Here is a 57671-nt window from a genome sequence, read left to right as displayed (position 1 = left end):
TAGATTGTGAAAGGTCACTACATCATGACGATTAATATTACGAAAATGACCTGTCCCTGCTAGCTGCCCAACGATAGCGACATGCGGTTTGCTTGACTGCCAAATCAAGCTAGCAAATGACACCATAAGTCCAATCACGAGCCCTGTATTTAACCCAAATATCAATACGCCGACAAACGCGGCGATAAAACTTGCTGCATCTAAGCGGTCGCGGTGCCATGCCGACTTTAGCGTCGCTATGTCAATAAGACCTATGATAGCTGCCATGATGGTTGCGCCCAAAATTGCATAGGGCAGCGGGGCAAGCAGATACCCGAATGCTATCAAGGCAGCTATCATAACTAACACTGTGACCAAGCTCGCTAAAGGCGTTTTGGCACCTGAATCGACATTGATAGCCGTACGCGAAAATCCGCCAGCGATAGGAAAGCTTTGAAAAAAGCTACCGGCAACATTAGCCAGTCCAAGCCCTGTCAGCTCGCGATTGGCATCAAATAGCTCACCGCGCAAACGCGCATAAGTGCTAGCAACAGAGCTGCTCGATACAAACGCAATCAGCGCCATCAGTCCTGCAGTCGGTAATAAATTGAGCGCTTCATGAAAGTCTGGCAGATATGGCGCTGTAAAGCTTGGCAGTCCTTTCGGTACATTACCAATCGTTGCCACACCGCTTGTCGTCCAATGTAAAACGATACTGAGAGCGATTGCAGCGGTCAGCAGTATAAGAGGAAACAGGCGCTCTGCCCATTTCGCATAAGAGGCGGATAACCAAGACTGCCAAACCCATTTTTTACCATAGCGATTAAGAAGCATGAGTGCAAAGGCGCTGATACCAATTACTAGCGTCAACGGATGCAGCTGATTGGCATACATCTGCATGCTCGATAAATAACCGATTAAGCCATCGCCTGAAATGGGTATACCAGTTAGATATTTAAGCTGGCTTATAAAGATAAGCACAGCGGCACCACTGATAAATCCAGCAGAGACGCCGCGGCTGATAAACTGCATAATCCAGCCCAATTTCAGCTGTCCTGCCAGCCACAAAATCGCACCCATCATGAGTGCTAGTAGGGCTGCCATCAGTACATACTGCTCAGCGCCCTTATCCGCATAAGGATGCAGCGCGCTTGCAGTCATAATAGCGGTCACAGCAGCAGGTCCGACGGCTTGTACATTACTAGAGCCGAGCCACGCATATACCGCCACAGGCACGATAGCCGCGTATAAGCCATAGACCGGAGGCAAGCCTGCCAAGACCGCATAGCCCAAGCTTTGCGGAATAACGAGCACACCAACGACTATCCCTGCAATGATATCGGTTGGCAAGGCAGACAGCTGATATTGACGTAACCAAACAGGTATCAGTCGAGTGGCAATAGAGGGCATGGCAGTACGTCCTCACAATAAAAAATGTTCATGAACATCAGAATTTAATCAATGAGATTTAGCCAATCATCTATGCCTCAGCAGGGGCACAAAAACGCTGATACAACAGCTCTAGTATGGCTAATGCATCATCACTAGCGATACTATAGTAAATCTGCTTGCCTTCACGGCGTGTCGTCACTAGCTCATCTTTACGCAAAATACCAAGCTGCTGCGATAAGCTTGGCTGCCCAACACCGACTAAGCTTTCAAGCTCACTGACGCAGTACTCTCCTTGAGTTAGTTGACAGAGGAGGAGCAAGCGATCAGGATGCGAGAGTGACTTAAGCAGTTGGCTGGCTTGCATTGATGCTTGCTGCATTTTTTCAGCAAGGTCTTTTGGCGCAACGCCGTCATTGCTGTCACCATTGGTATCAAATGTGCTCAGTACTGAAGTAGAAGTGATCAGAGCGAGCTCCTTAGATAAGAGATAAGAGATAAAAATATAAATGAAAAAATTGTATATAACTGTATAGGGTCAATTATCAATCATATCGCCATTTATAGCAAGTTATCATTATTTACATTATATAAATTGATATATTATAAAATAATTGCTATATTGATGCTTATAGCCAATTGATAGACTTATTTTAAATACGATAGATATCGTCCTATTATACGTAACAATTCATCGAAAATTAAAACATTCATATAAAAATGGAGAGTAGTCATGCAAGTTCATTCATTCTTACATAGCGATACAGAAACCTATACCCATGTGCTCGCCGACATTGAGCAGCAAGTGTGTGCGATTATTGATCCCGTATTGGATTTTGATGCCAAGTCAGGACGTACGCGTACAACGAGCGTCGATGAAGTAGTTGAATTTGTCAAAGAGCATGGTTGGGAGCTGATCTATATTATCGAAACTCACGCCCATGCTGATCATGTATCGGCAGCTATTCACGTCAAAGAGATACTTGGCGGGCAGTTAGTGATCGGTCAGCACATTACTGAAGTACAAAAAATATTTAAGGAGATTTTTAACTTTGATAGTAGTTTTCGCACCGATGCCGGTCAGTTTGATGTTTTGACCGATGATGGCGACACTTTAGCGCTAGGCGGCATTACTATTACTGCTATGTATGTCCCCGGTCATACGCGTGCTGACATGGCTTATCTTGCCACTGACGACGAAAAAACCGTGGTGTTTGTCGGTGATACTTTATTTGCCCCTGATGTGGGTACGGCGCGCTGTGACTTCCCAGGTGGGGATGCGAGAACTCTATACCAGTCGATTACAAAATTGCTCGAATTGCCCGAAGATACGATGATGTATCTTTGCCATGACTATCCCAGTAAGGGTCGTAAACATTGTCCAACTACGACGGTCGCTGCGCAAAAATTAGGCAATATTCATGTAAAAGAGGGTATCAACGAAGCAGAGTTTGTAGAGATGCGTGAGCGCCGTGATGCCAATCTTGAGATGCCAAGGCTTATTATTCCAGCAGTACAAGTCAATATCGATGCTGGTCATTTTCCAAAACATGAGAATAATGGTACACGTTATCTAAAAGTACCTATCAATGTCCTTGGGGAATAAACACCGTGTTAGTACAGTGCTGTTTCATCCAACTCATCCATGTCTTTTTATGATAATTTCATATTTATGATAATTTAACGGAGTCTTATTATGAGTGAAAAAAATGCTCATGTAGTATGCCCACATTGCCAAGCAACGAATCGTGTACCAGATTCCAAACTCAGTGCTGCACCAAACTGCGGTAAATGTGCGAAGCCTTTACTGACTGCAACGCCGCATGAGTTAAATGCCCAAACGGTGAGTAAAGTCATTCAAAAAAATGAAGTGCTGACCATCGTAGACTTCTGGGCCAGTTGGTGTCAACCTTGTCTTATGATGGCACCGGAGTTCAAGATAGCTGCCAGCCAGTTGCCACAAATCGTGTTTGCTAAAATACAAACCGATAAATATGAGCAAGCAGCGGCGCCTTATAATATTCGCAGTTTACCAACGATGGTAGCATTTAAAAATGGTAAAGAGATAGCACGGCAGTCGGGAGCGTTACCAAGCCATCAAATCGTGCAATGGGTACAAAGCTTAAAGTAGTTGTTATTGCAATAAATGCTGTCTCATAAGTCTGACTTTATTGAATTCAACAAAAAGCCAATACGTGTATCGCGTATTGGCTTTTTTATTATGCTGGATGAATTAGAGCAGTTTTAGCCTACTCACCATAAATCTTAATGCCATTAGCAAAGCTACAACGCTGAATACGGGCAGATTGGATAATCGCATCACGTTCGCCGTATAGACGCGATAACTTGGCATCACGAGCTTTATTGTTGTTGCTTTGACCAACCCCAAAGCTGATATTAGGGGAGATGCCCCAGCGCCCTGCAGATATCCCAACACCCACACCTGTCGATGCTAAGGTTGATTGCTCGTTACGGGCAGCATTCACATAACTATTAACACGGATATATTCTTGATTTAATGCTTGGCAATCATAGCTCTGATAGGTGCTTGGCGGGATATATTGCGGCGTAATATTACCCGTAGAAGCACAGCCTGAGAGACCAAAAATGCCAGCGGTTGCTAGTAATGCTGTTACAGTAAGAGTTTTCATAGCGGCTCCAGTAAGCTAATATTGCGTTTTTATTTATTTAAGATAGCAAAAATAGTCTCATTAAGATATTGAAAATACATAGAATATTTCGTCATTTTCATTGCAGGAGTATTTGTGCTTATCTAAGTGCTTATCAGAATAAGTTACCCGGTTTAGTAAAGGCAAGTATCACAATACCCACATATGCCGCCCCAGCAATGAGAATACCGGTTTTTCTTTGGCTCGGTGTTGCAGTATTATTAAAGGCTTTTATACTGGCGCTGATAGCAGCCACAAGCAAGATGATTTTGGCAAATACCCATTGTACAGGTGCATTGGCGCTCATCAATTGCATCAGCATACCAACGCCCGAAAGAATCATAACAGCGTAGAGGATGTGCGACGATATCTTGACCACGCGTGGTGCTTGCTTATTTGCGCTTAATACCAGATAGCTTTGATATAAAAACAGCACAATCAACAGCACGGCCATGAGCATATGTAAATGTTTCATTAAATATGGTTCCCTTTAAAATTATATTTTTCATCGATAGCATGTGATTATTTATTGCAAAAAATAAATATCATTTAGCCTTTATTTTGTCCAGCACATAACGGGCTATCAGGGTTTTGACCTTGCCACTCTGTCGGTGTATAGGCATGAATCGCTAAGGCGTGGATTTGACCACCTTTTGAGGTTAATAATGCATCTGCCAAATGATAAACCATTTGGTGACGGGCAACCAAGCGCTTACCTGTAAACGCTTCGCTGACCATAATAAGTTTAAAATGACTTTCTTTACCGTCAAAATAACCGGCATGATTCATTGATTCGTTAACGAGTTGCATATGCAGCGGTTGTAATTCTTGCAACTGCTGACTAAGTGCGTCGGCAGTAGGGGTGCTACTGGTGGTAGAGGTAATGGTAGTCATAACAATCCTTTATTCTATTAAGCTTCATTGTCGTTAGACAATATATCGTCACCATTATAGCAGACGCCGATATCGAGTCTGCATGGTATTGATGGAATGCATTCTATGAGTAACAGGTATAAAAAAGCAGAGCGCCACATGATGATATGGGCTCTGCTTGTCATTATTTATGAGTGTCTACTTCAAAAATTCTGCTTAAAAAACACTATTAACGACGTGCTCTTTGATAGAGCGGCATTACTTTTGGCATCAGTGACTGCAACTCAGCGATACGATTGCTACTGGTTGGGTGAGTGCTTAAGAATTGTGGTGGCTCGCCTTGGCTGGCGCGCTGCATTTTTTGCCACAAGGTAATAGCGGCTTGTGGGTTGTAGCCTGCACGTGCCATTAGCTCAAGACCGATTTGATCCGCCTCAGCTTCTTGGGTGCGACTATGCGGACGGCTCAAACCTAGGTCACCGGCGACGTTTGCAAGCTGAGCTTGACCTTGTGATAGACCAAAAATACTGGCTGCGACACCGATACCGGTCTGAGTTGCATATTGACGCGATAGGCGCTCACGTGAATGCTCACGTAAGGCATGAGACATCTCATGACCCATAATAGCAGCGATTTCATCATCACTTAAGTTCAGACGATCGATAATGCCTGTGTAGAACATGATTTTACCACCCGGCAGCACAAAAGCATTCAAGTCATTAGATTTAATCGTATGCACTTCCCATGGCCATTTTGCCGCATCAGGGCGATAGACGCCAACTTGATTGACCAAACGGTTAGAGATATTCTTCAAGCGATTCAGCTGGGCAGTGTTGGTATCAAGCAAACGTTTCGATCGTGCTTCTTGTATCGTTTTATTATAACTCTGAGCGGATAGTTGCAATACTTGCTCACTTGATACGAGTAGCAACTGCTGACGATCAACGCCAACGGCACCCGTACTGGTCGTGCTAGTACAACCTGTTAATGCCAGTGCTGACAATGAAGCTGCCATAACTGTCGTGGTAAGTAGTTTTTTCATAGTAAATGTCCTCGCTATAAATAAGAAAATTAAAGTAAATAACAGCAGTGTTGATGCAGTAGAGGTAAGGGAAGCTTATTATTGACGTTCTACTACCTTCTCTCAATCTACTAAAACAGTAAAATTCTACCTGAACCGTCCTTGTGCATAAGTATAATTATGTTAACTGTTGAAAACCAATAGAGCAAAAGTAACAATACAAGGTAGGATTGTAAGTGGTATTCATGTATAACTTGCTGATAAATCTGCTCGAATAATTAGCAAATACGTTAAAGAGAACATTTAAGCAATTATTTATAAAAATAATTGGATATCGATGGTTAGAAAAATAAACCATAAAATCAATTGTATATGAGAATTATCGTCCTAATAAACACCTAAAAGTTGTGATATCTATAAGAAAGTTAAAAAAACCTGTTGACACGCTCAGAATATTTGCTAAAATAGCCAGCCTATCGAGACGTAGCTGTTAGCAATAACGCTATAGATTGATATTAAGCGGGAATAGCTCAGTGGTAGAGCATAACCTTGCCAAGGTTGGGGTCGAGAGTTCGAATCTCTTTTCCCGCTCCAAATATGGCTTGTAAAAGCACTAAAGCCTCACTTCTTATAAGAAGTGAGGCTTTTTTTATGTCTGAAATTTGAGTTAGCAATCAGTTAGCAGCATCCACAGCCAATGGCAATGCCTATAGTGGCATGATACTCAGTCAAATATAAATCAATACAAAAACTGCGTGAACTTAGCACATTAGAACAAGCTATCCCACGCATAATTATTTCTAGTCAGTGCTTCGATCACAATCGCGTTGAAATAGTCGTATTGGCAACTGCTTATTCTTAAGATTGATGCAGGTATTAGCCATACGCTTTCAATAGCTATGCATTTAATAGTGCTGTAAACGAGCTGAGTAAATCTATATTGAGGAATCATTATGCAAGAATTTCAACATAAAGCATTTAACGAATTATTCGATTTGTCAGGTAAAGTTGCCGTTGTGACGGGCGGTGCAAATGGTATTGGTAAAGCCACGGCGCTACGTTTGGCAGAAGCGGGTGCTAACATTGCGATTGCTGATTTAAAACTTGAAGATGCACAAGCAGCAGTAAAAGATATTGAGGCGCTTGGGGTAAAAGCACTTGCCGTACAATGTAATATTCTAAAAGACGATGATTTGGTCGCTATGGTCGATACAGTAGTCGCTGAGTTTGGGACTGTTAATGTCTTAATCAACAATGCGGGCGGCGGTGGTGGCGGTCGTGAAAACCCAGATACAGCATCGGTCGATGACATTCGCCGTGATTTTGAGTTAAACGTCTTTAGTGGCTGGCGCTTAAGTCAACTGTGCGCGCCGCATATGAAAAAATCAGGATATGGCTCGATTGTATTTACTACCTCGATGTCAAGTGTTAATAAAAGCCCGAATATGAGCGGCTATGCAGGCTCAAAAGCAGCTGTCAATCATATGGTAGCAAACTTGGCACATGATTTCGGTCCTGAAGTACGCGTCAATGCAGTAGGTCCAGGGGCTACGCGTACCGATGCTTTGAAGACGGTGCTAACGCCAGAGATTGAGAAGAAAATGCTAGCAAATACGCCTATTAAGCGTTTGGGTGAGGCTGATGATATCGCTGGTGCTATGTTATATTTTGCTGCGCCAATATCGACTTGGGTCAGTGGTCAAACCATATTTGTGAATGGTGGTGGTGTACAGACTTTGGATTAATAGACAGTAGTTTTTATGATATAGGTGATCCACTTTTAAAAGAGTACAGAACTACTGGGTTTAATTATTCGCAGCCTCTGTCTGCGTAGGCACAGCAAGCAAGAAAAATTAACCCCAGTAGTGCTTTATAAAATTTGTATTTCTTTTATTTAGGACTGACTATAGGAACGGCACTTAATAAGAGATTGGGTGCCGTTTCTTTATTGTATAGTCGTTTCCATTTAAAAATAATATCGACTCTCATTATCTGATTTAGCTATGATTCACTAGCTCGCTTACGTCCCATTAAGCTATTTGCAACCCATGCCGGACCAATCAACAAGAATTGTAAATCTTCAAAAAAAGAAGGTTTTTTACCTTCAAGCTTATGACCGATAAACTGCCCAATCCATGCCACCACAAAGACAGCCGCCCAAACTTTAAAACCCCAAGGGAATAGAGTCATTACTGAAAGACAAATAAGAATAAAAATACCCATTGCCATAAATAGTGGCGTTGATAAGCGCATATAAAATAACAATACCAAGGCACTCATTATTAAGGTAAACCAAACGGATAGCGACATCCCCATCCCAAGTAGACTGACAAAAATAGCCGGAACACAGAGCCAATGGATTTTTTTATTGATAAGATTTTGATGACTGACTGAATACTCACTGAGCCATTGCTCAAGCGTACGTTTGGACATTCGTTTTTTCTGAGTGACAGACATACCAACCTCCTTGTTAGTAAATGAATGATTAATAGATAAATAAAGTTACTTACGACTACCAGTTGTAGCACTAATCTGAGTAATTCGCCATTTTATCTGTTAGACCGTAGAGTCAAATACTCTAATCTAAGACCCTTTCATCTACTCAAGCTGAAGTGCCACATTAATTTTCATATAGAATCGGCCTATTGGTTTTTATTTTCTGATATGTGTTGGTGTCTCGACCGATTCTTGCTCGCTGCGGTACCATTCATAAAGCCCGACAAACGAGTTTACTTGATACACCATGGTCTGAATGGCAAAGATGTAATTGCCTGACATCAAGTTTACGGTCAACCAAACGAAGTTGGATAAAATCCATAACCACCAGTTAAACGAATAGCGCAGAATCATCGCTGCCTGAGCGGTAATAGACAGTACGAAGGCAATAACATTAATCCAAAAGAAAGAAATAAGGCCTAAAAATTTACTATTATCATCTTCAACGACCGCATAACCATAGCTTGCTAGTAAATTATTTACCGTTGGGAATAAGGCAAGTCCAATCACCATAAAGCTAATGGTCAGTAGCCAAATCCATTTGCTCGCCGATTTGGGCACCATATCACCATCGGCATCAGTATGCTTTGACCAATAAAAAATACCATAGACATGGGTAAAGAAATTGAACAAAGGCGCAAGCATCAGACCAACAGCGCCAGATGTCGCTTGTACGACCACTTCACCGGCTGTCGCACCCATACCAAAGCCATTACCTAAGACGTTTTTTCGAAAGGATAATGAAACCACGCATACCAGTCCGATAAAAGACACGCCTAAGTAAAACCAATCGAGCGTGGTGTGTTCGGTGGTCAGCCAAAACCCTGTAGATAAGGCAAGCACACCGCAAATGAACCAAATGACAATCCATTGTATGGCCCATTTCCCAGTGATATTGTCTAGTAGCTTAATACGCATGGCGTTATATTCCTAAAATAAATAATAGTGTCAGTGATGCTTTTTTAATTTGGGTTATCTTTTACGGCTTTTGACCATAAATATACTGGTCGATAAATAACAATGCTTGCTGATAGCGCGCCTCATAATCTGGTTGATCAATCATGTGCGGCTTAATATCATGACGGGCGAAAATATCCAATAGACGCGCCTCAAAACGACCACGTGCCTCAGGTGTACCCAAAGAGCGCATACCATCATCAATCCAAGGCACATTGTTATCGAGCATAATTGTATGGTCTAAGCGAAACTCATCGATACAAGCAGCCACAAAAGGATGGGTGCGGCCCTCGTACTCTTCACAAAACGCTTGGGTCGTGACAAAATCGGTATCAATTATCGTCACTGGCACCGTGGCTATACTTGTTGCATCACGAATCGCTTGCGCATGGTGCAAGGCAATCGGTCCATAATCGCTATATTGTAGTCCAATTTCGGTGCCGCCCAAATCTGTACCGACATAAACCCGTCCCATCTCAAGCGCAAAGCTAGCACCATAATAATTGGCCAGCTTATGCACCAAGGTCGTCTTACCTGAGCTTTCGCCGCCGACAATAGCAACCGTCTTAGTATAGTTACTGCGTGCTTGCGGATGTAGCGCTGACCAATATGCGACCGGATTTCGTGCAATGGCATAAGAGTCAAAGTCAGGCTGTAACGGTGTTGTGACCACCTGCATGATTAGCTGCTTACAAATATCAGACTGTGCTAAAGGGTGGTTCTCTGCGACAAATACTACGGTTTCAGCAGGCAAGTTTAACGCATCTATCAAATGTTGCAGCTTAGCGTTACTGGCAGTGATATCAATCGTCACATCTGCAAAGCTTTCATGTACTGGTAGCTCAATCTCATCAGTGGTATGAATATGAATAAAAGGTAAATCAGCACAAGCCATTTGTAACCAACGCGCTTTATCTTGCAACGTGATTTTAAAATCTGGATGCGGCGACGGGTGGGTCATAATGACAAGATGTAAGTTTTTTGCTTGTCCTGCTGCGTTCAATATACTGCGCATTTGCCCCAAATGTAGCGGCTCAAAATGTCCAATCATCAATCCTGACTCGTACATAGCTGTCCTTATTCAAACTTACTGAGTGCAATTTATTTTTAGTTGTCTAAAGTTTTTAGTATTTATAAGCATGGTATAAAGGTTCGTGAATACTTACCCGTAGATTATTGTAAATAGTCCCTATTTTATGATGTATTCATCAATAAAATAATGATTTATCTGCTTATTATGTTTTCGTTTTACTAGATTATGATTCTAATAAATAAGTGATTATTTTTAAGATAGAATAATAATGTCTAAGCATTTGGTTTCATTAAAGAATATAGCACATGTAACAAAAGGTGTAATATGCGAGAAACAAAGCCACCTCTGAAACAATTTGAAATAACTATTTAAAATCAGAGGTTTACGGGTTTTAATGAGAGGTTAGAGTAAGCTTAAGTAGCATAAATTCACAAAGCACGTCTACACAGCCAACAGATATAAGAGAAATAATTGCTATACTTATTCATAAGTTTAAAGACAAACGTAAAACGTCTTTAAAATAAAATCATAAAGCAGTTCATAAAAGTAATACTAAAATAAATAATAAAAAGAGGTATTTGATTTGGCTAAGCTAGCAAAATTACATCGTTCACAGAATAATCGCATGATAGCGGGCGTGATGGGTGGCATTGCAGAATATGTCGGTTGGTCACCAACTTGGGTGAGAGTACTGTTTTTTATTATCTCAACTTTGAGTGCTGCAGTACCTGGTATTTTGATTTATATCATATTATGGATCATTATGCCGAAGGCAAATGGTCAGTCTTATCAGTAAAGTATTGATTTATAAGAGCAGTGATAAAGTAAACTAGTTCAACAAGAAATTGCAATACCCCAAAAAACAAAAAGCCTGAACAATCAGGATGCCCAAGACATACCTTTCCTCCTGCCCAAATGCTCACGCATTTGGGTATTTTTTTATCCATACCATTGATTGCTTTTAAGATTACAATTCACTCATAAATCTACTTATTGATGATCCATACACTGAATATTTCGGCAAAGGGTGTAAATTTAGTTCAGGTAAATATAGATAAAATAGTCAATTTTTAGTAAGGTGAGCAGTCAAATAGACTCGTTGCTATATAGGCGATACGAGCGCTATCAATATTTTATTTCATAATACTAATTCCACAGTGGCTTTATTACGATGCCCCAAACTATGACAATCCAAACTATGACATCACAAGCGACAACCTCGATGACACAAGAAAAAGACTCTCAACCGATGACATTTCAAGATTTAATCATGACCTTGCAGAATTATTGGGCGGATAAGGGCTGCGTGATCTTACAGCCTTATGATATGGAAGTCGGCGCAGGTACATTTCATACCGCAACATTTTTGCGCTCATTAGGTCCTGAGCGCTGGAACGCGGCCTATGTGCAGCCATCACGTCGTCCAACCGATGGTCGCTACGGTGACAACCCAAATCGTTTACAACATTATTATCAGTTTCAAGTGGTGCTTAAGCCCAATCCGCTTAATATCCAAGAGCTGTATTTAGGCTCACTTGAGGCGATTGGTATTGATCCATTGGTGCATGATGTGCGTTTTGTGGAAGACAACTGGGAATCGCCAACGCTAGGTGCGTGGGGACTTGGTTGGGAGATTTGGCTCAATGGTATGGAAGTCACTCAGTTTACTTATTTCCAGCAAGTGGGCGGTATTGAATGTTTCCCTGTGACAGGTGAGATTACCTATGGTCTTGAGCGCTTGGCAATGTATGTGCAAGGCGTCGATAGCGTTTATGATTTGGTTTGGGCAGATGGCGAGTTTGGTCGCGTTACTTATGGTGATGTCTTTCATCAAAACGAAGTTGAGCAGTCTACCTATAACTTTGAACACGCCGATGTGCCAATGATGGGTCAGATGTTCGACTTTTATGAGCAGCAAGCGGATAAGCTTGTGGCTGAAGGTTTGCCACTACCAGCCTATGAGATGGTACTAAAAGCCTCACATGCTTTTAACTTGCTTGATGCGCGCGGTGCCATTTCAGTGACTGAGCGTCAGCGTTTTATCCTACGTGTGCGTACGCTTGCTCGTAAGGTTGCTATTGGTTATGTCGAAGCACGCGCTAAGCTGGGCTTTCCGTTGGCGGATGAGGCGCATCGTCAAGCGGCGCTCGATAAGTATTTGCCAAAAGAAGATGTGGCAACTGAAAACACAGATAACAACCAAACTACTAATAACAATAAATAGGAGCATCCCATGAGTACTATTCTATTTGAACTGGGGTGTGAAGAGCTGCCTCCAAAAAGTCTAAAACCTTTACGTGACGCATTACAAGAAAGTGTTACCGAGCAATTAGCAGACGCTAATATCAGCTTCGATAGTATCAAAGCCTTTGCGGCACCGCGTCGTTTAGCAATACAGATTCAAGGCATTAGCGATAAACAGCCGGATCGTACTGAGGAAAAACGTGGACCTGCGATTAAAGCTGCCTTTGATGCTGATGGTAATCCTACCCGTGCGGCGATGGGCTTTGCAAAAGGTTTGGGTATTGAAGCCAGCAAGTTGACCACTATTAATACCGATAAAGGTGATTACGTCGGTTATGTGCAAACGATTCAGGGTCAAGCAACCACTGAGCTGCTACCTGCTATTTTTCAAACTGCACTTGATAATTTGCCGATTGCTAAACGTATGCGTTCAGGCGCGAGCCGTAATGAGTTCGTGCGTCCCATACAGTGGGCAGTCTTGATGCAAAATGATGCTGTCGTTGATGCCACTATCCAAGGTCATCAGACAGGGACGCAAACTCGTGGTCATCGCTTCCATAGCCCTGATTACCATAACATTGCGCATGCCAATGATTATGAGCAACTGCTTGATGGTTTAAAAGTCGTAGCTGATTTTGATAAGCGTCAAATGCTGATTAAAAACCAAGTCAAGGCATTGGCAGATGAGGTTAGTTCTGACGCTATCGTGCCGCAGAGTTTATTAGATGAAGTCACCGCATTGGTTGATTTCCCTATTGCCCTGCGTGCAAGCTTTGAAGCGCGTTTTTTACAAGTGCCGCAAGAAGCGCTTATCTCTACCATGCAAGCGGATCAAAAGTATTTTTGCTTAACCGATAAAGCAGGCAAATTGCAGCCTTACTTTATTTTTATTACCAATATTGAGTCAAAAGATCCTAATCAAATTATTGAAGGTAATGAGAAAGTCGTGCGTCCACGCTTGGCTGATGCAGAGTTTTTCTTCTTACAAGATCAAAAGCAGCCATTATTTGCGCTGACAGAAAGCCTAAAAACTCGCGTCTTCCAAGACAAGCTGGGTACGATTTGGGAAAAATCTGAGCGCATTGCTAAGCTTGCCGCCTTTATTGCCGCCTTAATGCAACAGCAAGGTCAGCAAATTGATATCGATCAAACAGTGCGTGCAGGTATTTTGTCCAAAGCAGACTTGGCAAGTTCACTGGTCGGTGAATATCCTGAATTACAAGGTATCGCTGGTACTTACTATGCACGTTTGAATGATGAGCCAGAAGCCGTAGCAGCCAGTTTAGAAGAGCAGTATTTGCCCAAGTTCAGTGGTGATGTATTACCACAGACGCCAGTTGGTATTTGCTTAGCATTAGCAGATCGTTTGGACACGCTCGTCGGTATTTTTGCCATTGACCAAGCACCGACAGGTTCAAAAGATCCGTTCAGTTTACGTCGTTCAGCGATTGGTATCCTGCGTATTCTCATTGAAAAGCAGCTGCCAATTAATCTAGTGGCTCTCATTGAGCAAGCCATTAAGGGCTATAGTACCGCGGAAGGTAGCAAGATTGACAAGATGGGCGACACATTTACCCAAGTGATGGCATTTTTGAACTCGCGCTATCGGGCGATGTATACCGAGCAAGGCGTTAACGTCGATACCATCCAAGCAGTACAGGCGATTAACCCGCATATGCCGCTTGATTTTGATCAGCGTATTCGTGCCGTTCAAACGTTTAGCAACTTACCTCAAGCGTCGATGCTTGCTGATTCAAACAAACGTGTCGCCAATATTTTAGCCAAGTCAGAAGTGAGCGTTGCTGACACTGTTGATGAAGCTCTACTATCTGAACCTGCTGAGCAAAATTTATATGCGAGTGTGAAGCAAGCACAGACAGTGGTACAACCATTACTTGAGCAGGCTGACTATACGCAAGTATTGCAAACGCTTGCTAGCTTAGATGAGCCGTTGACGCAATTCTTTGATAATGTGATGGTCAACAGTGAAGATACGGCGCTTAAAGCCAACCGCTTAGCGTTGCTTAAGCAAGTACGCGCATTGTTTTTAACTGTAGCTGATATCAGTGAGCTACAGTTATAGTTTGGTCCCTGATAGCTTAGTCACTATAACGGCTAAATAATGTATTCTATAAAATAAAAACTGGCTCAATGTGGCCAGTTTTTTATATGATTATTCTGAAGCGTTGCGTTTATAATGTATTCAGCCATATTTGAAGGAGCGCTGCCGTGTTAGCTGTTATTATTATCATCATCATTATCTGGGTTTCGATGTGGGGATTTTATAAGTTCATGTACCCGCGTGCGCCCAAAAGCATGATGCCCAAAAAAGGCGATGTTATTACACCGCGTCAGTGTGACTTTTGTGGCAATAGCTTGGCTGAATATCGTGGCGTGCTTGAAAGCAATATTAACGCTAAAACGATTGATGTCAGCGCTGATGCTGGTGCCAACATGGGATCAGAGATTATGGATAAATCAGCATCTGGTGAGCTGTTCTTTTGCAATTATGAGCACCAAGCAGATTTTCATGCAGGTAAGGTTTATCAGCCATAAGTCTAAAAACAGCATTATCTAATGATCATAAAAAACGCTTAGTTTCATAAACTAAGCGTTTGATATATTTATAAGTATCAAGAACTGCATTGGCTTATAAAATAGAGTGGGCATCTTGGATGACTTTATTCAGTAGAGCTACAGATTGCTTGTCCTGTTGCCCGCGATCTTCTTCATTTCTTTCATGAGTTTGGATTTTCTCATATAAGTCTAAGCAGCATAGTACCAATAAGCTTTCTTGGCTAAGGCTTGGTGCATCTCTCTTTAAATTTAGCGCATAGTCATTGATATAAGAAACTGCTGAACGCAACTCTTCTTGTTCATGTACTGGGCAGTAGATAGGATAAGTAATGCCAGCAATCGCAATATCGACTTTCTTGATTTGCGGCTCAGGTGCGCTATTTACTTTAGCAGTGGGGCTGCTTTGCGTATCTGCATTAGTTGATACAGTTTTCTGTGCCTGACTATTTTTTACTTGGTTGGTTTCTACTTGAGCATTCTTTACTGGGCTGTTTTTCTGTTTTTCAATGATTTTGTTATGGTTGTCGGTCATGATAAATCCTACAATGTCTGGTCAATAAAGTGGAAGAGGGATGCTGTCATCGTGAGCGTTTGTGAGCTTCATTAACGAAAATAGTGCTAACTTTTGACTATAAGACACTACTGGCTTTCTGTTTGATCAATACGGGTTAAGCGTTGCAATACCACTTGTGTACGCTCCGCTGCCAATTCATTCTTCTTTTTTAAGTCACTGTTTTGCTGCTTGATATCGCTATACTGCTGCTTTAATTCATTATTATGCTGTTTTAGGTCATGGTTTTGTTGTGCTAGCAGCTCAATCTGCTTATGAAGTTTATCTTGCTCTTCACCGATCATATGGTGCGCTTCAGCCAAGCTTTGGTAGCGTTTATCAAGATCATTAAATTGTTTTTTGGCACCATCGCGTTCTGTATAGCTGCTATCTAACTTAGTTTTTAGGGCGCTCAGTTCTTTCGGGTCGGTTAATGGTTGTTGCTTGAGACTGCTAAGTTCAGCACTGACAAGCTGATACTGTTTTTTGATGTCGAGTATCATTTTTTCTAATATTCTAAGTTGGTCATACATAGTCAGTTTTTATCCTTAACAAATAAGCGTAAATGAATGTTGTTGTCTACGTTTAATAATGCCATAGGTGACCGCATAATATCTATACCAACAAAGTAATTACCAGCATTGGGCTTGATCTCTTTATTTTTTATGAATCACTGCCTCATCGATAACATTGTACTGATTTTATTTTATAAGCAATCATTAACCATCAATTATTAGGACATCTATTATGAATGACAATATCTCTGGCTGGAATACGTGGCTAAAGGCTTTTGACGACTGGACTGATGTGTCTATCAGTGAGGTACATGGTCTAATGACGGGGCTGATGACTGCTTGCGACGCGCCTGATGAACAGGTATGGGCCAAGGTATTTGAAGAATTGAGTTTTGCGCCATTACCTGACGAAGCGTTGACCTTGCTGACTGAAGAAGCCGAAGACACCGTATTTCAGCTAAAAGACAAGGATGATGCTTATTCCTATACGCCGCTTGTGCCAGATGATGAACATGACCTATACGAGCGCGTAATGGCATTGAAACAGTGGGCAAATGGTTTTATGACAGGTTTTGGTATCACTGATTGTCGTCTGAGCAGTGAAGAAAACGAGATGCTTACTGATTTGGCAAAAATTGGTGGCATTCGTTTAGAAGACGACGAAGATTTTGAAGGCGGCGAAGAGTCTTATTTGTACATTTATGAATTTGCCCGTATGGTACCAGTGAGCTTTGCCACTCGTCAGCGTAAGCCTGTGAAAGACATTGCGTTGATTGCGGGACTGGCTATCGATGCCAAAACCACTAAAGAGTTACAATCAGAAGGTAAGGTGTCAAAACCGATGCCACCTGTCATTGATGTGATGAATCAGAATCATCCATCGTAAGTCAGATCCGTCATAAAGGGTTTGGTAAGATATGGAGTAATATAAAGCCTAATAAAGGACTGTAATTTGCTATAAGGTAATAAAAGGGAGATTGAGATGATAACTGGGAATGATGATAAAGCCGATGATATGATCCATTTGCGCCGCTCTATTGAGCTTGCTACCGAAGCCTTAGAGGCAGGTGATGAGCCATTTGGGAGTGTGTTGGTCGCTGGTGATGGTCAAGTGTTGCACGAAGACCGTAATCGCGCCAATAGCGTCGATGCTACTTATCACCCTGAGATTGCTGTTGTCCAATGGGCAGCAAAGCATATGACGGCTGAAGCGCGTGCGCAAGCAGTGGTTTATACTTCCGGTGAGCATTGTGCTATGTGCTCCGCCGCTCATGCGTGGTCAGGGCTTGGTCGCATTGTTTATGTTAGCTCCTCAAAACAGTTGGATGAATGGATGCAGGAGATGGGTGTAAAATCTTCATCACCAATCAATTCATTAAGTATTCAAGAGGTAGCACCAAATGTGCCAGTTGAAGGTCCGATTGCTGGATTAGATGCAGAAGTAAAAATGCTGCAACAACGTGCATTTCAAAGACGCTAAGCTCTTTTTATCTTTATCGTATTAAGGATTTTTTATGACTGTATCAACTCGTACTGATGGCTTATCTCACGCTGTAATGGATACTGATTATCCATCGAATAGCATTGACTGGCTTACAAGGCTGATTGCTTTTGATACGGTCAGTCGCCATTCAAACTTGGCATTGATTGAAGACGTGCAACGCTATTGTGAGCAATTAGGCTTAAGCGTAGATTTGACCTTTAATGATGCCAAAAATAAAGCCAATTTATTTGTCACCGTAGCAGCAGGTGGTAATGCTAATAGCAGTGCTGATATCATCAATCATGGTTTGGTGCTATCAGGGCATACTGATGTCGTACCAGTTGATGGTCAAGCATGGACATCAGAGCCATTTACTGCGACGATTCGTGGTGACAAGCTATATGGACGCGGTGCTTGCGATATGAAAGGCTTTATTGCGTGTGCGCTAACTTTATTACCAAAAGCGGTGAAGTTATCGAGTAGTGGTCAGCTGAGTCGTCCTCTTCATTTGGCATTGTCATTTGATGAAGAGGTTGGCTGCTTGGGTGCGCCATTAATTTTGGCAGACTTAAAAGCTCGCGGTATTACGCCTGATTATTGTATCGTCGGTGAGCCCACCAATATGGCAATGGTCGTGGCGCATAAAGGTATTGCTGTTTATCGCTGCCGCGTCCACGGCAAATCTGCGCACTCATCATTAACAGCAACAGGTGTAAACGCCATCAGTTATGCCAGTCGTTTGATTGGCTATGTTGATACCTTGGCAGAAGAAATAAGCCATCGTGATGATAATGATGCACTGTTCGATGTCCCTTATTCGACATTGTCTGTGGGCACCATACAAGGTGGTACAGCGACCAATATTGTGCCCAATTTGTGTGAGTTCACCTTTGATTATCGCAACCTGCCACATATGACGCAGGACGACATTCTGCTACCGATTCAAGCAAAAGTTGCAGAATTAAGCGCACAAATGCAAGCGCGCGCTGCCGATACCGGCATTGAGCTGACACAAGAAGAAAGCGTACCGGCAATGACAGATAATGATAGTGCCGAGCTACAAGCATTGATAGCAGCACTGACAGGTGACACTCAACGCCATAAAGTTGCTTACGCTACTGAAGGCGGGCAGTTTACTAATAGCGGTATCCCAACGATTATCTGTGGTCCCGGCAGTATTGAGCAGGCGCATAAAGCCGATGAATATGTTAAGTTAAATGAGATTGAGCGCTGTGATAGCTTCTTACAGCGTCTATTAGAAAGTTGTACTATGGATAAATAAACCGCAAGGTTTAGGTCGTGGTTGGTATAATAAACACCGTCTTTATGGCGGTGTTTATTTTTTCGTTCAGTCAGTTTAAAATAAAAAAGTAAGGGTTGGTTGATGTCTTGGCATCTGTTTGCGGTATTTTTTGCAAGTACGTTTTTTATCTCAGCGACACCGGGCCCGAATATGCTACTGGCATTTCAATATGGGATTAATTACGGAGTCAAGCGGACATTATGGACGCTAGCAGGTCTCAGTCTTGGGCTCTTTATCCTGTTGCTCTCAACGCTACTAGGCTTGGATGTCATTAGCCGTCAGTCACCATGGTTATTGACGGTCATTAAAACAGTCGGTGCCCTTTACCTTGTTTATTTGGGTGTTGCATCGTGGCGTGATAGTGGCAGCAATAGTAGCTTAATGAATGACGCCAATGCTATGAGCGAAGAAATTAGCGCAGAGTTAACAACAAGCTCAAATCGCACTGATAGCATTCATAAATCTGAGACACTCAAGCCGCGCTCGCTCTCTAGTGCTGCGGTCAAGATGGCACCTAGTAATGCTATGCTATTTCGCACAGGGATGTGGGTATCACTTTCTAACCCAAAGGCGATTTTATTTTTTGCTGCCTTCTTTCCTAAGTTCATTAATTTTGGTGCGCCACTATGGCCGCAATATATTGTGCTTACCTTAGGACTGTTTCTCAGTGAGACGATTTGGCAGATAATATATACATTAGGCGGTAAAAAGCTGGCAGGGTGGTTAGATGTTGGTAAGCGTTTAGCTTGGCTTAATCGTGGTTGCGGCATTATATTTATATTAATTGCAGCCGCTTTATTAGCTGATGTGTTCAATAGTTTTATGATTTAAAAGTCGCTATTAGTTATTCATATAAAGGCTAATGTTTAGTCATAAAAAAGCCGTTTACTATTGAATAGTGAACGGCTTTTTTGGCTGTTTTATTTGCAACAATGATTAAGCTAAAACTGCTTCAATCTCGCCTTTTACCATGTGCGGACTCACAAAATCAGTAATACGTACACTCACAATTTTACCCAACATCTCATCCATTTTATCAACATCGTAAGGGAACATTACGGTACGGGTATTGTCTGCTGTACCAATTAAACAATCAGGATGACGATTGGCGACTTGCTCAACTAATACGCGAGTCGTGGTGCCGACCATCTCATGGGTTTTAGCAAGCGTTGAGTCGATAATAACTTTTTGGAATTCTGCCAAGCGCTCTTTCTTAGTTTTGAAGCTCACATCGTCCGGTAGTTCTGCTGCTGGCGTACCTGGACGCTTAGAATAGATAAAGCTATAAGAGTGATCAAAGTTTAACTCTTTTGCCAAGTTCAGCGTATCTTGGAAATCTTGATCTGTCTCACCTGGAAAGCCAATAATAAAGTCGCTTGATAAGTGAATATCAGGGCGTATGGCTTTGAGCTTATTAATTTGATTGATATAAACATCAATCGTATGATTGCGCTTCATTGCTGCCAATATCGCATTTGAGCCGCTTTGTACAGGCAGATGCAAGTGTGATACCAGCTCTGGCAGTTGCGCGTAAGCGTCAATGATATCATCAGTGAACTCTAGCGGATGGCTGGTTGTATAACGAATACGCTCAACACCATCGACGTGTGACACATAATGTAAGAGTTCTGCGAAACGGCAAATACTGCCATCGTCTTTTTCGCCGCGATAGCCATTAACGTTTTGACCGAGTAGATTGATTTCACGCACACCTTGTGCCGCTAAGCTGTCAATTTCAGCCAATACATCGTCCAGTGGACGTGACAATTCTTCACCACGTGTATAAGGCACGACGCAGAATGAGCAATACTTAGAGCAGCCTTCCATAATGGAAACAAAAGCTTTAAATCCTTCTACTCTTGGCTCTGGTAAAAAATCAAACTTTTCGATACTTGGGAAGGATACATCCACCGTACCAATACGGTTCTTAGGCGCAATCTCACGCTGTTGATGCGATTGGTCATACAGCTCTGGCAAACGGTGCAACGTTTGCGGACCGAATACCATATCGACATAAGGCGCGCGCTTTTGAATGTTATCGCCTTCTTGCGAAGCCACACAACCACCAACACCAATAACAAGATCAGGGCGTTTTTCTTTCAATTTGCGCCAGCGACCCAATTCTGAAAAGACTTTTTCTTGGGCTTTTTCGCGAATGGAGCAAGTATTCATCAGCAGTACATCGGCTTCGTCGATATTATGCGTCACTTCCATGCCATGTGAGTCACCAAGCACATCAAGCATTTTGCCCGAGTCATAGACATTCATCTGACAGCCTTGGGTGGTGACAAACACCTTTTTGGTAGCTGCTTTTTCGACAGGAGCTTGTGCTGAACTTAGTTCATTGAGTGCGGTGATCACAGGCGTGACAGCGGTAATGTCAGAGGCAGCAGCGTCATCGATGCGGGGATTGAATACAGTAACACTCATAAGGATAAGTCCATGATTGACCAAAAATATAGCGGGCTAGCCGATTAACAGGTGACATATTTTATCACAACCCCGCGCTAATGTGAAAAGTTAGCGTCTGCTCATTATTATAAGTAGATTGGGTTATTTATAATAGTATCAATTGCTTATCGATGATTATTTGGTTATAACTAAGATACATAATGATTGATGCCGATTTGTACGCAATACCACCTTCGTGTTACGCGGTGCTATCCAATTTATTAATGAAAAGTAAAGCTTATGGTTGAAAGTGCAACGAGTATAGTATGATGAATGTCATCCTATTAGCGTCATTGAATAAATCCTGATTTCTATCTGTCTAAAATATCAATTTAGGAATGTATTTTTTAAACCTATATTTTAGAATCATTTGATTAGAGTCACTTTTTTAAAAGCCTTTTTAAAATATTATTTAAGACCAATTATATAAGACCCACTATAAAAGAGAGTCAGTATGAAAAAGCCGCAGGTTGCTCCTGATATGATTGATAAAAACACCTATCAAAATGACACACATAAGAGTTCTAAAAAAATGACGCTTAAAAAAAGCGCGCTGAGCTTGGCAGCGGCTGTCGGTGCTTTGGGCTTTTCGCAAGTAGCCTGTGCAGAATTGACATGGGGTGAGAGCGGCAGTTCTGAGCAACAAGGCAAATATCAAGTAGAGCGCTATCAGCCTGATGGCTATCAACCAAACAGTCAACAAAACACTTCTCAACAAAGTACTTTTCAACAAAACAATGCTTATCAACCAGACAATGGGGTGGGTTCATTCACCGCAGCAGCCATTGCGGCAGAGCGCGGTGATGTCAATGCGCTTTATAATTATGAGCAAGCTATGAGCGGTGGCTTATTTGCCATGTATCCTACTTACTGGCGGATGAATGTAGATTTGAATTCGCAAAGCCCTGCGGCAGTGTCGCAGTTTGTGCGCCAATATCCAGATACGGTCATGGCAGAAAAACTGGCCGCTGATTTTGCTGAAACCAAAGCGGGTTCAAATGATTATGCTGCCGTGCGCCAAGTGGCAAATCTGATCACCAATGCCGATGACAGTGAGAAGTGCGCCGTTGCGCTTGGGTTTAATAATGGCGGCGATACCATGCGTGCTATGGCAGCGAAGTCTGATGTCTGGTTGACGACCAAAAAACAGCCAGCTCTATGTGATCAGCTAGCGCTTGAGATGAATAACAATGCCTTAATTAGCAATCCAGAGAGAGTCTCTCGCCTCAAACGTATGCTGCGTAAAGGCAAAACCGGTGATATCATGGCGTTATCTTCGCGCTTAGGTATGCCCATTCCTTATGCATCACTGAGTGACATCCAGCTTAATCCATCATCGTTCTTTAGCCGTTTCGCCCGCGAACCTGCCAGCCAAACCAATCAATATTTGTATCTTTATGCGATGGGACGTGTCGCCGAAAAGTCTTATCGTGAGGCGGCGTTGCAGTTAGAGTTTGATATAAAGCAAGACAATCAGCGTTCAGCCAAACTGTTAACCGATGATACTCGCCGCGCAGCTTATCGTACTCTTGGTGTACAGCGCATGAATCACAATACCGATGATGGCTTTAACGTTGAAGCCGTCGACTGGTTCCGTAACAGCTTAGACAGTGACTTTAGTTTTGAAGAAGCAGAATATTATGCCATGGCAGCGATTCGTTTTAGTCGCTGGGATGATGTGGTCGAAGCCATCTCAAGAATGGATGCCGAAACCCAAAAAGCCAATCAATGGCAGTATTGGTTGGCACGCGCTTATGAGCAGTCAAATGATGGCAACAAGCGCAATACTGCTAAGAAAATGTATCAAAATCTCGCTAAAAGTAACGAATATTATGGTTTGATGGCAAAGGAAAAAGTTGGTCAACGTTTTGATGCCAGCCGTTTGGGTGGTAGTAATTTACCTAATGTCAGTAGCGCTGATCGTGCGCGCGTCATGCAAAATCAACATTTTGCCCGTGCATTTGCGTTATATAACGCTGATGCCAGCCGAGCTTATGCCAATCGTGAGTGGAACTGGGCGGTCAAAAAAGCACGTGATAACCGTGATGAAAAATTAATCATTGCAGCAGCGCGTCAAGCCTATGATATGGGCTGGCTAGACCGTGCGATATATGCCATTGACAATACTGACAACGTCAATAGTCTTGCAATATCGCATCCGATGCCGCACCAAGATGCTGTAGTACGCTATAGCCAGTCGGCTGGTATCGATCCCGCTTGGGCATATGGCATCATGCGTCAAGAGAGCCGATTTGTAGCCTCTGCGCGCTCAAATGTCGGCGCAAGTGGACTTATGCAAGTCATGCCAGATACCGCAAAATATATTGCTCGCAATTTGGGCGAGACATATAGCGCAAGTCGTGCCAATAGCGGTGATACCAATATCCGTTATGGTACATGGTATATGGGTGATATCTTTGGGAAGCTAAACAGTCAGCCTGTATTGGCGACGGCGGGCTACAATGCTGGTCCAAACAATGCCAAGCGTTGGCAGCCAACCTATGGCTCATTGGCAGCGGATCAGTACGTTGAGTCTATTGCTTTTCCTGAAACACGGAATTATGTCAAACATGTGATGGAAAATGCCACCATCTATAGCAGCTTATTGGGTAATGGTCAGCCAATCACTCAGCGTATGGGTACCGTACCTGCCGCATTTTAATTTGAGTAATAGTAAAAAACCATTAACGATAAAAGGTTAATGGTTTTTTTACAGCTGCAATTTGTTAGCTTAGCAATCGTATTTTGACGACCAAATTTTTTTAATAATGACAATGGTCAACATAGATGATTCATCTATCATGCATGTTTACGTTTTTGCTATAGATTAACAGAGTTTTTTTGCTACCATTGCTGTCATTATGAGTGATTTTTTCACAAGGTGTTTTTGAGGTACTCAATCGATGCTTGGAGCTTAATTAGCCAATTTGAGTAATACTACTCGAATCTAGAAGCTATTTTGCAAAAGCTGATTTTTATAATTACTCAATACTTTACCTTCACATAATAAAAATACCTCAATCTGCCTATATCGTTGCACGCTAGGCATCGGTTAACTCTTTAAACCAAACTGGGCTTGATGCCAAAAAACAGTGATATCAGAGTACGTAAGTGACAATATGACAAGTAAACAGTATAACTATAGCGGTTGGACAGCTTTTAGTATCGCCACTTTGCTACTGTTGCAAGGGACAATGGCTATGTCTGCCCAAGCGGCTAACGCGAGTAAAAGTGGTCATCGCGTGCTGATGATTGAGATGACACCAGCATTATGTAACTTGCAACCAACGCGTTCACGTATGCGTCAGTGTCTCGAAGGCTATTCTTTGACTGTGTCAGGTTTAGACATGGGTTATGGGGAAAGCTGCGGACGTGGTAGTGAACCGCGTATCACACCGCTACAGCTAAAAGTCGTCAACCGTATTATGCCCGATACCACAGTGCGTACCCAAGCGTGGCAACGTTATGGCGCTTGTAGTCCATTAAGCTCCAGTAATTACTTCCGCCAAATCACTAACTATGCGGGCGCTCTCAAGCTGCCAAATGAGCTAAACACGGGCAATAGTTATACGGTATTAAAATCTCGTTTTATCGGTCAAATGACCAGCTTAAATAGTGGTATGACTCCTGCTAGTGTCGATCTGATTTGTCAGGCAGGTACGCAACGTCAAATGATATTGACGGATGTACATGTCTGTTATGAAGGCAGTGAATTTGGCAACTGTCATAATGTCGTGGACAATTGTGGCAGTAAATTCGTTATTTCAGGCGGTAAATAATCCGTCTTTGTCTGGTTTGATTATCTCTCCTTTTACATCGCATACCCTACGTTTAACCTATTTCTATCCTGCTATATAAATTGCAAATATATCATCGTATAAAATGTAACAATATAGTTAGGGATAGGTTTCTTGCTTTATCTAGACGCTTAATAGACTGAAGTGCTACACTAGCTCTCGGTTTATGACTACTATAGTAATCTAGTAAGCATTCAGCGAGTAAGTCGCTATCTAAATCGATAATCACCAATTAGAATCGTGAATATCTAATCAATAATTAGGGAGTATTCAATGTCAATGAAACAGCCTGTACGCGTTGCCGTGACTGGTGCCGCTGGTAATATCAGCTATGCTATGTTATTTCGTATTGCTTCTGGCGAGATGCTAGGCAAAGATCAGCCAGTGATTCTGCAATTACTTGAAATCGCTCCAGCACTCGACGCCCTAAAGGGTGTGGTCATGGAATTAGAAGACTGTGCATTCCCATTATTGGCTGGTGTCGTCCAAACCGATGATGCGACCGTGGCTTTTAAAGATGTCGATTATGCGTTACTCGTAGGCTCACGCCCTCGTGGTCCTGGTATGGAACGTAAGGATTTGCTAGAAGCCAATGCTGCGATTTTCTCAGCGCAAGGTAAAGCATTGAATGATGTTGCAAGCCGTGATGTTAAAGTATTAGTAGTAGGTAATCCTGCTAACACCAACGCTGTTATCGCTCAGCGTAACGCACCGGATTTAGATCCACGTAACTTCACTGCCATGACTCGCCTAGATCATAACCGTGCAATGGCACAGTTAGCTGGCAAGACTGACAGCACGGTTAATGACGTGAAGAAAATGATCATCTGGGGCAACCATTCATCAACTCAGTATCCTGATTTGACGGCGAGCACTGTAAATGGCAAACCAGCGTTAGACTTGGTTGATCGCGCATGGTATGAAGGTACTTATATCCCAGAAGTACAACAACGTGGCGCTGCAATCATCAAAGCACGCGGTGCATCATCTGCTGCTTCTGCTGCCAACGCGGCTATCGCACATGTACGCACGTGGGTAATGGGTACTGATGAGAATGATTGGGTATCTATGGGTGTCTATTCAAACGGCGAGTACGGTATTGCTAAAGGTTTGATTTACTCATTCCCAGTAACTTGTGCTAACGGCGATTGGTCTATCGTAGATGGTGTTGATGTGTCATCAGATTTCTCAAAAGAGAAAATGGCAGCCACTGAGCAAGAGCTGAGCGAAGAGCGTGATGCAGTGGCACACTTATTACCGTAAGCTTTTAGGCTATTGTCATATTAGGGCTGTTTATATTTAGCACTAAGTAAAAAGCCCTCATTTATCATGAGGGCTTTTTTTGTTTGAATTTTAGCGTGCTGTCAGCATTATTTATGTTTTATCAATAAATAGCCTACTTGTGATGCCTATTTCCGCATAATGCTTAAAGGTTAATACAATTGATAACGTTAGACAAACGTTGATTAACAGCTATTACTATAAAGCTTGCTACAATAATCAGGTTAATTTAAATAATAAGCATAAGTAAATTTTGCCATTTAAGGAGAAAATGTATGTTAGGCGAACCTGAATATAATATGAATGAGCTGTTTGCTCAGTTGGGTCTTGAGAGCTCAGACGAAGCGATTGATCATTTTATTGAAAACAATCAATTAGCAAAAGAAGAAAAATTGATAGAAGCCAGTATCTGGAATGACAATCAACGTATGTTCCTACAAGAAGAATGGGAAAAAGATGCAGCGTGGGTAGAAGTGATTGATGAGTTGAATGTACGTTTGCACCCACAGGCGTAAGTTATCAGTTAGGCAATAAAAAATATCCTGATAATAAACCAGCCATTAAAAAGCCCACAACTTTAAAGGTTGTGGGTTTTTATTTATCAATGATTTGCTTAAAAGGGTCACTACTTAACCGTCCGTTTGCTTGTCTCGCCATTCAATCAATTCTTGTACATCATGATGAATACCTTCTTTTAGCGCATCCAAACTTTCGTAATGGCGTTCTCCATGCAAATAATGCAAAAAACGCACCTGCAAGGTTAAACCATATAAGTCGGCTTGCAGTTGTGGAAAGTGTACTTCCAAACGCCAATCATGGGTTTTGTCGACGGAAGGTCTAGTGCCGATATTAGCAGTACCAAACAAACTGTGTGCCTGCAAACCTGCTATACCTTTATGACCATCATCTGCACGTCTGACTAAATCGCTTGGTATAACATTGCCATCATTATCTAGGCTAACCACATCGACCGCAAAAATACCATGTAAGGCAGGCTTAATACGTTTTAGGTCAATATTAGCAGTCGGGAAGTCCATGGTGCGACCAATTTTATCACCGCCAACGACCGTGCCAGTAATAGCGTAATCTCGACCAAGTAATGCATTAGCCGCATTGATATCACCTGCCAATAAGAGATCCCGAATACGAGTGGAGCTGATGCGTGCTGCTTTATGATTATCGTCAGTAATCGTATCTAGATTGGTCACATGCAAACCATAATCGCGTAAAAACTGACTGTCACCAGTACGATCATGCCCAAATTTAAAATCATCACCCAATACCAAGGCTTGTACATTTAAACGCTGTGCTAAAATATCTGCAAATGCCTGCGCTGATAATGAGCGAAATTCGTTGTCGAAGCCTGCCACAATCAAGGTTTCAACGCCATATTCTGCTAGCAACGCTTGCTTTTCAGCAAGATTGGTTAAACGGGCTGGGGCAGCAGCAGGAGCAAAGAACTCTCTTGGCTGTGGCTCAAATATCATCACGGCAGAGCCAAGATTACGCGTCTTTGCAAGTTCGCGCACTTGAGTAAGCATCGCTTGATGTCCCAAATGCACGCCATCAAAATTGCCAATAGTGAGCACACAGGGCGCTAAAGCTACTGGGTTGGTATTGGTAGGCGAAGCGTCTGAAGACGCCAGCAGTTGCTCAAGAAAATAGGTATTCATAAATGTTCAGCTATGATAGATGAAACCAGATAAAAAATGAAAAACACATTTGGATATAAAATCGATGTGTTTAAAATCAGCCATTATAAAGTAAAATAGCCAGACTAACATCCTATAGTCTGCTGATAATGGCAGAACGGTATTGTCCGTTTTATATCACAGTTATTTTACTGACTGAAGCTTGTTTGACTACCTAGATATCGCTTTATAGGGTGATCAAACTATTAACGATGAATAACCCATTACGGAGGTGCTATGTCTGCAATAACAGCTAACCCACATTCTAAACCTATTTTTGATCGGGCTAATTTGCCTATATTGACGAATAAGTTTGGCGATACATTTATGGTGCAGTATGCGACTGCAAATGATTTATCTGAAGTTTTAGCCATTTATAATCAAAGTATTGCTGGTAAGCAGGCAACAGCCAATCTAGAACCAGTGACTTATGAAGAGCGGGCAGCTTGGTTTGTAGAACATATCGAGAGTGCAACACGACCTATCTATGTCGTTAGAATGATAGATATAGCTGTGGAAGACGATATGCATAAAAAACACCCGTCAATTGTCGCATGGGGCAGCTTTAGTGATTTGTATGCGCGTCCGGCTTATCATATTAGTAGCGAGATCAGCATTTATATTCATAATAACTATCATAGTCGAGGTCTAGGTAGTTTATTGCTTCGCTGGATGTTGCAGCAAGCGCCAAGCCTCGGTATTCGTAATGTTGCAGCGCTTATTTTTGCCCATAACCAGCCAAGCTTGGGGTTATTTCGTAAGCTTGGCTTTGAGCAATGGGGGTTGATGCCACAAGTCTGTGATATGGATGGATTTATCGCTGATGTGGTGATGCTGGGTAAACGGGTGCTAGATAATGACAATAATATCTAAGATAGCTATGGTGACATTCCTGCTTTAAACAAGCATTTTTTACCCCAAAATTTTCCATTCACCATTGATTTTTTGCAGCTCATAAGCCAAAGGCGCAGGCTCACTTTGACCTTTTAATCTTAGCTCACCTGTGACCGTGGCTTTTGTTTTATCGCTATTGTACTTGGTATCAATAATAGTGACCGCTTCAACCGTCTGCTTAAAGGCAAACTGGGTATTTTTTAACTCTTCAGCGAAATTCTCCATATCGACTTTATAGTATGACGCCGCTTTTTTAACGTCGCCATAATATAATGTATCCAGTGCTAGTTTTACGGTATTTTCTGGCGTACCTGCTTCGGTTCGATTGGTTAATATACTTGGCTCTTTCACTGCGGCTGCGATAGGGCTGATATCTTGACTGACGATGTCGTTATCTGTCTTAGCCGTATCACTGTTAGCTATGCTATCAGTCTTATTAACATCAGGTGTACTATCAACATCATCCGTGCTATTAACAGTATTTATGGCAGATGAGCCGTCTGTTGTCTCGTCTGCTGGCTGGGTCTCTACCTTGTTATTATCGCTACAACCGCTTATTAATAGTCCAGCACTGAGTAGACCGGTCGCAAAAATCATAGGTAAGCGTTGAGCTGCAAGCTGCTGAGTAGTCATATAAAACCTTAATATTGAGTAATTTAACAATAAGCCATTATGGCAACTATCAGCAGTATGCACTGTCAATTCTCATATTGAGCTTGTTTTGGTTTGGTAAACCAATAATTTATCACACCCTTTTAACCATGTTTGAGTTGGCGAGGACGGAAGCCTGTTGCTAATAATACTCCGCCGTAAACCAGCGCACCGACCACACACATAATCAGCAGCGCAACCAAACGTTGCCACTGTGCCTTATCGGTTGGAAAGTACGGTAGCATGACATAAAGCACGGCGATCATGGCACTGGTAGAGATTGCAAACTGCGCAAACAGTTTTTTCCAGTGACTACCAAAACGGAAAATATCACGCTTATGCAAGAAGTAATACAGTAAGCCTGCATTCACAAATGATGCGCCAGTCGTCGCAAGTGCCAGACCGCCATGCAATGGAATCTCAAGGAAGTAAAATATCCCAATGAAGATAACACTAAAGATCATATTAGCAAAAACGGAAATAATACCGATTCTGACGGGCGTACGGATATCTTGACGAGCAAAAAACGCAGGGGCAAAGACTTTAATCAACATAAAGCCTAAGATGCCACCCGCCATGCTTTTTAGCGCAAGCGAACTCATTTGCGCATCACGTAACGTAAATTCGCCACGTAAAAATAGCGCTTGCATGAGCACGTCAGACAGAATAAACAGTGCTGCCGATGCAGGTACACCGACTAAGATAATTAAGCGAGCTGCCCAATCGATGGTCTTTTTAAAACTGACATCGTCTTTTTGGGCTTCACTTTTTGATAGGCTTGGTAAAATGACTGTACCAATTGCCACACCAATTAAACCAAGGGGTAACTCGCTCATACGCTCAGCGGCATATAGCCACGAGACTGAGCCGCCAATCATCAAAGAGGCAAAGATAGTATTTAATAGCAGATTAATTTGAGTAACCGATACCCCAAAGATAGCAGGTAGCATCAGCTTTAATATGCGTCTGACGCCTTCATGCTGGAAGTCGATTTTGGGCATCACCAGTAGTTTTTGCTGGGATAACTGCGGCAATTGCAGTAGGAGCTGTAATAAACCGGCGATAGCGACCGCATAACCGAGCGCCATAATGGGCGTCTCAAACATAGGTGCAAAAACCAGCGCGCCACCAATCATACACAGATTGAGTAATACAGGTGCAAAGGCTGGTGCCGCAAAACGTCCGTAACTTTGTAAAATGCCACTGGCAAAAGCGGTCATGGAGATAAATAATAAGTAAGGGAAGGTTAGGCGCAACAGCTCAGCGGTAATCGCAAACTTATCAGGTTGATCAGCAAAACCGGGCGCAAATAAAGTCACGACCCACGGTGCCATTAAAATAACCACTACGGTCAGCATCGATAAAATTAACATCAGCGCGCCTGACGTGCGACTGACTAATATCTGTACTTCTCGTAGACTATATTTTTCTTTATATTCAGATAAAACAGGTACAAAGGCCTGACTAAATGCGCCTTCAGCAAACAGGCGTCGCAGAAAGTTCGGTATCTTAAAGGCGACCAAGAAAGCGTCCATCAGACCGCCAGCGCCAAAGACACCTAGTAATACGATATCGCGTACCAGACCTAAAATACGAGATAGCATGGTCATACTGCTGACTACCATGGTTGAACGAAATAACCGACTTTTTGCCATGAGAACCTATTATGCCAATTTGTTTAGTGATGGTTGCTTGCTGATTTACGAGAGTCAAAAAAACTGTCAGATTATAGCACTTTCATAACCTAGGTAAATGCATTGAATATGGAATATGTATTCTTCTATTTCTTGAGACTTTATCCTCATTGAAATAAGGTTTAGCCCTCAAGAAGGCGGGCTACCATTTCACGCAATTTCGTCCATTCAAAACAATCACCGGGGTCAGTCTTGCGCCCGGGTGCAATGTCACTATGACCAGTCAGATGCCGACGGGTTTTGGGATACGCGTCATAGATTGCGACGATTGCTTTTGCCAATGATTCATACTGCGCCGCGCTAAAGGGCACAAAATCTGACCCTTCAAGCTCAATGCCAATGCTATAATCATTACATTCGGCTCGACCAAGATAGCTCGACCTGCCGGCATGCCATGCACGCTCGTTAAAATTCACAAACTGGGTGATAGTACCGTCACGCTCGATAAATAAATGTGCGGAAACTTCAGCGCCTTTTATTGTCTGAAAATAAGGATGGGCGTCCCAGTCTAATTGATTGGTGAACAAGGCTTTGACGTAGTGGTTGGCATCAGAACCGCACGCGCCAAACTCGTTAGGCGGTAGGCTAATATTGTGAATAACAATTGTATCAATGCTGGTATGTTCAGGTCTTTTATTAGTGTTTGGCGATGCAAGCCACGTGGCGGCAGATAATTGACCCTCGTTGATAGTCATTGATGATGCTATAGACATAATGCTCTCTTTTATCGTGGTTATTAATCAGCAGAAGAATGCGTTTTATCGTAAATTTGGTATAAATAAATAGCAAATATATCGTCATTTCAGTATAAACAAGAGAGATGTCAATAATATTTTGCTAAAAGTCTATTGTTACTCATAAATGTTCAAATTTTTAATGAACGTCCATCACGTGATAAGCGTATCACCTTTACAGTGCGAGATTTTACTTATGTCCATACACTCAGTTTCAAATCGTATTGCGATAGATGGTACGCCAATACAGCTTAGCTGCCGTGCACGTTTGCCACTGGCGATAGCTGGACTGCTGCTAACTGTGCAAGCCCAGGCATTTTTACCAACGCCTGCATCACTGGTTACGACTGGTGAGCTTGCACTTAATACCGATACCAATACTAATACTAACAAGGCTAAAGCCGAAACAGATGCAAATCAGCTGCTAAATCTATGGCGTGAGCAGTCAACGACAAAAAATCTTGCCCAAGATACGACGTGGCGCCGCTTATTATATTTCTCTGATGAGAAAAAAGGCTTGTTTGGCAAAAATAAAAATATCAGTGCGGTCGATGATGCTCGCTTCTTTTTGAGCTCAAATGGGCGTGAGGATTCAGGTGCTGAGCTTGATGCCATGCTTGTTGCCTTTGCTGATGAGATGGCTAATAAAACCAATAATTCTGAAACTAATAATACTGCCCAAGCTAGTAATAGCAACTCTGCGCTATGCCGTTTCCCAGCAAGAGCAAAATGGCTAAGTGATACCTTGGCTATTGATAAGTCAGCGATGCAGGTAACTTGTCCAGAGCTGACAGCTTGGATGCAAAAGCTTGCCCCTGAGCAGCTGTCTATTATGTTTGCCCAAGAGTACTTAGACAATCCTCTGTCTGCTTTTGCGCATACCTTGTTGCGTATCGATTCAAAAGCAAGTGTGGCTGATCTAAGCCAAATTCATCATGCTTATGCGCTAAATGATACGGTCGATGGCGATACCAAAGATAACTTTGTATTGTATGCCATCAAATCTATGACGGGCGGCTATAACAATCTGATCGAGATTGACCCTTATCCAGAAAAGCTTGCTAAATATCTGCAAGACGATGAGCGTGATGCGTGGACATATCAATTGGATTTGACCCCAGAGGAAGTACAGCAAATCATATTGCACGTTTGGGAAACCAAAGAGTTAAAATTGCCCTATTACTTTACCTCTGACAATTGCGCCTCTGAGATTTTGCGCCTGATAGATGTGGTACGTCCAGAGCAGCATTTATTAAGTCAGCTGCCTTATGCCGTTATTCCATCAGATGTGGTACAGCTGCTGAACAAAGAAGGTTTTCTTGCTAGCACCAATTATACGCCGGCTGATAGTACTTTACGCCAAGCACAATTGAACAAAGTCAAACAGGAGAGTAAGCAGCTCGGCTACCATAACAACCCCAAACAGATGCTTAATGAGATTAAGTCGGCCCAGCTCAATAAAGTTTCGAGCATGTCAGCTGATGGTCAGACGTTACTCCCTCACCAGATTGCGGTCTCAGATACCAATCCTCTCAATCGACATTCGCTGCAAATGGGCAGTATTGGTATCGGTCAGCGCGGCGATAATAATTACATCGATCTTGGCGCGCGCGCAGGCTATCACGATACCCTTGATCATCCTTCTGGTTTTCCGCAGTTCTTTGATTTAGAAGGTGCTTCTGCGACTGTGCGTTTGTATGACACAGATATTGATAAAGCCAATCAGCCAAAAAGTGTGGTGTTACAGAATTTGACTTTGATTAAAGGGCGTTCTTTTAACCCTGTCAATTCGGCTAAGAAGGGCAAAACCTGGGGCGCGAGTATAGAGGCCACGCGTGTAAACGATGGCTCGCAGCAAGACGGTACCGATCATTTAGTTGGAAGCTTGGGCTATGAGTCTGGTTGGTCATGGGCGTTTGGAACGCCTAGTGCAGGGACGGGCGAGATGCCGCCACAGCTTTGTTATACCTTTTTGGCAGGTACCGCGCAAACGGGGCGTGGTATTAATAAAGGCTTTCGTGTCGGCGCAGGCGTAAACGCTGGCTGTCGTTATCAGATTAACAATCAGTTACGTGCGCAGGCTGAATTGCAATTGCCATATTGGTATCATGGCAGCAGCGACGACTCTAATGTGCGCGGTCATTATTGGCAGCCGATATCAAGCTTAGGGCTGCAATACGATATCGATAAAAAACAAGCATTACGTATCAATGCCAATTATGAATGGCAAGATCGCATTGATGCCAATGACGATGTACAGCTGTCATATCGACGTTATTTTTAGCAGCCACCAGTATTTTTAGCAGCATCTTCAAAGGCAGGCAGGAATTATGATGAATACGCATAATATATTAATTATCGGTCAAGGTGACATTGGATTACCAGTGACCAATAAGCTTGCGCAAGATGGCTTAATAGTCACTGGGCTGGCACGTCGTGAACGTCAAAATTATGCATTGAGCGATAATGCCAAATTTATGCAAGCAGATGCGTTGACGCTTAGCGCTGAGCAACTGCAAGACTTTACTCATATTGCTATCATCGTCACCCCTGATGAGTACTCAACCAATGGTTATCACAGTAGCTACTTGGCGATTAACCAGCATTTAGCGTTGCTTGCGGATAAACTATCCAATCTTCAGCGCATTGTTTTTATTTCTTCAACTGGCATCTATGGGCAAGATAACGGTGAATGGATCGATAAAGATACCGTGCCGATGCTGCCTAAACGCGAAGCATCACAGGTGATATTGCAAGCAGAGCAAATGCTGAAACAAGGTTTTGATAATAAAACAATTATCATCCGCCCAAGTGGTATTTATGGGCGCGAGCGCTTAATGCGTGTGCGAAAAGCTCAAGAGTCAGAGAAAAAGCCGATAGCAGCTGGCGTGTGGACCAATCGCATTATGGACTCTGATTTGGTCAATATTATCGCCAAGGTACTGACGATAGAGGTACCAAAGCCTGTTTATATTGCAACCGATTATTTGCCAGTGACGTCCTTTACGCTGACCACTTGGCTATGTGAGCAACTGGGTGAAGCGCTGCCAGTACTTGATGATAAGAATAGCGCCATGACCGGAAAGCGCCTACATAGCAATATTCCGTTAGCGTGGCTGACGTATCCTGATTGGCAAATGGGATATGAAGATATTTTGCGTCATCAGAATTAATAAATTAGCTATAGTGCTTAAATACGTTTTCAAATATATTGTTCATGAGTGCTGTTTTATAATAGCACTCACTTAGGGAGATTTCATGACCCAGCCTTTTACTTCTGATGAAGGTTTATTCAGTGTTGATCTTGTGGCAGAGGGTCAGTTTGCAAATAATAATGCGGTGCAATCAGCCGTTTTATTCAGTAGTGACCAGCCTGCGATTGTCCATCCTAATTTTGATCCGACGCAAGTGCCATTAGATCCTGCAAGACCGCTGACAGATATTCCAGAACCAGCGCGACGCTTAAATGGGCAATTACGCCGATTATATGGCAATGCTGCCCGTTTTTATCAGCCTGATAAGGACAGCTTGTCAAAATGGTCGCTTATTGCGTCAGAGGCATTAGCAGAACATTTATCATTACTAAACGCTGCTAAATTGATAGCGCTGCCTGATAGTTTTTATCACAATCAGAGCGAGCAGCCATTAATGTCGTCGTTAAATGAGATGGTTTTACTAGATATGTCAGATATTCAACAAGCAATTCGGGCGTATCCAAGATTGAATCGTTATGGATTTTCAGAGACAGAGAGCAAAGAGAGTGATAAAGATATTAATGCTAAAACCAAAGTATCTGCTGCACTATCTCTGCGCACCCTGACCAAACGCTATAACCCTGATGAGCTTTTAAATAGTATGTATGCTGATGACTGGCACGTAATACTGCAGCCGCAGCAGTTCGAGTTAGGTGAGGGCAGCTTAGCGACTGATATTATGGCGTGTAGCGTTGCTGTTCATGCTTTAAAGCAGTGCAGCCGCCGCAAAAGTATCAACCATAGTTATAGTGCCGCGCAAATTTGCCAGCATATACGCAGCTACTTACTCAGTCAGAGTATCTGTGAGCCTGCTCAGCGGCATGCCTATCGCCAAATTCGAATTTTTGCAGGGCATGTGATCATAGCCGCTCATCATTTGGGCTGGAACATTCAAGTGAGTCGTGATGGTCACTGTTATTTTGATCTCTCTTCACGTTGCGGTCTTCTGACCCGATATCCCAATATGCAAGATTATGATATCAATGGTTGGTCAAGTTAAGCGCCAACGCCTATAATGCGCGTCATGATAATCATTTTTAAACCTTTCTTTTTGTTCATAGGAATTCTCTAATGCCCCATGCCCAATACGCTAACAATGCCCCATTTTCATCTCATGCCTTTATTCAACTGGCGTTAGACAACCAAGTCTTAAAGTTTGGCGAGTTTGTCTTAAAGTCTGGTCGCATTAGTCCGTATTTTTTTAATGCAGGTCTGCTTGCATCAGGTGAGATGTTGTCGCTATTAGCACGTGGTTATGCAGATGCCTTAGCTGAACAGATGGCTGCTACAAATGAGGGTAAAGGCGCACAAGAATTGGTTATCTTTGGTGCCGCTTATAAGGGTATTCCCTTTGTGGCAGCAACTGCACAGGCTTTATGGTTACATCATGGTATCAATGCCAACTGGGGTTACAACCGTAAAGAAGCCAAAACACACGGTGAAGGTGGTAATTTGGTCGGCGCTGACGTCAGTGGCAAGGCGGTTTGGGTATTGGATGATGTCATTACCGCTGGTACAGCGATGCGTGAAGTGGTTGAGATTTTAAAACAAGCAGGCGCACATGTTGCTGGTATTATTGTGGCGCTTGACCGTAAGGAAAAAGGCTTAGCAGAGCGCTCGGCAATTCAGGAACTGGCGGCAACGTTAAACGTTCCAGTGCGCGCCCTTGTCGATATTGACGACTTAATCAGCTATCTGGCAGAGGGTGGTCATTCGAATCAAAATGCAACCCAACTTGCAAAAATGCAGCATTACCGTGGTCAATATGGCGTATAGTTAATCGAAACCATTGCTAACTATATTTGCCTATATTGGCATGCTGATATGTGATTTGTGTGTATTTTATCTATTAATAACATCCTGTAAATGAGTATTCTTATGAGCCTAGAACAGCCAAAAAAATCTTTGAACATACTTGTGATTATGGATCCCATTGAGCAAGTTAATTATAAAAAAGATACTAGCCTTGCTATGATGTGGTCGGCGCAAGATCGCGGTCATCGTTTGGGTTACTGTCAGATTCATGATTTATGGCTTGATCGTGGGCAGTTGATGATCGATACGCAGTCAGTTACTGTCAAGCGTGATCCTGAGGATTTTTATACGTTAGGGGATAAGACGACAGGTTCGGTCAGCGATTATGATGTGATTTTGATGCGTAAAGATCCACCGTTTGACATGCGCTTTATTTATGCAACTTATATGCTTGACCATGCAAAAGCAGCAGGCGTATTAGTCGTCAATGACCCACAAGCCATTCGTGATTGTAATGAGAAATTGTTTGCCACTTGGTTTAGCGACTATATGAGCCCAACGATTGTGACCAGTAAACAGGCTCACATTCGCAAATTTATCGCTGAGCATCAAGACGTTATTGTCAAGCCATTAGATGGTATGGGCGGTACGGGTATATTTCGTTTGACTGCTGATAGCCCAAATATTGGCGTGACGCTTGAGATGTTGACTGAGCTTGAAACGCTGCCGATTATGGCGCAGCGTTATCTACCAGAGATTAAAGAAGGTGATAAGCGCGTACTTATTGTCGATGGCACTGTGGTTGACTATACATTGGCTCGTATTCCAACAAAGGGTGAAACGCGTGGGAATCTTGCCGCTGGTGGTAGCGGTGTAGCCATGCCGCTGACCGATATCGAACGCCAAGTCGCAGAAGTGGTCGCGTCTATTGTCAAAGCAAAAGGTTTAATGTTCGTTGGTTTAGACCTAATTGGCGGACGCATTACGGAAATTAATGTCACCAGTCCAACCTGTGTGCGTGAGATTGATGACCAATGTGGTACAGACATTGCGACCGATTTTATCATCGCAATAGAGCGAAGACTGGCAATCTGATAGGCTGCTAAAGTTTGTTAGTTAAATAAGCTGTAAGGATAGAGTAATGTAATGCTCATCTACTGGCACAATGAGTGAAAATAGTTGTGCTAACATAGATCGTTAAAACGTCAGGGAACTAGCGTTTTGATAACGATTTCGCGGTATTTACCAAAGCCAAGTCGCGATTATTCACGGCTTGGATTTTTGTTATTGGTCGGGCAGAAATGACTATATATCAGACCACGATTTACACTATACTATGCGGGCTTTTAAACAGCTCTAATGACCCGATGAGTAAGATGGCTATAGGACAATAAGTCCTTCATATCAATACAAAAAAGATAGGCAGGCGTTTCATGAAGACACCGCACATATTAATGATGGCTGCTGGTACTGGCGGGCATGTATTTCCAGCACTTGCGGTTAGTGAAGAACTGACTAAGCGCGGTGCGATGATTCATTGGTTAGGCACACCAAACGGTATGGAGAATGGTTTGGTGGCGCCAACCGGTTATCCTTTTCATGCGATTGAGATGCAAGGCTTACGCGGTAAAGGGATTGGGCGTTTGCTTAAAATGCCAGTTACATTGCTTTCTGCGACTATGGCAGTGATCAAAATCATTCGTGGTAATAATATTGATATAGTGGTTGGCTTTGGCGGATATGTCAGCGCACCCGGCGGTATAGCAGCCCGTTTGACCAAGACACCGCTTATTATCCATGAGCAAAATGCCATTGCTGGCATGAGTAACCGCTACTTAGCGAAGATGGCGACCAAAGTCTTGCAAGCGTTTGAAAATACCTTTGGCAATAGTCAGCTTGATGCAAAACTTGAAACAGTTGGTAATCCAGTACGTAATGCGATTACTGGTGTTGCTGAACCTATAGCGCGTTATGATATAAATGACTGCTCAGCATTAAAACTGCTAGTGGTTGGCGGCTCACTGGGTGCACAAGTGCTAAATGAGACCGTGCCAAAAGCACTGGCGTTAATAGAAAGTCCGTTTGAGGTACGTCACCAATGCGGGCGTAATAATGAGGCTGCCACACAAGCAGCTTACGATGAGCAAGATTTGAGTATGCACAAGTTTACCGTACAGCCATTTATCGATGATATGGCAGCAGCTTATAACTGGGCAGATATTATTGTTTGCCGTGCTGGTGCGTTGACCGTTACTGAAATCCAAAATGTGGGTATTGCCGCGATCTTTGTACCATTACCAAGTGCAGTTGATGATCATCAAACAGCGAATGCGCGGACGTTAACATTACATAAAGCGGCGATTCTATTACCGCAAAATGAACTGACGCCCAAACGCTTGAGTGAAGAGCTTGCAGCCCTTGATCGACCTGCTTGCTTAGAGATGGCAAAAAAAGGTCATGCGCTTGCCAATCGCCAAGCCTGCCAGCACGTTGCCAATATTATCTGGCAAGCTTTGTAGATAAACAAATAAATACCTGATATTTTTGCCTTACTATATTTTATCCGTCTTATAAAAAGAGAAAACCTTATGCCAACCTCTGCTAAAGCCTTAACCAAACGTTTGATTGAAATACCAGAAATGCGCCGTATTCAGCATTTACATTTTATTGGTATTGGTGGTTCGGGGATGTGTGGTATTGCTGAGGTTATGAATAATCAAGGCTATCAAGTCAGTGGTTCTGATATTACTGAGAGCTTAGTGACCAAACGTTTGGCGCAGATTGGTATTGATATTGCTATCGGTCATGATTCCAAAAACATTGCCAATGCTGATGTCATCGTTGTATCGTCTGCCATCGATCGTAGCAATCCCGAAGTAAAAGCAGCACTCGAAGCACGTCTTCCGGTAGTGCGCCGTGCGGATATGCTTGGTGAATTGATGCGTTATCGTCACGGTATTGCTATTGCTGGGGCGCATGGTAAAACCACCACGACCAGTTTGCTGACCACTATGATGGCAGAAGGCAATTTAGATCCTACTTATGTGATTGGCGGTAAGCTTAATGCTTCGGGTAAAAATGCCGCGCTTGGTAGCAGTCGTTTTCTAATTGCCGAGGCTGATGAGTCTGACGCCTCATTCTTGTCATTGCATCCGATGGCGGCAATTGTCACCAATATTGATCAAGATCATATGGAAACTTATGGCAATAGTTTTGATAAATTAAAGGCAGCTTATATTCAGTTTTTACAAAACATGCCGTTTTATGGTCTGGCAGTGGTCTGCGGTGATGATCCTGAGCTGTACGCGATGATTGATGATATTGGGCGTCCAGTCTTGACCTTTGGTCTTGAGCCATTTAATGATGTACAAGCCGTTGATTTGGTCACCGAAGGTACAAAAACCCATTTTACGGTACTACGTCGTGATCATGAACCATTGCGTCTGACACTGAATATTCCGGGCGTGCATAATGTCTACAATGCGCTTGCAGCCATTACTATGGCGACTGATGAAGGCGTCGATGATGCTGCAATTACCCGTGCGCTACAGAAGTTTGAAGGGGTTGGTCGTCGTTTTGAGCAACATGCCTCTGTGGAGATAGATGATGGTAATGTGCTGCTGATTGATGATTATGGTCATCATCCAAAAGAAGTTGATGCCACCATCAAAGCGGCGCGTCAAAGCTTCCCTGAGCGTCGTTTAGTCATGATGTTCCAGCCTCATCGTTACAGCCGTACCCGTGACTGCTTCGATGATTTTGTCGAAGTACTCTCAAGTGTTGATGAGTTATTATTGTTGGATGTCTATTCTGCTGGTGAAAGCCCTATCGCTGGTGCGGACACCAAAGCCTTAGCACGTAGTATACGTTTGCGCGGTGCCGTCGAGCCAACGATAGTAGATAAAGATAATATTGCCCCTGTCATGCAGCGATTATTGAAAGCAGGTGATATGCTGATCACCCAAGGCGCGGGTAATGTCGGGCAAATAGCTATCGATCTCGCCGCCAATAATCTTTATATCAAATAAGCCTTAGAAGCATTGCTTTAAAAATATTAGGAGCACTAACAATGACCATGAATAATACTAAAGAAAATAATAATATTGATGAAGATGGCGTTAATGTTGAGCAAAACGCTACAGATAACAGTAACAACAACATTAAAGGCAATGTTCAAAATAACACTGCCCCTATTATCAATCCAGAAACAGCTTTAGCAGCTGCTGCACAAGCAGAGCAGGATAAAGTAAATAACAATAGCCAAAGCGCTAATACGTTACCCGCTATTAAAGAAAGTAAAGTAAAAGAGGGGAATGAGTTTGGTAGAGTTGCTGTCATTTACGGTGGGAATAGTAATGAGCGTAGCGTGTCTTTAGACAGCGGTGCAGCTGTATTGCAAGCACTACAAAACCAAGGGGTTGATGCCACGCATTTTGATCCTAAGCATCAAGACATTACTGAACTACGTCAGTATGATCGTGTATTTAATGTCTTACATGGTCGGGGTGGCGAAGATGGTCTGCTGCAAGGCGTGCTACAGTGGTTTGATATTCCTCAAACCGGCTCAGGTATTTTAGCGTCAGCACTTGGTATGGATAAAGTACGTACCAAACAGCTGTGGCAAGGCTGCGGATTATCGACTGCACCGTTTTCACTGCTAACCGCTGATACCGACTGGCAGCAGGTGGTTAATATGTTAGGACTACCCCTGATTATCAAGCCTGTTCATGAAGGCTCAAGCATTGGTATGACTAAGGTTAATAACCTTGATGAGCTTCCTGCTGCCTATGCAACCGCCGTACAATGTGGCGATGTAGTGATGGCGGAGCGCTGGATAACTGGTCGCGAGTTTACTATCGTTATCATTGATGATGAAGCTTATCCTGTCATTCGCCTAGAGCCTGCGGATATCACCAATTTTTATGATTTCGAAGCCAAGTATAATCGTAACGATACCAGCTACTATATCCCTTGTGGTTTAAGTGCTGCGGATGAAAAGCATTTGCAAGATCTAAGTTTATCGGCGTTTCGTGCCGTTGATGCAAAAGGCTGGGGACGTATCGATGCGATGCAAGACGAAGCGGGCAACTTTTGGCTACTTGAGATTAATACCGTACCGGGCATGACCAGTCATAGTTTGGTACCCATGGCAGCCAAAGCTCGTGGCATGGATTTCGAGAGCTTGTGCTGGCATATTTTGGCGCAAACGGTGTAACACCTTATTAAATAAGTCACTGCCTATATACAACAAGCTGTTCTTAGTAATTATACAAGAGTGATTATTTCAATAAATGAGTTATTTAAACTATTTATCATTGTTGAATAGTAGCTTCTCATTATTCGTAATGTATCGCTATAGCTGCTATACCACAGCTTCGTGTAAACTTGTGTAAATTCGTTAGTAGTAGTAGGGGTTAGGCTATTGTTTGAAGGTAAAATGCGTTAATATTGTAACTATCTAGTGGTTTTGGTGATAGTTATACAACGCTTTGGTAAGTCCTTCATTAAATAAGAGAAATGTTACATTTAAAGGCCGATAAGCACACTTTATATTGCCATTTAAAGTTACGAATTGATAGCATATCTATTAAGTGGATTTTACGTCTACTAAGGTGATAAGCGCTTTTGCATAAATAAAAAAAATCCTCGATTTACGTAAATATGAATCGAATGTATGAAATATACAGATTATTTTGATTAAATATAGGGACGAAGTTTAATATGGCTCAAACTGTCAATGACGTCGCTGACTTGATGAGTGATAAAACCCGTCACCCAAAATCAAACTTTCAAGTACCTACTGCGGTTAGATACTTTTTTACCGTATTGGTGCTTGGGTTATTAGTGCTGATATTGATAATGGGCGGTAAGGCTTTACGTGACGCACCTCCAGCAGCTATTCATGTCGATCATAAAGGATTGACGGTTGCCGAATATCGGGCGCTACAGCATGTCATGAATCAGCAAAGTGTGAGCAGCTTTTTCACCTCTGATTTGCAAGCGCTGAGAGATATTACCACTGGTTTGGCTTGGGTTGATCAAGTCAGTATTAGTCGTGACTGGCAAAAAGGTATTGTAGTTACTGTATTGCCTAAGCAAGCAGTCGCAAATTTTGGTACTGAGCGTCTAGTGGATGCAACAGGCAATGTGTTTGTCCCTGCTGATAGTAGAGATTTAACGCAAGAGAACTTTGCAACTTTGCAAGGCAATATGACTCAAGCGCCGGTTATTATGCAACAGATGCAGCAAGTCAATGACTGGTATGCCCCACTTGGCTTACAAGTTGAAGATATTATCTTGTCGCCAAGAATGACGTGGCTGATTCGTTTTGATAATGGGTTACGTATTATCGTTGATAATGAGAATACAGCACAAAAGCTACTAAACTTAAGCCAGCTGCTGGGTAATCAATTAAAAAACCGCCGTGATGAGATACAATCAGTAGATCTTCGTTACAAAAATGGATTTACGATTGCATGGAATATAGCAGTGCCAAAAGATAATGACACACCCGTAAACGAAAAACCATCAACTGAAGCACCTCTATAAGTAATATATAAAGTAGCCAACACGCTAAACTTGTCTGCTTTATTTTTTATACAGAGTATACATACGCTATTATCAGCTGATAATAGACTTATTTTAATGATTTAATGGAGACATCATTTGTTCTCCTGTTTAGCGATAATTTGTCTGGTACCATGAAAAATACTGAAAATTTGGTTGTTGTCCATTTAAGTGCCACGGCAGTTTATGTCGTCATTGGTAGTGTTGTGTCTGCAAAAGACATCCGTATTATGGGTGTGGGACAAGTTAGAAATAGCGACTTTTATCAAGGTCAAATCAAGCATCGCGAACGCTTGCAAGGCGCTATCAAACAGGCTATTCAAGAAGCGGAAGATACCGCTAATTGCCGTGTGCATAGTGTCTGGCTTACGCTGGCAACTCCTGAGCTATTGAGCAAAAATAGTGCGGGCGATGTTAGAGTAGAAGATGAATTCGTTCGTGCTAAAGATATGGTGCAAGCACTCTCAAATGCCAAATCGCAAGATTTGTCATCTGACTATTATTTGATGCATTGTTGTCAGCAAGGTATTTATATCGATAACCAAGAGTTTATGGTTGATGATGCCATTGATATGGTGGCGCACAATATAGCTGTGATGTATCACATGATGATGATGCCAGTTGCTGGTCGTCAAAATATACAAAAACTATTGCAAAGCTGTGATGTGGGTATTGATCATATTGTCTTCGATGCGGTAACCAGTGCCGAATATAGCTTGATGAGCGAAGAGCGCCAACAAGGCGTTTGCTTGGTAGATATAGGTGCTAGCACCACAAGTATTTGCGTTTATAAAGAAAATAAGCTGATTTTTACCCATTGTATCGCAACGGGTAGTCATGAAGTGACGATGGATATTTCAGCAGACGTTGGTATTTCGATGATAGAGGCTGAAAAGCTGAAAAAATCGCATGGTACAGTGGATGTGAACAGCGTAGATCCAAGCTCATTTTTCCTATTTAAACCGCAAGGGTCAGGTGATGAAATCAACATTGGTATCTATAACCTTGCGCGTATTATCGAAGCCCGTTACGTGCAGATTTTCACTGAAGTAGTACGCCAGTTACATGAAGCGGACTTATTAGGCTATATTGATAAGGGCATTGTGCTCACAGGCGGCGGTAGTGCGATTAAAGGCATGATACCGTTTGCGAAAAAACTATTAAAAATGCCAGTGGTATTAACCAATACGCATCCTGCGATTAGTGCTTATAATCATTTTGATAATGATGAATCATTTAAGCAGCTGAATCTTCAGGTTAATGATCGGGCTTATCAAACGGCATTTGGTACACTACTATATAGCCAAAGCGAGCAGTTTCGGCGCAGTGAAAAAAGCGAGCCTGAAGCGATTCAAAAAAATCGTGTGACGGGTGTTTTTCAAAGTGCTGGTCAACGTTTTGCCAGTGTACTAAAAAAGATATTATAATTGTCCTATAATCCTGCTGACAATCTACTTACCGTAATTAGATAAGCGGTTTGTCAGCAAGACCAAGCAAGCATATTAAAAGCAATACCCTGTATAATAACGGCATATCTTGGTTAAGCATTACTATTTAAGCCATGGCCCTGTTTTAATCAAATACATTTATATATAGTAAGTCGATAGCGCGCCATATGCGTGTGTTACCACGTATCGACCATCACGCTATCTGCAACTGGAGAAACTTTTTTATGTCAAAATACACCATGCCAGATGATAATCAGCTTCAAAATAATGGCCAAGCAAGCTTCACTGTATTCGGTGTAGGCGGCGGTGGCGGTAATGCAGTTGAACATATGGTACAGCAAGGGATTAGAGGTGTAACATTCGTCTGTGCCAATACGGACAAACAGGCGCTTGATCGTTTGACCGCACCGCATAAGTTACAACTTGGCGCAAAAACCAACCGTGGTCTTGGTGCAGGAGCGAATCCAGAAGTAGGTCGTGAAGCAGCAGAAAGTGACGAAGAAGCAATTCGTGCACTGCTTGAGCATTCAGATATGGTCTTTATCACCGCTGGAATGGGTGGTGGTACGGGCACTGGTGCTGCACCAGTCGTAGCGCGTATTGCCAAAGAAATGGAAGTATTGACCGTTGCTGTAGTCACCACGCCGTTCAAATTTGAAGGCGGAAAACGTATCAAGGCTGCCAAAGCGGGTATCGAGCAGCTGACTAACTTTGTAGATTCTATCATTACGATTCCAAATGATAAGTTGATGAGTGTCTACGGCAACATCTCTATGCAAGATGCCTTTAAAAAAGCAGATGATGTGCTATTGCATGCAGTCCAAGGTATTGCAGAGACCATCGCTAGCGAAGGTATGATCAACATTGACTTTAACGATATCCGTACCGCAATGACCGCTAAGGGCCATGCGATGATGGGTATCGGTCGTGCCAGCGGTGATGATCGTGCGCGTCAAGCGACTGAAAAAGCCATTAGATCGCCATTACTTGATGATTTGCGCCTAGAGAATGCCAAAGGCTTACTCGTCAACGTGATTTCATCTGAATCCTTATCTCTAGATGAGATGAGCAAGATCAGTGTGATTGTCGAAGAAATTACTGATATCGATGAAGCGCATATCTTCTATGGCTCAGTGATTGATGAAAAAATGGGCGACGATTTGCATGTTACCGTTATTGCAACTGGTTTAACCTTGGATGAAAACGCTGGTGAAGAGCCTGAAGTGGTTGAGCAACCTGTACCTTCTGTAAATAGTACGCAACCTGTTGATCCAAACTTGCATACTAGTGCCTTGAACAGTCAAAAACAGTCTCAAGCTCAATATCAAGAAAACCCAATTCGCTCTAATACTGTGCCTGAACAGACTAAAACTAAGACCAATAGCATTCAAGATTATCTAAAGCGTCAGCAGAACAAATAGATATCATTCGTATAAATATTGCTCTCTAAAAAAGCCAGTGTTCAAGCGCTGGCTTTTTTGTGCCTATTCATAATCTCTGCTGTTCACCAACTACTTATATATTGGTTATTCCTATTTATCAGAAAATGTTACCTACTCATACCAATTTAGGCGGTATTTTCAAGAGATGAAGCCTTTCAAAGCCCGATATTTCATAGCCTTCTGTTGGTGATTGCGACTAAACAGTCACCGATAATAATGCTTCGATAAGTGTTATCAATCAAAGAGATAGGTAAATTAACGCTTTTTATCGCTAGCGAACAGGGTTCGGGTAATGATACACTATGGCAATTGTAACAAAATATGTGAGAAGACAGTCATGAATCAACGAACCATAAAAACAGCAATTGCTGTTACAGGTACTGGTCTTCATAGTGGTCAACCTGTTGATTTAGAATTTCATCCGCAACCAATCGATACTGGAATCGTCTTTGAGCGTTCTGATATTACTGGCAGCACGCCAATTCCTGCCAGTGCCTTTTTGGTACAAGATACCATGATGTCATCTAATCTGGTGTTTGGTGGTACACGTGTCGGTACGGTTGAGCACTTGCTCAGCGCGATAGCGGGACTTGGCGTTGATAATCTATTAATTCGTGTATCGGCATCAGAGATACCTATTATGGATGGCAGTGCTGCGCCTTTTGTAGGACTGTTATTGCAAGCAGGTTTTTGCGAACAGGATGCTTCAAAGAAATTTATCAGGATTGTACGTACGGTACGTGTCAAAGTTGACGATAAATGGGCAGAGCTACGTCCTTATAATGGATTTGAGCTTAATTTCGAGATTGATTTTGATCATCCTGCGATTGATAAAAACTTTCAGCATGCCCAATTACAGTTTTCAACCCAAAACTTCATTGAACGGCTGAGTTCAGCACGCACTTTTGGTTTTTTACGTGATATCGAAGCCATGCGTCAGAACAATCTGGCATTAGGCGGTAGCATGGACAATGCGATTGTTATCGATGAAAGTAATATTTTGAATGAAGAAGGTCTGCGTTTTAATGACGAATTTGTTCGTCATAAAATTTTAGATGCACTTGGTGATTTATATCTGATTGGATATCCTATTCTGGGTCGTTTTAATGCTTATAAATCCGGTCATGCTTTAAATAACTTATTGGTACGTGAGATTTTATCTGACCATAATAACTTTGAAATTGTAACTTTTGATGACAATGTAACATGTCCTATCGAATATTTACCTTTAAATGGTATAACTGTCGAAGGATGAATACAGGAATATACACGAAGTATCGAAACATTTACGCAATATTACATAAAATGGTTATAAGTAGAGTGAAATTATATTCATATAAGTGGATATATATTTCTTTATTTTATGATAACTTGCCTGTATAGTAGATGAGATAAAAGCTGTAGCGAATAGCAAAATCATCTGTCAGTGAGGTTCACAATGTGAATGACACTGACAGATGATTTTTTTTGTTTTTGAAATTACAAAAACCCAGCCTGAATCGTATCATTTACCGGATTAGTTTACATAACTTTACATTGCCTGTAGGGGTTTTTTACGGATTTATAAGGCGTAATAGTGCTTTTTTGAGGTTTTCATCAGTGGTGACATGCTCTGCTGCCTGTGATATAGTCCGCTTTGTGTTTTGGCTAAGAGCCTGATTTTCATGGGCTTTAACGGACATTGAGCGTGATGCTGACAAGCCTGATGATGATTTAGAATAATTATTATTGGTAGATTTATTGGCTATGACGACGCGAATTTGCTTGAGTTGTTTAAATGTAATTGACTGCTCTGTTAACACTTGCAAATACGCGCTCTGCAAATAGCGAATATGATTGGCAGCAGTGACTGATTCGACACTGAGTATCAATTGCTCAGACGTTAAGCCTACGACCCAGCAGTTATTGAGGATTTCCTCAGGTAGACAATCTACCAAAAGCGCTTTTATTTCAGTGGTCGCTTGCACATATAAGCGCATACTATCAGATAGGCTTTGAGGTAGCGCACTACCAGCAAAAGCTTGATGATCGATGAGAGTGGCAAGGCGGTTAGGGTTTTTTTTGGACATCGTAATGACTCATCTAATAGGTGAAAAATCGATACTCATAATAAACAGGCTCTAAACGCTCATTTTTAAAGCAAGGTATGACGTAGCAAACGATTTATATAGTAGATGATTAAGCTGCTAATGATATCAGCATCAGCTACTTAAGAAGTAAAAGAGCGATTGTACTAAATATTTTATCATGTTTATTTCATGATTATATTCTCTAAACTAATTCATGCTTTGTCACGGATGACGAGCAATTCTGTTTTCACAATAGGTAGTAAATTTATGAAACAAGCTTTATTAATTTTATCAGTATTGGGAATGGGCGTAGCACAGACAAGTGGTGCTGCCGAAACAACCTTTCAATCAAATAATACCTTGAGTCATACCATCACCAATATCACTACTTCTGCGAACTACGGTTCTAGTCGTAACATCTACAGCACCAACAGCGGTGCATATGTTTCTAGCAATGATGAAATCAGCCAAGCAATCGATAATTTAAGCGCGCATGCAAAACAAAAAGAATATCAGCTTGCTTCGCTAACCAATCGTTTGTCTTATGAGCAACGTCAGCAGAAAGTAAGTTCAGTGCCAGATCGTTATTCGGCGCCTGCTATTGCAGCAGCGAATGCTTCACGAGTCGCTTTATCTAGTAGCACAGGCTATTGCGCTCGTTATGTCCGTAAAGCGTTACAATCAGCGGGCTACGAATTCACGCCTAATCCTTCAGCGTATCAATATGCGTCTCGTGGCACACTGTCACAAGCGGGTTTTACCAAAATCAGTAATAACATGGAACCACAGGTTGGTGATGTGGTTGTTTATGACCGTACCTCAAGTCGTCCTCATGGCCATATTCAAATATTTGATGGTAATGACTGGGTGTCTGACTTCCGTCAAAACAGCATCAGCCCATACAGCGGTCATTACAACTATACGACGTGGCGCGATGCTAGATACGTCGATGATGCTTCAGATCGTGGTATCTACCTAGCTATGGCTGACAAATAAGTATCAGTTAAGCGCTCTCTCCGGACTCAGTAATGCTCTTTATGACATTACTGAGTTTTTTTATGACTTAAATAAGGCTAGCTATTAAGTTGATATTTTTACTTGGCAAGGGCTGCTAGCCTATCAAATGGTGTCCAATACTGACTATTATGAAAGTCGGGTGGCGAGGCATGTTTGGGCGCAAAGTATAGAGTGATTTCGCCAAAGGATAAAATAACACAAGGATGTATGTATTTGATAAGGGCATCATTACTGTAATCTGACTTGCGATTCAAGGACGTCAATGAATCTAATGGCATTCTAAAGCTGCGTTGGTGGTGATAAGGTTCATGCGTTAGCAGTTTCGGGTTGTTACCGTCTATCCAATTGATAGCAGCACGTGTCTGTCCGTCAGCGTACATAAGAGGTCTTGGCGGTAGTGTTGTAGGAGAGCGATAGCTGTCAAACTCATAAAGCGCATACTGACCTTCAGGACTGGCATTGATCTCAATATAGGACATTGTCATATTGGTTTTGGGGGACTTATCATTATCTTTTGAACTGCTGCTACTGATTAAGGAACCTGCTAAAAAGCACTCAAGGCAGGTTTGTTCCCACAGATAATCCTTAAAGCCTACTTTATCTGCTTGCCACTTTGGCCAAGTTAATAGAGCAGCTAGTGATTCAGAGGGCAACGTCACATGATACTGTAGCTGTAAATAAGCTTCTGGCTGCGCTACAAGCGTTGCGCTTACCTGTACGCTAATTTGCTGTAAAACTTTCACTGTCACGCCAAGTTGCTGCGCGTCATCTGCTAAGGTTTCAGTTGCTAGATATAAATCAAAACTCTGGCTCATTATCTTATTATCTCAAAAAGTATTAGCATCATAAAACATGATATAGCTGCTAACGAATATCGCATGTTAAATAGTGAACTATAAATGACATAAAAGCCGCGAGCAAAGTTGCATCGCGGCTTTTATTATTCACCGTCATCATCTGTCTAAAAATAACTCAGCAGGCTATTTTAAACCACTTTATATACAACAGACGATATAAACTTAGCAAGTAATGAGGCATTACACATTACGAGCAAGATTTGAAAGCTTAGGATTGGCATTTGGGTTTTTGCGTAGCAATAGCGCCATACGACCAATTGAGTGAATCAAAGTTGCCTTTGCAGTAGCAGCAAGCTCAGCACCGATGACATCACGCTCTTCCTTGGTACCAGCAGGCAATTTTACTTTAATCAGTTCATGATCTGATAAGGCGCGATCAATCTCTTCAGTAATGCTTGGCGTAACACCTTTATTGCCAATCATGACAATCGGTTTCAAATCATGACCAATGCCTTTTAAGCGTTTGATGGTTGCGTTATCAAGTTGCATAGAATTCCTAGGGGTTGGTAAAAACAAAATATAATAAAATTTAGAGCAATTGATGACCATTATAATTAATCTATGATCATCTTGCATGAGATCAGCAGGATTTTGCACGATTTTACGTGATGAAAATGTTAAACTGCCATTATGGGTACATTATAAACGCTACGCTCTTATAAAGCAGTGTTTTCACTAAGAAAAATTAACGGTTTAGCCTTTTGAAGCTAATAAATAGCTTGATAGTATTGAAAATCATAGTTAATAGTGTTTTTGATTGTATGGTTGTAGAAAGTGACATAAAGCAAAAAGTCTATTAAGACATTAGTTAATAAATACATATGCGCATATAGAAAAGCACGTTATAGGAGCAGGAATTTTGGCCACACGTATTGAAAACAAAAAATTGTCAAAGAGCAGTAGTGCTTGGATGAAAGAGCACATTGATGATCATTATGTGCAAAAGGCCCAAAAAGATGGCTACCGTGCCCGTGCTGCTTATAAATTATTAGAAATAAATGAAAAAACCAATCTGATCAAAAAAGGTATGACCGTTGTTGATTTGGGTAGTGCCCCTGGCAGCTGGTCTCAAGTGGCTGGTCACTTGGTTGGTGAAAAAGGCATCTTGATTGCCTCTGATATTTTGCCGATGGATACCTTGCCGGATGTTACCTTTATCCAAGGTGACTTTCGCGAGCCAGAAGTGTTTGACCGTATCATGGCTGAGGTTGGTGACAGACAAGTTGATGTGGTGCTGTCTGATATGGCGCCCAATACAGCAGGTAATAGTGCCATTGATCAGCCGCGTATGATGTACTTATGTGAGCTGGCGGTCGATTTCGCGCTGGCAACCTTACCAGAAGGTGGCGCGCTTATTATGAAAGTGTTTCAAGGCGAGGGTACACAAGAATTACGCAAGCAGATGCAGGCGGATTTTAGTAAAATCCGTAGTATTAAGCCTGGTGCTTCTAGACCGCGCTCAAAAGAGATATTTTGGATCGCAATTAAGTAATATGAAATGAAACTCTCACCTCAAAATTAGCCAGTTAAAATCATTGAATGAAAACGGCTACAATCGTTAACTGAATAAATGGGAATGCTGCTTGAATTATTCAGGTTAATACCACATATCATGATATATTAACTTTGTTTGAAATCAACTTTTAAGCATTTTTCTAAGTGCTTATATGATATTTTTAGCAAAGTCGTCTGACAGTAAGCGCCTTATAAACTCAGTTATTTATCGTTATTGCGCGGCTTATTTCTCTAATAAAAAAATAAGGTTGTTTTATACCTTAGATTTGCAATGAGAAATGATAATTCGCCAATAGACCTTGAATAGCGAGACATACGTTTATATATAGACGTCACGTGTTTAGTAAACACACCAATAAGTATGGGATGGGAATAACTAGTGAGCGACATGGTAAAAAATACCTTATTGTGGCTGGTGGTAATCGGCGTTTTAGTGCTGGTGTTTAGTGGCTTTGATAAATCATCTGAGCCCGATAACCTTAACTACTCTGAATTTGTGACCGCTGTGTCAGAAAATCAAGTAGCCAGTGTTGAGATCGATGGCGAGCAAATCACCGGCGAGAAGAAAAATGGTTCTGAATTTGAAACCATTCGTCCAGCTGTGATGGATGATGAGCTGATGCCATTGCTGCGTGAAAATAAAGTTGAAGTCCAAGGCACTGCACCGAAGCGCCAGAGCGTATTGATGCAATTGCTGATAGCCAGTTTCCCAATTTTGCTGATTATTGGTCTGTTTTTATTCTTTATGCGTAATATGCAAGGCGGCGCTGGCGGTAAAGGCGGTGGACCGATGAGCTTTGGTAAATCAAAAGCCAAAATGCTAACCGAAGACCAAATCAAAGTAAATTTTGAAGACGTTGCTGGTTGTGAAGAAGCCAAAGAAGAGGTCGTCGAAGTGGTGGAGTTCTTACGAGACCCTGATAAATTTACCAAGCTTGGGGCGACGATTCCACGTGGTATTTTGATGGTAGGTCCACCGGGTACAGGCAAAACATTGTTAGCTCGTGCCATTGCTGGTGAAGCTAAAGTACCTTTCTTCTCGATTTCAGGTTCTGATTTCGTTGAGATGTTCGTCGGTGTTGGTGCTTCACGTGTGCGTGATATGTTTGAACAAGCGAAGAAAAGCGCGCCATGTATTATCTTTATTGATGAGATTGATGCTGTCGGTCGTCATCGTGGTTCCGGTATGGGCGGCGGTAATGATGAGCGTGAGCAGACATTGAACCAATTGTTGGTTGAGATGGATGGATTTGAAGGCAACGAAGGTGTTATCGTCATTGCTGCCACTAACCGTGCAGATGTTCTTGATAAAGCACTATTGCGTCCGGGTCGTTTTGACCGTCAGGTGCAAGTAGGGCTGCCAGATATCAAAGGTCGTGAGCAAATTCTTAAAGTGCATTTAAAGAAACTGCCTAATACTATTGGTGTTGACGCTCATGCCTTAGCCCGTGGTACGCCAGGATTCAGTGGCGCCCAGCTTGCTAACCTTGTTAATGAAGCAGCCTTGTTTGCCGCTCGTCGTAACAAGCGCAGCGTCGATATGAATGACTTCGAAGATGCGAAAGACAAGCTATATATGGGTCCTGAGCGTAAGTCAATGGTCATACGTGAAGAGGAGCGCCGTGCTACTGCTTATCATGAAGCAGGTCATGCGCTAGTCGCAGAGCTACTTCCGGGTACTGATCCTGTACATAAAGTCACTATTATGCCGCGTGGATTTGCGCTTGGTGTTACGTGGCAGTTGCCTGAGCACGACCAAACCAGTATGTATAAATCAAAAATGCTGAGTGATATTGCGATTTTATTTGGTGGTCGTATCGCTGAAGAAGTCTTTATCGATCAAATGTCTACGGGTGCCTCAAATGACTTTGAACGTGCGACCAAAATGGCACGAGCAATGGTTACCAAATACGGCATGTCTGACGCGCTTGGTATCATGGTCTATGAAGATGATGACAACTCACAAGGTTACTTCGGTGGCGGTGGTCGTACGATTTCAGAAGCAACACAGCAAAAGGTTGATGAAGAAGTACGCCGTATGTTAGAGGAGCAATATGATATCGCTCGTGAATTGATTGAAGGCAATCAAGAAAAGATGCATGCTATGGTTGATGCCTTGATGAAATGGGAAACCATTGACCGCGATCAGCTGCAAGATATCTTAGCGGGCGAACAACCTCGTCCACCAAGAGTCTATCAGCATCATGAAGTGAACTTATCAAAAAATGATGTGAAAACAACCGGAATGACCCCTCCGCCATTACCAGCGATGTAAAAGTTACTCTTAAGTTTTGAATAAAAAAAGCCCTTTTGACAAAGGGCTTTTTCTTTATTACCAATTTAGAATGACATTAGATTTACTGGTATCATAAGTATTATAAGTTAGAGCTAAAATCAACTTTACGAATTCAAATTATCATGGATAAGTTATGTCACTATTCCAACCTTTAGCTGCTTATGCTGTGACCAGCCGTGATAAGGTCTTAGATTTATCACAGCCTCATATCATGGGCATCTTAAATGTCACGCCAGATTCGTTCTCAGATGGTGGACAGTTTAATGCAGTTGATAAGGCAGTAGCACGATGTAAAGAGATGATCGATGCAGGTGCTACCATTATCGATATTGGCGGCGAGTCTACCCGTCCAAATGCTGAAGTGGTAGCGACTTCTGATGAGCTACAGCGTGTGGTACCAGTCGTGACAGCGATTAGGCAGCAGCTAGGCAATGACATATGGCTATCCATTGATACCAGTAGTCCTGAGGTTATGCAAGCAGCGTTTGAAGTAGGTGCGGATATTTGGAATGATGTACGGGCACTCAAGCGTGAGGGCGCTGCGGTGATGGCAGCTAAGCTTAATATTCCTGTTATGCTCATGCATATGCGCGGTGAGCCAACTACGATGAATAATCTGGCACAGTATGATGATGTGGTTAGGGAAGTCATGACAGAGCTAGAGGTGCGTATTGATGAAGTGACAAGCATTGGTGTCATGCGCGAAAATATTATTATTGACCCCGGTTTTGGTTTTGCTAAAAACTATCAGCATCACTGTGCATTATTGAGTGAGCTTAAGCGCCTACAAACACTCAGACTGCCAATGATGTTTGGTATTTCACGCAAGCGATTTTTAGCAGAAGTGCTGACAAAAACAGGTCTAGAAGCGCTTGCTACCACCCAACCGCTTGAGCGTGATAACGTGGGTACTGCTGCAGGTCTTTTTGCATTGCAGCAGGGGGCAAGTATCATTCGTACTCATAATGTTGCTATGATGCAGCAAGCCATAGCGTTATGGAGCCAGCTATCTGCATATGATAAATACCAATCGCTATCACTAGATGGCTGCAATTAAGTGATTATGAGCAAAAATAGATTTATCGATGATAATAATTGTGAACGATAGAGTTTTGGTGCTTTATATTTATTTACATACCTTTTAAACGAATGAGAATACCTTTATGACCATTAATAACCAGCCAGAGCCAACTAATGAGCAGCGCCGTATTATTTATCAAGCCCGCCGTGGTTTGAAAGAGTTGGATTTTTATTTTGAACCCTATATTAAAGAGCTTTATTTAACGGCAGAAGCTGCCGAACAAGAAAGCTTTGCGCAAATGCTGACTCATGAAGACCCAGATTTATTAGATTATTTTACCAATCAAAGCCGACCAGAAGATGAGGCGATATGGGAGTTGGTTAATAAGATTAAGACGTGGCGTCACAGTAAAAGTCTGAGTTAATTGTTTAAATGGCTAGTTTTATTTTTTGATTGTTAAAGTAGTATTGAGTCTTTTCTATTAATAAGAAATATTCTTTGGTAGCTCACTATGACAGCATTAACCTCGCTACGTATCGATACTGCTATTAAACCTATAAGCTATTTATATCTGATATTTTATATTGCATTATTCAGTATCGTTATGGTATTGGGGGCGCTTGCTTCATTAGCCTTATGGCAATATGTCGTTATACTCCTCATCAGCGCTGCAGTCATTGGCTATTTAGCCTTATCACGACCCATACTATTGCATCTAAGCCAGCCGCCACTTGATAAAAGTGTTTATCAAGATTGGCAGTTATTAATACGTACGAGTCGTGGGGATGCCTTGTGGCAAGCAAAGCTCGATACGGTCAGTCATTCTCATTGGGTTATCTGTTTTGATTTTAATATCGTAGAGCCTTATAAACGCCGATTTTCTGTGGCTATATTTCGTGATCAGGTTAATACCGAGCAATGGCGCGAGTTGACCATCTTGTCAAATATGATTGCAAACAAAACCGTTTAATTGAGCTTGGATTTCATTGTAGATACTTATCTGCTTTATCTTACCGTACTAAATTATCTCCTACATCTCATAACAAAATGCCTATCTAGAGAGGTAAATAGATTTGCTATATTGGAATTTATATTTATAGGTCGGTTTAAATAGTAGGTGATGGTAGCAGTCGTTAATTTGCTATACCAAAACCTATATCGACGAATGTTATTATAATAAAAAGGATAAAGTTATGAGTTTGCTAGGGAATTTAGTGAGTCAAGTAGCACGTAGTGCCATGGATCCAGAGGACGCACAGCGTAATCCAGTTAATCAACGTATCAATCCGCGTCGTACCGGCGGTCTTGGTGATATATTGGGGAGTGTGCTTGGCGGTGGCAATCAGTCAGCGGGTTATAATCCACAACAGTACGAGCGCCGCTCAGCAGACAATGGTTTTGGGTTAGACGATATTATCGGCGGGTTAACAGGTGGCAAACAGCGCGGTGGCATGAGTTCAGGTACTGGTGGACTTGGCGATATTCTAGGTAGTGTACTTGGTGGTCAAACGACGAGAGGCGGCTTCGGTGGTAAAGGTATGCTTATTGCTGCCCTTATGCCTATGGTACTGAGTTGGATAAAGCGCAATGGTGGGTTAAGTGGTGCTCTCTCGAAAATTACCGGTATGGGCTATGAAAAACAAGCGCGCTCTTGGTTGAGTACTAATGAGCTTAACGATAATCTTGATCCTAACGACATCAATCGATTGTTTGATGACAGTGAAATACAGCAAGTCGCTGCTCATACAGGCGCTAACGAGATAGAGGTGCGTCAAGGGTTGGCTGAGCTATTACCTGAAGTCATGAACCAATTGACGCCAAACGGTAATTTGGATAACGAACCTGAAGCCAATGAAGAAATTGATCAAATTATTAGTCAACTATCAAGCCGTCTAGGGGCACTAAAATAATCAGGTTATTATTTATAGCATTTAAAACGATAAAAAAGCGCACCTGATTAGGTGCGCTTTTTTATATCTAAAATATAATAGCGAACGACAAAGGTTAAGACTGTTGCATTAAAAATTGCTAAAAACGTTCATCTAAAGTATCTAACGTATAGTTCAATGCCGCAAAGCAAATATCACTATTAAAACCGCGATATTGTAAAAACCGCAGCTGCCTTGCTTTGTCTTTTTGTTCAGTGGG

The 57671-nt window shown here is 42.2% G+C and carries 55 protein-coding genes and 1 tRNA gene (2 of these 56 running past the window's edge); 36 read left to right on the top strand and 20 right to left on the bottom strand.

From position 1 onward, the window contains the following. Positions 1-1389, bottom strand: partial view of a SulP family inorganic anion transporter gene (locus tag PCRYO_RS10580; protein ID WP_011514386.1) — the 5' portion only. The gene continues 324 nt to the left of window position 1, outside the view; the window shows 1389 of its 1713 coding nt (coding positions 1-1389); its start codon is at positions 1387-1389; its stop codon lies off the left edge, out of view. Between the two features lie 70 nt (positions 1390-1459). Next, complete coding sequence (locus PCRYO_RS10575; protein WP_011514385.1) at positions 1460-1750, bottom strand: ArsR/SmtB family transcription factor; 291 nt, start codon at positions 1748-1750, stop codon at positions 1460-1462. Between the two features lie 351 nt (positions 1751-2101). Between PCRYO_RS10575 and PCRYO_RS10570 the strand changes: the two genes are divergently transcribed. Beyond that, positions 2102-2974, top strand: a complete 873-nt coding sequence (locus tag PCRYO_RS10570; RefSeq protein WP_011514384.1) for an MBL fold metallo-hydrolase — start codon at positions 2102-2104, stop codon at positions 2972-2974. Between the two features lie 90 nt (positions 2975-3064). Continuing rightward, positions 3065-3499 carry a thioredoxin gene (gene trxA / locus PCRYO_RS10565; protein WP_011514383.1) on the top strand — a complete coding sequence of 145 codons (435 nt, stop codon included), beginning with the start codon at positions 3065-3067 and terminating at the stop codon, positions 3497-3499. Between the two features lie 118 nt (positions 3500-3617). On the opposite strand, the gene PCRYO_RS10560 is transcribed toward trxA, so the two are convergent. The 4 genes from PCRYO_RS10560 to PCRYO_RS10545 all read right to left on the bottom strand — a co-directional run bounded on the left by PCRYO_RS10560 (position 3618) and on the right by PCRYO_RS10545 (position 5952). Next, a complete protein-coding gene (locus PCRYO_RS10560; protein WP_011514382.1) occupies positions 3618-4019 on the bottom strand; it encodes a hypothetical protein in 402 nt (133 codons plus the stop codon). Positions 4020-4152: 133 nt separating this feature from the next. Next, positions 4153-4512 carry a SirB2 family protein gene (locus tag PCRYO_RS10555; protein ID WP_011514381.1) on the bottom strand — a complete coding sequence of 120 codons (360 nt, stop codon included), beginning with the start codon at positions 4510-4512 and terminating at the stop codon, positions 4153-4155. A gap of 74 nt (positions 4513-4586) precedes the next feature. Next, positions 4587-4931, bottom strand: coding sequence for a BolA family protein (locus PCRYO_RS10550; RefSeq protein WP_011514380.1), 345 nt, complete (start codon positions 4929-4931; stop codon positions 4587-4589). 208 nt (positions 4932-5139) lie between these two features. Beyond that, positions 5140-5952, bottom strand: a complete 813-nt coding sequence (locus tag PCRYO_RS10545; RefSeq protein WP_011514379.1) for a M48 family metallopeptidase — start codon at positions 5950-5952, stop codon at positions 5140-5142. A 498-nt stretch (positions 5953-6450) separates the two neighbouring features. Between PCRYO_RS10545 and PCRYO_RS10540 the strand changes: the two genes are divergently transcribed. Both PCRYO_RS10540 and PCRYO_RS10535 read left to right on the top strand, forming a co-directional pair. Then, positions 6451-6525, top strand: a tRNA-Gly gene (locus tag PCRYO_RS10540). 359 nt (positions 6526-6884) lie between these two features. Beyond that, the gene (locus PCRYO_RS10535; protein WP_011514378.1) at positions 6885-7676 is read left to right on the top strand and encodes a glucose 1-dehydrogenase; all 792 of its coding nucleotides are present in this window, start codon (positions 6885-6887) and stop codon (positions 7674-7676) included. A 256-nt stretch (positions 7677-7932) separates the two neighbouring features. Here the strand turns inward: PCRYO_RS10535 and PCRYO_RS10530 are convergent, their stop codons facing one another. The 3 genes from PCRYO_RS10530 to nadR form a co-directional block, all read right to left on the bottom strand. Beyond that, positions 7933-8388, bottom strand: a complete 456-nt coding sequence (locus tag PCRYO_RS10530) for a DUF962 domain-containing protein (protein WP_011514377.1) — start codon at positions 8386-8388, stop codon at positions 7933-7935. A gap of 195 nt (positions 8389-8583) precedes the next feature. Further along, a complete protein-coding gene (pnuC, locus tag PCRYO_RS10525) occupies positions 8584-9345 on the bottom strand; it encodes a nicotinamide riboside transporter PnuC (RefSeq protein WP_011514376.1) in 762 nt (253 codons plus the stop codon). Positions 9346-9406: 61 nt separating this feature from the next. Further along, positions 9407-10453, bottom strand: a complete 1047-nt coding sequence (nadR, locus tag PCRYO_RS10520) for a multifunctional transcriptional regulator/nicotinamide-nucleotide adenylyltransferase/ribosylnicotinamide kinase NadR (RefSeq protein WP_011514375.1) — start codon at positions 10451-10453, stop codon at positions 9407-9409. A gap of 547 nt (positions 10454-11000) precedes the next feature. Here nadR and PCRYO_RS10515 point away from each other — a divergent pair. The 4 genes from PCRYO_RS10515 to PCRYO_RS10500 all read left to right on the top strand — a co-directional run bounded on the left by PCRYO_RS10515 (position 11001) and on the right by PCRYO_RS10500 (position 15217). Next, entirely contained in the window at positions 11001-11213 is a 213-nt protein-coding gene (locus PCRYO_RS10515; RefSeq protein WP_011514374.1) for a PspC domain-containing protein, read from the top strand. A 453-nt stretch (positions 11214-11666) separates the two neighbouring features. Beyond that, positions 11667-12641, top strand: coding sequence for a glycine--tRNA ligase subunit alpha (gene glyQ / locus PCRYO_RS10510; RefSeq protein ID WP_041753601.1), 975 nt, complete (start codon positions 11667-11669; stop codon positions 12639-12641). Positions 12642-12650: 9 nt separating this feature from the next. Next, positions 12651-14744, top strand: coding sequence for a glycine--tRNA ligase subunit beta (gene glyS / locus PCRYO_RS10505; RefSeq protein ID WP_011514372.1), 2094 nt, complete (start codon positions 12651-12653; stop codon positions 14742-14744). Positions 14745-14890: 146 nt separating this feature from the next. Further along, on the top strand, positions 14891-15217 hold the full coding sequence (locus PCRYO_RS10500; protein WP_041753234.1) for a hypothetical protein: 327 nt from the start codon (positions 14891-14893) through the stop codon (positions 15215-15217). Between the two features lie 94 nt (positions 15218-15311). On the opposite strand, the gene PCRYO_RS10495 is transcribed toward PCRYO_RS10500, so the two are convergent. Then, entirely contained in the window at positions 15312-15770 is a 459-nt protein-coding gene (locus PCRYO_RS10495) for a cell division protein ZapA (RefSeq protein ID WP_011514370.1), read from the bottom strand. Between the two features lie 107 nt (positions 15771-15877). Continuing rightward, on the bottom strand, positions 15878-16321 hold the full coding sequence (locus tag PCRYO_RS10490; protein ID WP_011514369.1) for a hypothetical protein: 444 nt from the start codon (positions 16319-16321) through the stop codon (positions 15878-15880). A gap of 214 nt (positions 16322-16535) precedes the next feature. On the opposite strand from PCRYO_RS10490, the gene PCRYO_RS10485 reads away from it, so the two are divergent. From PCRYO_RS10485 to PCRYO_RS10470, 4 genes are all read left to right on the top strand, one after another. Continuing rightward, the gene (locus PCRYO_RS10485; RefSeq protein ID WP_011514368.1) at positions 16536-17189 is read left to right on the top strand and encodes a UPF0149 family protein; all 654 of its coding nucleotides are present in this window, start codon (positions 16536-16538) and stop codon (positions 17187-17189) included. A 96-nt stretch (positions 17190-17285) separates the two neighbouring features. Then, on the top strand, positions 17286-17783 hold the full coding sequence (locus PCRYO_RS10480) for a nucleoside deaminase (protein ID WP_011514367.1): 498 nt from the start codon (positions 17286-17288) through the stop codon (positions 17781-17783). A 34-nt stretch (positions 17784-17817) separates the two neighbouring features. Next, a complete protein-coding gene (gene argE, locus PCRYO_RS10475; protein ID WP_011514366.1) occupies positions 17818-19068 on the top strand; it encodes an acetylornithine deacetylase in 1251 nt (416 codons plus the stop codon). A 102-nt stretch (positions 19069-19170) separates the two neighbouring features. After that, positions 19171-19920, top strand: coding sequence for a LysE family translocator (locus PCRYO_RS10470; RefSeq protein WP_011514365.1), 750 nt, complete (start codon positions 19171-19173; stop codon positions 19918-19920). Positions 19921-20025: 105 nt separating this feature from the next. On the opposite strand, the gene miaB is transcribed toward PCRYO_RS10470, so the two are convergent. Continuing rightward, positions 20026-21519: a tRNA (N6-isopentenyl adenosine(37)-C2)-methylthiotransferase MiaB gene (gene miaB / locus PCRYO_RS10465; protein ID WP_011514364.1), complete on the bottom strand. Its 1494-nt coding sequence runs from the start codon at positions 21517-21519 to the stop codon at positions 20026-20028. A 475-nt stretch (positions 21520-21994) separates the two neighbouring features. Between miaB and PCRYO_RS10460 the strand changes: the two genes are divergently transcribed. The 4 genes from PCRYO_RS10460 to PCRYO_RS10445 all read left to right on the top strand — a co-directional run bounded on the left by PCRYO_RS10460 (position 21995) and on the right by PCRYO_RS10445 (position 27133). Further along, on the top strand, positions 21995-24202 hold the full coding sequence (locus PCRYO_RS10460) for a lytic transglycosylase domain-containing protein (RefSeq protein WP_011514363.1): 2208 nt from the start codon (positions 21995-21997) through the stop codon (positions 24200-24202). Positions 24203-24659: 457 nt separating this feature from the next. Next, a complete protein-coding gene (locus PCRYO_RS10455) occupies positions 24660-25319 on the top strand; it encodes a ribonuclease T2 (protein WP_011514362.1) in 660 nt (219 codons plus the stop codon). 297 nt (positions 25320-25616) lie between these two features. Continuing rightward, positions 25617-26600 carry a malate dehydrogenase gene (locus PCRYO_RS10450; RefSeq protein WP_041753599.1) on the top strand — a complete coding sequence of 328 codons (984 nt, stop codon included), beginning with the start codon at positions 25617-25619 and terminating at the stop codon, positions 26598-26600. Positions 26601-26893: 293 nt separating this feature from the next. Further along, complete coding sequence (locus PCRYO_RS10445) at positions 26894-27133, top strand: DUF2789 domain-containing protein (RefSeq protein WP_011514360.1); 240 nt, start codon at positions 26894-26896, stop codon at positions 27131-27133. 114 nt (positions 27134-27247) lie between these two features. Here PCRYO_RS10445 and ribF read toward each other — a convergent pair whose 3' ends face one another. After that, complete coding sequence (ribF, locus tag PCRYO_RS10440) at positions 27248-28291, bottom strand: bifunctional riboflavin kinase/FAD synthetase (RefSeq protein WP_011514359.1); 1044 nt, start codon at positions 28289-28291, stop codon at positions 27248-27250. A gap of 255 nt (positions 28292-28546) precedes the next feature. On the opposite strand from ribF, the gene PCRYO_RS10435 reads away from it, so the two are divergent. Further along, positions 28547-29182 (top strand): GNAT family N-acetyltransferase, encoded by a 636-nt coding sequence (locus PCRYO_RS10435; protein WP_011514358.1) that lies wholly within the window; start codon positions 28547-28549, stop codon positions 29180-29182. Positions 29183-29221: 39 nt separating this feature from the next. Here PCRYO_RS10435 and PCRYO_RS10430 read toward each other — a convergent pair whose 3' ends face one another. The 3 genes from PCRYO_RS10430 to ampD form a co-directional block, all read right to left on the bottom strand. Continuing rightward, positions 29222-29836 (bottom strand): hypothetical protein, encoded by a 615-nt coding sequence (locus PCRYO_RS10430; protein WP_011514357.1) that lies wholly within the window; start codon positions 29834-29836, stop codon positions 29222-29224. Positions 29837-29958: 122 nt separating this feature from the next. Further along, positions 29959-31509, bottom strand: coding sequence for a murein biosynthesis integral membrane protein MurJ (murJ, locus tag PCRYO_RS10425; RefSeq protein ID WP_011514356.1), 1551 nt, complete (start codon positions 31507-31509; stop codon positions 29959-29961). Between the two features lie 161 nt (positions 31510-31670). Then, the gene (ampD, locus tag PCRYO_RS10420; protein ID WP_011514355.1) at positions 31671-32261 is read right to left on the bottom strand and encodes a 1,6-anhydro-N-acetylmuramyl-L-alanine amidase AmpD; all 591 of its coding nucleotides are present in this window, start codon (positions 32259-32261) and stop codon (positions 31671-31673) included. 217 nt (positions 32262-32478) lie between these two features. On the opposite strand from ampD, the gene PCRYO_RS10415 reads away from it, so the two are divergent. The 12 genes from PCRYO_RS10415 to lpxC all read left to right on the top strand — a co-directional run bounded on the left by PCRYO_RS10415 (position 32479) and on the right by lpxC (position 48003). Further along, entirely contained in the window at positions 32479-34566 is a 2088-nt protein-coding gene (locus PCRYO_RS10415; protein WP_226939362.1) for an Lnb N-terminal periplasmic domain-containing protein, read from the top strand. A 49-nt stretch (positions 34567-34615) separates the two neighbouring features. Next, positions 34616-35455 carry an SDR family oxidoreductase gene (locus PCRYO_RS10410; protein ID WP_011514353.1) on the top strand — a complete coding sequence of 280 codons (840 nt, stop codon included), beginning with the start codon at positions 34616-34618 and terminating at the stop codon, positions 35453-35455. 85 nt (positions 35456-35540) lie between these two features. Further along, positions 35541-36536 (top strand): hypothetical protein, encoded by a 996-nt coding sequence (locus tag PCRYO_RS10405; protein WP_011514352.1) that lies wholly within the window; start codon positions 35541-35543, stop codon positions 36534-36536. Between the two features lie 71 nt (positions 36537-36607). Further along, positions 36608-37312, top strand: coding sequence for an orotate phosphoribosyltransferase (pyrE, locus tag PCRYO_RS10400; protein ID WP_011514351.1), 705 nt, complete (start codon positions 36608-36610; stop codon positions 37310-37312). Between the two features lie 102 nt (positions 37313-37414). Beyond that, positions 37415-38386, top strand: a complete 972-nt coding sequence (gshB, locus tag PCRYO_RS10395; protein WP_041753230.1) for a glutathione synthase — start codon at positions 37415-37417, stop codon at positions 38384-38386. A 338-nt stretch (positions 38387-38724) separates the two neighbouring features. Next, a complete protein-coding gene (murG, locus tag PCRYO_RS10390; RefSeq protein ID WP_011514349.1) occupies positions 38725-39810 on the top strand; it encodes an undecaprenyldiphospho-muramoylpentapeptide beta-N-acetylglucosaminyltransferase in 1086 nt (361 codons plus the stop codon). A gap of 69 nt (positions 39811-39879) precedes the next feature. Continuing rightward, positions 39880-41319 carry a UDP-N-acetylmuramate--L-alanine ligase gene (gene murC / locus PCRYO_RS10385; protein WP_011514348.1) on the top strand — a complete coding sequence of 480 codons (1440 nt, stop codon included), beginning with the start codon at positions 39880-39882 and terminating at the stop codon, positions 41317-41319. A 41-nt stretch (positions 41320-41360) separates the two neighbouring features. Further along, positions 41361-42506, top strand: coding sequence for a D-alanine--D-alanine ligase (locus PCRYO_RS10380; protein WP_226939361.1), 1146 nt, complete (start codon positions 41361-41363; stop codon positions 42504-42506). A 506-nt stretch (positions 42507-43012) separates the two neighbouring features. Continuing rightward, entirely contained in the window at positions 43013-43840 is an 828-nt protein-coding gene (locus PCRYO_RS10375) for a cell division protein FtsQ/DivIB (protein ID WP_011514346.1), read from the top strand. 152 nt (positions 43841-43992) lie between these two features. After that, positions 43993-45285, top strand: coding sequence for a cell division protein FtsA (gene ftsA, locus PCRYO_RS10370; RefSeq protein ID WP_198010335.1), 1293 nt, complete (start codon positions 43993-43995; stop codon positions 45283-45285). A gap of 245 nt (positions 45286-45530) precedes the next feature. After that, a complete protein-coding gene (gene ftsZ / locus PCRYO_RS10365) occupies positions 45531-46727 on the top strand; it encodes a cell division protein FtsZ (protein ID WP_011514344.1) in 1197 nt (398 codons plus the stop codon). Positions 46728-47085: 358 nt separating this feature from the next. Continuing rightward, positions 47086-48003 carry a UDP-3-O-acyl-N-acetylglucosamine deacetylase gene (gene lpxC / locus PCRYO_RS10360; RefSeq protein WP_041753227.1) on the top strand — a complete coding sequence of 306 codons (918 nt, stop codon included), beginning with the start codon at positions 47086-47088 and terminating at the stop codon, positions 48001-48003. Between the two features lie 298 nt (positions 48004-48301). On the opposite strand, the gene PCRYO_RS10355 is transcribed toward lpxC, so the two are convergent. Then, positions 48302-48817 carry a DciA family protein gene (locus PCRYO_RS10355; RefSeq protein WP_011514342.1) on the bottom strand — a complete coding sequence of 172 codons (516 nt, stop codon included), beginning with the start codon at positions 48815-48817 and terminating at the stop codon, positions 48302-48304. A 267-nt stretch (positions 48818-49084) separates the two neighbouring features. Here PCRYO_RS10355 and PCRYO_RS10350 point away from each other — a divergent pair, with 267 nt between their 5' ends. Further along, entirely contained in the window at positions 49085-49813 is a 729-nt protein-coding gene (locus PCRYO_RS10350; RefSeq protein ID WP_011514341.1) for a CHAP domain-containing protein, read from the top strand. Positions 49814-49911: 98 nt separating this feature from the next. Here PCRYO_RS10350 and PCRYO_RS10345 read toward each other — a convergent pair whose 3' ends face one another. Together PCRYO_RS10345 and PCRYO_RS10340 are read right to left on the bottom strand one after the other, a co-directional pair. Beyond that, positions 49912-50649 (bottom strand): DOMON-like domain-containing protein, encoded by a 738-nt coding sequence (locus PCRYO_RS10345; protein ID WP_011514340.1) that lies wholly within the window; start codon positions 50647-50649, stop codon positions 49912-49914. 222 nt (positions 50650-50871) lie between these two features. Next, positions 50872-51180 carry a YhbY family RNA-binding protein gene (locus tag PCRYO_RS10340; RefSeq protein WP_011514339.1) on the bottom strand — a complete coding sequence of 103 codons (309 nt, stop codon included), beginning with the start codon at positions 51178-51180 and terminating at the stop codon, positions 50872-50874. A gap of 370 nt (positions 51181-51550) precedes the next feature. Between PCRYO_RS10340 and PCRYO_RS10335 the strand changes: the two genes are divergently transcribed. The 6 genes from PCRYO_RS10335 (at position 51551) to PCRYO_RS10310 (ending at position 57433) form a co-directional block, all read left to right on the top strand. Further along, entirely contained in the window at positions 51551-52183 is a 633-nt protein-coding gene (locus PCRYO_RS10335; protein WP_011514338.1) for an RlmE family RNA methyltransferase, read from the top strand. A gap of 402 nt (positions 52184-52585) precedes the next feature. Next, positions 52586-54481: an ATP-dependent zinc metalloprotease FtsH gene (gene ftsH, locus PCRYO_RS10330; protein ID WP_041753225.1), complete on the top strand. Its 1896-nt coding sequence runs from the start codon at positions 52586-52588 to the stop codon at positions 54479-54481. A gap of 154 nt (positions 54482-54635) precedes the next feature. Then, positions 54636-55559 carry a dihydropteroate synthase gene (gene folP, locus PCRYO_RS10325; protein WP_011514336.1) on the top strand — a complete coding sequence of 308 codons (924 nt, stop codon included), beginning with the start codon at positions 54636-54638 and terminating at the stop codon, positions 55557-55559. Positions 55560-55665: 106 nt separating this feature from the next. Continuing rightward, a complete protein-coding gene (locus PCRYO_RS10320; RefSeq protein ID WP_011514335.1) occupies positions 55666-55947 on the top strand; it encodes a succinate dehydrogenase assembly factor 2 in 282 nt (93 codons plus the stop codon). A gap of 87 nt (positions 55948-56034) precedes the next feature. Further along, positions 56035-56493, top strand: a complete 459-nt coding sequence (locus PCRYO_RS10315; protein ID WP_011514334.1) for a hypothetical protein — start codon at positions 56035-56037, stop codon at positions 56491-56493. Between the two features lie 223 nt (positions 56494-56716). Next, positions 56717-57433: a YidB family protein gene (locus PCRYO_RS10310; protein ID WP_011514333.1), complete on the top strand. Its 717-nt coding sequence runs from the start codon at positions 56717-56719 to the stop codon at positions 57431-57433. A 118-nt stretch (positions 57434-57551) separates the two neighbouring features. Here the strand turns inward: PCRYO_RS10310 and PCRYO_RS10305 are convergent, their stop codons facing one another. Beyond that, positions 57552-57671, bottom strand: partial view of a regulatory protein RecX gene (locus PCRYO_RS10305; protein WP_011514332.1) — the 3' end only. The gene runs 1002 nt beyond the window's last position; 120 of the gene's 1122 nt are visible here — the last part of the coding sequence; its start codon lies beyond the right edge, outside the window — the gene reads right to left on this strand; it ends in the stop codon at positions 57552-57554.

It is taken from the genome of Psychrobacter cryohalolentis K5 (assembly GCF_000013905.1).
Classification (GTDB): Bacteria; Pseudomonadota; Gammaproteobacteria; order Pseudomonadales; family Moraxellaceae; genus Psychrobacter; species Psychrobacter cryohalolentis.
This window is presented reverse-complemented; position numbering and strand designations above follow the sequence as displayed.

Bases quoted from the DNA above. Each gene is read 5' to 3' on its own strand.
- argE (WP_011514366.1), top strand. From the start codon at position 17,818: ATGACTGTATCAACTCGTACTGATGGCTTATCTCACGCTGTAATGGAT.
- PCRYO_RS10350 (WP_011514341.1), top strand. From the start codon at position 49,085: ATGAAACAAGCTTTATTAATTTTATCAGTATTGGGAATGGGCGTAGCA.
- PCRYO_RS10340 (WP_011514339.1), bottom strand. From the start codon at position 51,180: ATGCAACTTGATAACGCAACCATCAAACGCTTAAAAGGCATTGGTCAT.
- pnuC (WP_011514376.1), bottom strand. From the start codon at position 9,345: ATGCGTATTAAGCTACTAGACAATATCACTGGGAAATGGGCCATACAA.
- miaB (WP_011514364.1), bottom strand. From the start codon at position 21,519: ATGAGTGTTACTGTATTCAATCCCCGCATCGATGACGCTGCTGCCTCT.
- PCRYO_RS10415 (WP_226939362.1), top strand. From the start codon at position 32,479: ATGTCCATACACTCAGTTTCAAATCGTATTGCGATAGATGGTACGCCA.
- ftsZ (WP_011514344.1), top strand. From the start codon at position 45,531: ATGTCAAAATACACCATGCCAGATGATAATCAGCTTCAAAATAATGGC.
- PCRYO_RS10460 (WP_011514363.1), top strand. From the start codon at position 21,995: ATGAAAAAGCCGCAGGTTGCTCCTGATATGATTGATAAAAACACCTAT.
- PCRYO_RS10495 (WP_011514370.1), bottom strand. From the start codon at position 15,770: ATGACCGACAACCATAACAAAATCATTGAAAAACAGAAAAACAGCCCA.
- trxA (WP_011514383.1), top strand. From the start codon at position 3,065: ATGAGTGAAAAAAATGCTCATGTAGTATGCCCACATTGCCAAGCAACG.
- ampD (WP_011514355.1), bottom strand. From the start codon at position 32,261: ATGTCTATAGCATCATCAATGACTATCAACGAGGGTCAATTATCTGCC.
- PCRYO_RS10570 (WP_011514384.1), top strand. From the start codon at position 2,102: ATGCAAGTTCATTCATTCTTACATAGCGATACAGAAACCTATACCCAT.
- PCRYO_RS10320 (WP_011514335.1), top strand. From the start codon at position 55,666: ATGACCATTAATAACCAGCCAGAGCCAACTAATGAGCAGCGCCGTATT.
- PCRYO_RS10405 (WP_011514352.1), top strand. From the start codon at position 35,541: ATGACCCAGCCTTTTACTTCTGATGAAGGTTTATTCAGTGTTGATCTT.
- glyS (WP_011514372.1), top strand. From the start codon at position 12,651: ATGAGTACTATTCTATTTGAACTGGGGTGTGAAGAGCTGCCTCCAAAA.
- PCRYO_RS10410 (WP_011514353.1), top strand. From the start codon at position 34,616: ATGAATACGCATAATATATTAATTATCGGTCAAGGTGACATTGGATTA.
- PCRYO_RS10380 (WP_226939361.1), top strand. From the start codon at position 41,361: ATGACCATGAATAATACTAAAGAAAATAATAATATTGATGAAGATGGC.
- PCRYO_RS10480 (WP_011514367.1), top strand. From the start codon at position 17,286: ATGATAACTGGGAATGATGATAAAGCCGATGATATGATCCATTTGCGC.
- ftsA (WP_198010335.1), top strand. From the start codon at position 43,993: ATGAAAAATACTGAAAATTTGGTTGTTGTCCATTTAAGTGCCACGGCA.
- PCRYO_RS10315 (WP_011514334.1), top strand. From the start codon at position 56,035: ATGACAGCATTAACCTCGCTACGTATCGATACTGCTATTAAACCTATA.
- PCRYO_RS10535 (WP_011514378.1), top strand. From the start codon at position 6,885: ATGCAAGAATTTCAACATAAAGCATTTAACGAATTATTCGATTTGTCA.
- PCRYO_RS10430 (WP_011514357.1), bottom strand. From the start codon at position 29,836: ATGACTACTCAGCAGCTTGCAGCTCAACGCTTACCTATGATTTTTGCG.
- nadR (WP_011514375.1), bottom strand. From the start codon at position 10,453: ATGTACGAGTCAGGATTGATGATTGGACATTTTGAGCCGCTACATTTG.
- PCRYO_RS10575 (WP_011514385.1), bottom strand. From the start codon at position 1,750: ATGCAGCAAGCATCAATGCAAGCCAGCCAACTGCTTAAGTCACTCTCG.
- murC (WP_011514348.1), top strand. From the start codon at position 39,880: ATGCCAACCTCTGCTAAAGCCTTAACCAAACGTTTGATTGAAATACCA.
- murG (WP_011514349.1), top strand. From the start codon at position 38,725: ATGAAGACACCGCACATATTAATGATGGCTGCTGGTACTGGCGGGCAT.
- PCRYO_RS10345 (WP_011514340.1), bottom strand. From the start codon at position 50,649: ATGAGCCAGAGTTTTGATTTATATCTAGCAACTGAAACCTTAGCAGAT.
- ribF (WP_011514359.1), bottom strand. From the start codon at position 28,291: ATGAATACCTATTTTCTTGAGCAACTGCTGGCGTCTTCAGACGCTTCG.
- PCRYO_RS10445 (WP_011514360.1), top strand. From the start codon at position 26,894: ATGTTAGGCGAACCTGAATATAATATGAATGAGCTGTTTGCTCAGTTG.
- PCRYO_RS10450 (WP_041753599.1), top strand. From the start codon at position 25,617: ATGAAACAGCCTGTACGCGTTGCCGTGACTGGTGCCGCTGGTAATATC.
- PCRYO_RS10530 (WP_011514377.1), bottom strand. From the start codon at position 8,388: ATGTCTGTCACTCAGAAAAAACGAATGTCCAAACGTACGCTTGAGCAA.
- PCRYO_RS10470 (WP_011514365.1), top strand. From the start codon at position 19,171: ATGTCTTGGCATCTGTTTGCGGTATTTTTTGCAAGTACGTTTTTTATC.
- pyrE (WP_011514351.1), top strand. From the start codon at position 36,608: ATGCCCCATGCCCAATACGCTAACAATGCCCCATTTTCATCTCATGCC.
- PCRYO_RS10545 (WP_011514379.1), bottom strand. From the start codon at position 5,952: ATGAAAAAACTACTTACCACGACAGTTATGGCAGCTTCATTGTCAGCA.
- PCRYO_RS10550 (WP_011514380.1), bottom strand. From the start codon at position 4,931: ATGACTACCATTACCTCTACCACCAGTAGCACCCCTACTGCCGACGCA.
- lpxC (WP_041753227.1), top strand. From the start codon at position 47,086: ATGAATCAACGAACCATAAAAACAGCAATTGCTGTTACAGGTACTGGT.
- PCRYO_RS10490 (WP_011514369.1), bottom strand. From the start codon at position 16,321: ATGTATGACCAACTTAGAATATTAGAAAAAATGATACTCGACATCAAA.
- folP (WP_011514336.1), top strand. From the start codon at position 54,636: ATGTCACTATTCCAACCTTTAGCTGCTTATGCTGTGACCAGCCGTGAT.
- PCRYO_RS10485 (WP_011514368.1), top strand. From the start codon at position 16,536: ATGAATGACAATATCTCTGGCTGGAATACGTGGCTAAAGGCTTTTGAC.
- PCRYO_RS10435 (WP_011514358.1), top strand. From the start codon at position 28,547: ATGTCTGCAATAACAGCTAACCCACATTCTAAACCTATTTTTGATCGG.
- glyQ (WP_041753601.1), top strand. From the start codon at position 11,667: ATGACATTTCAAGATTTAATCATGACCTTGCAGAATTATTGGGCGGAT.
- PCRYO_RS10355 (WP_011514342.1), bottom strand. From the start codon at position 48,817: ATGTCCAAAAAAAACCCTAACCGCCTTGCCACTCTCATCGATCATCAA.
- PCRYO_RS10375 (WP_011514346.1), top strand. From the start codon at position 43,013: ATGGCTCAAACTGTCAATGACGTCGCTGACTTGATGAGTGATAAAACC.
- PCRYO_RS10455 (WP_011514362.1), top strand. From the start codon at position 24,660: ATGACAAGTAAACAGTATAACTATAGCGGTTGGACAGCTTTTAGTATC.
- PCRYO_RS10310 (WP_011514333.1), top strand. From the start codon at position 56,717: ATGAGTTTGCTAGGGAATTTAGTGAGTCAAGTAGCACGTAGTGCCATG.
- PCRYO_RS10555 (WP_011514381.1), bottom strand. From the start codon at position 4,512: ATGAAACATTTACATATGCTCATGGCCGTGCTGTTGATTGTGCTGTTT.
- murJ (WP_011514356.1), bottom strand. From the start codon at position 31,509: ATGGCAAAAAGTCGGTTATTTCGTTCAACCATGGTAGTCAGCAGTATG.
- gshB (WP_041753230.1), top strand. From the start codon at position 37,415: ATGAGCCTAGAACAGCCAAAAAAATCTTTGAACATACTTGTGATTATG.
- PCRYO_RS10560 (WP_011514382.1), bottom strand. From the start codon at position 4,019: ATGAAAACTCTTACTGTAACAGCATTACTAGCAACCGCTGGCATTTTT.